This window comes from Modestobacter excelsi (genome assembly GCF_005930495.1).
Lineage (GTDB): Bacteria > Actinomycetota > Actinomycetes > Mycobacteriales > Geodermatophilaceae > Modestobacter > Modestobacter excelsi.
In genome coordinates, this window is the sequence record NZ_SJEX01000012.1 from 1 (window position 1) to 54,221 (window position 54,221).

Here is a 54,221-nt window from a genome sequence, read left to right on the forward strand (position 1 = left end):
CCCCAAATCGAGCCGGGGCGGCCCGGTTCGCCTCCGTCCGCCCCGGCTCGATTTGGGGTGTACCAACGATCTTGGACAGTGACTCGCTGCTTGAGAGGATCCGTCCATGCCAGAGCAGCGGCGACGGTTCAGCCCGCAGTTCAAAGCTGAAGCCGTCCAGATGGTGCTCGAGACCGGCAAGCCCATCGCCGAGGTCGCTCGCGACCTGAGGATCAACGAGGGCACCCTGGGCAACTGGCTCAACATCTGGCGACGTGAGAACCCCGAGCCCGTTCCAGACCTGAATCCTGTGGAGCGCGCCCGCGTGAAAGAAATGGAAGACGAGATCCGCCGGCTGCGGATGGAGAACGAGTTCCTGAAAAAAAGTAGTCATGCCGCCGCCGGCGCCACCTGGCGGTGATGAGAATCGACGGTGGTCGGGGCTGGCCCGCGCCGGTGTGCCGGGTCGATGATGTCAGGCGCCGTCCGGCTCGACGTCGCTGCCGCTTGGTGCCGCGAGCCCGGAAAAAAGAATGACGTGGAGGTCTGGGGCACCCGGTCGTGCTGCTTCGAGCGCGAACTTCAGACTGCTTGACCGACAGACCTCGGGACTTGACCCCTGATCTTGGACACGCTGAACCCAGGCCGGGCCTGGAGGAAGCGAGAGGATCAGACGGTGGCGAGGAAGACGTACTCCGAGGAGTTCCGCCGGGACGCGGTGGAGCTGTATCGGTCGACTCCGGGGGCGACGGTGGTGGGCATCGCCGGGGACCTGGGGATCATGGACGGGACGTTGTCGGCGTGGCTTAAGGCCGCCGGGGTAGCATGCGTGCCGACTTAAGTGAAGTCTTGGGTAATGACAGTAAGGGTTGAACGCTTTCGACTATTCGAAAGACCTTTGGACGTCAGTGATGGTTGATGGCCCGTTCCACGTCCGGGTGTCTGTCCACTCTGGCGCTTGCGGATTGGCCTCCCTCTTGCGGCAGCCAGCGCTGACTGTTTGACCTGCTGTCTGCGCATTCGTCGTCGCGCAGTCCCTCCGCGACCGAAACCCCGGGACCGGCCGTCCTCGCTCGGGACGTCTGTGCGATGACGGATCGCGTCCCAGCCTCACCAGCCAGCAGCAGTTGGCCGACTGTCCCTGAAGGCGGCTGTAGGGATACGTCCCGGGGTGTTATCGCTGCAGGATCAACAAGTGGACTAGTACTGCAACGGCAGTTATGGCGTGATGCATCACGTACATCGACATGATGTCGACCGGCCCCTCGGGCGCCGCGGTCTGGCCAGGCAGCCGTATCTGGGTCGGCCAACCTTGCTGGGTAGTGGTCATCGTCAGACCTCGACGCCGAGCCCGGCGACCGAGGTGCGGCGCGCGAGCACATGTGCGAGGTAGTCGACCAGCGTACGCGGCTCCGCACCGGTGACCTCGCGCACCACGTCGCCGGTCCGGCATTGGGCTCCGGCGCGGATCGCGGCAAAGACCTTGACGATCTCCGCCGCGGTGGCAGCCGGCAGACCCGCCTGCTGCAGCTGCTCCGCCGCTTGCTCATCGGACACCGGCTGGTAGGCCACCGGCTTGCCCAGCCGGTCGGCCAACGCCTGGGCGACGGCGTGAAAGCTCACCGGCTCCCCGCCGGTGATCGTGAGCGTCCGACCAGCCAGAGTCGCCTCGGTCATGGCTGCGGCAGCGACGGCCCCGACGTCCCGCGGGTCGACCATGGCGGTGGCGGCCTCGGCGGCGGGGGCGAAGACCATCCCGAACGCCTGTGCGGTGTGGACGGCCCCGAGCAGGTTCGACATCAAGAAGTAGGGGCGGAGGATCACGTGCTCCAGCCCACTGGCCCGCAGCCGGTCCTCGATCTGCGCATGGGCCCGCCAGAACGACACGGGCGCCCGGTGTCCCGCGCCGTGCGCGGAGAGCTTGACCAGCCGTCGTACGCCCGCGGCCTGCGCACGGTTGATCACGGTCGTCTCGTAGTCCACCTGCTGGGCCACGTTCGCGCAGGCCAGGAAGACGGCGTCGACTCCGGCGAGGGCCGCGTCGAGGGAGTCGGGGTCGGCAAAGTCGCCGAGGCGGTAGTCGACGCCGGGCAGTGGATCGACTGGTGCCGATCGGACGAAGGCGCGTACGGCGAGCGGGGTGTCGCCGAGCGCCGCCACGACGCTTCGACCAACCGTGCCAGAGGCGCCGGTAATCAGGGTGGTGGACATGGGTTCTGCCTTTCGGTGGGTGGTGGGTCACTCGAAGGACGCGGGCAGGATGTTGCGGTTGAAGCGGAAGAGGTCCGTCGGGTCGTAGCGCTCTTTGACGGCCACGAGTCGGGCGAAGTCCTCGTCCGAGAAGGCCGCCCTGACCCGGGCGGGGCCGGCCATCCGGGAGTCCAGGAAGTTGACGTAGCTGTCGCCGGTGGCGTGCGGTCGCAGCACCTCCTCGAGGGTTCGGAGCTGACCTCGGAGGGCCAACTCCTGCTCACCTGTGCCGGACAGGCCGATGGCGTTGAGGGAGTAGTTCGCTCGGGTGTGCGCCATCGGGCTGAGCGCCCCCGGATCCCCGCGCAAGGCGCCTCCGAGCGTGCGCAGCTCGAGCATCACCAAGCTGGTGACTGCATCCGGGCCCACGAGGCCGACCAGATCGCCGATCAGCTCCGGGGTCAGCCGCTCGAGCAGCTCTGAATGGCTGACCGCGGCGAGCGGCTGTACCGGATCGAGGCTGACCCCGGTCAGCGCGGCGACCGGGATCTCGGCGAAGGTGTCGACCACCGGCGGCCCCAACGCGGACCGCGCCGCGTCCACCAGTGCCACGCCGTCCGCGCGGTCACAGCAGTGCACACCGCGGAGCGCGACCAGCCGCCGACCGCGCAGCTGCTCCGGCACGGTCGGCAGCGGCGGGAAGGCGCGGAAGGTCGCCGCCGCGGTCATCTCCTCGGGGAGGTCGGCCGACCAGCCGGCGAAGCACTCCAGCAGATCGGCCGCGCGCTCGATCCCGTAGTAGAGGTTGCCGCCGTACACCCTCGACAGCCGATGGACCGCGAACTCCAAAGGCGGTGACGACGCCGAAGTTGCCCGTGCCGCCGCCGAGGGCCCACAGCAGGTCCGGGTGGGAGTCGGGCGTCACCCAGCGCGCAACGCCGTCGGCGGTGACGATCTCGGCGCCGAGCAGGTGGTGGGACGCGAGGCCGAAGCGGCGTCCGAGCCAGCCGAAGCCGCCGCCCAGCGTGTAGCCGACCACACCGGTGATCGGGCTGGAGCCGGGCAGGCCGGTGAGGCCGTGCGAGGTGAGCGCGTCTGTCAAGGTGCCCCACTGCACACCCGCACCCACCCGCACCCGAGCGGCGACCGGGTCCACGGAGATCTCGGTGAGCGCGGACGCGTTCACGAGCAAGCCGCCGCCGTCGCAGGGCGTCACGATGCCGTGGCCGGTCGCCATCACGGCGACGCCCAGCCCGCACGTACGTGCGTGGCCCACGGCTGCCTGCACATCCGCCGGGTGCGCGCGGCCCGTACCACGATGGCGGGGCGCTGCCGCACCGCCAGGTTCCAGCCCTGCGCTGCCGCGGCGTAGCCCGGATCGCCCGGCGCGAGCACCGCGCCGCGCACCGCTGCGCGCAGCCGTCGGTGGTCGGCGGTGATCGTGGAGGTCATGGTCATGCCTTTCGGGTGATGGGTCGGCGTGGGTCCTCGACGGACATCCCGCAAGCCGCTCGTGGTCGATGGCGCAGCCGCAGCCGCAACATGAGCAGGGTGCTGAGCAGGTAAAAGTTGTGCAGCGCCCAGATGGGGCCGGGCGGGAGCCCGAGGACGTAGGCGGAGTAGCCGAGGTTGCCGACGTTCGTGATGACCAGGCTGGCCAGGCTGTAGGACGCGAGGTCCCGGGTCCGGAACGCCTTGAGCAGCATCGGCAGGTGGCCGGTGACGAAGAGCAGGGTGGCCACGCTGCCGGCGATCAGCGAGATGTCGCTCACCGGAGCCTCCCTCCTTGACCCTGCCGCGCTCTGCGGTGCTTGCTGCGGGATCAGGGTGGCCAGGCGTCGCTGCGGTTCGGCTGCGGTCGAGCGCGGGCTACCCTGCTGGGATGGGACTGTCCGTCCTCGGGCCGGTGCAACTAGACGGTGCGGATGGACCGATCAGGGTGCCGGGGCGCAAGGCGCGCGAGGTCCTCACGATGCTGGTTCTGGCTTCGCCCAGGCCCCTGTCCGTGGAGACCATCTCTACGCAGCTGTGGGAGGATCCGCCGCCGGCGGCGACGAAGACCATCCAGGGCCATCTGTCCCGGCTGCGGTCGGTGCTGGCGGCGGCCCGTCCGTCCGTCGGATCCATCGATGGCACCACCTCGGGCTACGCGTTCGCCGCCCGCAGCGGCGAGGTGGACGTCGCGGTCATCGACGACCTGCGTGCGGCGGCGCGGCTGGCTGGACTGGCCGGTGATCATCGACGTGCCGCCGAGCTGCTGGATGAGGCCGTGGCGCTCTGGCGTGGGGAGCCCGAGCTGCCGGCGACGATCCGCGGTGACCTCGAGCGCGCGGCCCTGGCCGAGCAGCGGCTGGACCTGAGCGAGGACCGGCTGGCGGCGATGATTTACTCCGGTCGCAGCCGGGAGGTGATCGCCGAGCTGGACCGGCTGGTCGCCGTACACCCGCTGCGGGAGCGACTGTGGGCGCTGCTGATCGAGGCACTCTACCGCGCGGGCCGGCAGGCGGACGCCCTGGCGCAGTGCCGACGGGTGCGGAGCCAGCTCCGCCGGGAAATCGGCGTCGACCCGGGGTCGGAGCTACGCCGCATCGAGCACCAGGTGGTTACCCAGTCTCTGCCGGAGGCCACCGTCTCGCCGGTCGATAGCGGAGAGGGGTCAACCGTGCGCTTCGACGGCCCGCACTACGCCGTCGCGGGCGAAGCGCACGTCGCCTACGGGATCATCGCCGACGTCGCGTCCGGGACCGCCGCCGTGCGCGACCTGCTCCTAATCAACCCGACCTTCATCCCGATCGACTCCTATCTCGAGCAACCCGACGTGGCGCGGGCCATGCGGCTGCTGGCTCGTGACCGACGCGTGCTTGTCTACGACCGACGCGGAGTCGGACTGTCCGACCCGGCCACGCCGCAAGACGCACCGTCCATCGCCGAGTGGGCCGCCGACGCAGTGGCGGTCCTCGACGCGGTCGGCGCGACGACCGTCGACGTGCTGGCCAACGCCGACACCTCGATGATCGCCGTGACCCTCGCGGCCGACCACCCCACCCGGGTCCGGGCGATCGGCCTTGTCAACGGCTACCCCCGCTTCACCCGTGCGCACGATTACCCCTACGGACAGCCGACGGCAGAGATCGCCGGCCTACTGAACGCCATACGGAGCACGGCGCCGCCGCCAGGCGTCGACGTGCTCGCCTGGCGCCTGCCCGCCGTGGCCCCCGACCCTGGGTTTCGTGCGTGGTGGGACGCGGTCGGCCGCCGCGGTGCCAGTCCGCGATCAGCGGCGGTCATCCACGAGGTCATCCTCCGGGCGGACGTGCGCAACCGCCTCGCCGAGGTGAGCACCCCGGTGCTGTTGATCTGCCGCACCGGCTGCGCGTCGTACGACCCGGGGCACAGCCGCTATCTCGCCAGCCGGCTTCCCACCGCCACCTTCCGCGAGCACGCCGACCCGAACGACGCGTGGTTCGTCGGCGACGTCGACTGGGTGGTCGAGGAGCTCAACGCGTTCCTCCGCCCGGTCAACGACGTGACCTGCAACTCTGCGTGAACCTTGCTCCGACGAACCACCACCGATCGTAGGAACAGTTGTCCAAATCCGAACACCGCGCGGAGTTGCCCTCACAAGCCGTGACACTCGCCAGCTGTGCCGCCGCAAGCACCGAGTTTTCAGGACGCGCCCCGCAATGGCGTCCCTGGGTGGGCCGCTCAAGGACACCAGGGCCAGCGCGCCCCCAGGCGGCTTCAGGCGGCTTGGTGAGTTCTCGCTTGGCTGCAACGCCCATTCGAGTGTGACGCGCTGCTGCACCGGCGCGCTCAGCTCCCCGCGAGACGTCCAGCGTGCTCCTGCTCTTCCGGTCGGACCTCCGACGCCCATGTACCGATGAGCCGCCAAGAGGCGGTCCCGCCCTCCGGGATCGCGCCCGTGCCCGCTGCCAGGGTGTCGTCGATCGTGACCCGTACCCGCGATTCGTCGTCCGGTTCGGCCGCGAAGAGCACCCGCAGCCGAACCTCTTCCCCTGCCCGCTCAGCCCGAGTGTGGTGCGGAGCGAGCGGGCACGGCGGCTCGTGTTCGGTGCTGCCGCACAGTGCAACGGTGATGGCACCGCCCGGCGCACGGTCGTCGGCGCCAGGCTCCATCGACAGCAACGCGTCGTGCGCGAACCGCTCCTTGGACATGTGCTCACTCTTTCAGCTCATCCAGCCGCTCCCATGAAGTGACGAATGCGCCGACCGATCAGGGCGCCCGCCGCCGGGCTCAGAAGGCCGCCCCGCATCCCACCCCGCCCTGAGTGGGCCGCTGGGGGCGACGCACGGCCGGCTCATCGGGCGGCCCCTTCAGGAGAGGTCTGACCGCACGAGGTTGAGCTCCTGGACGGCAGGGTCTACCTCGACCGGTTGGACGGCGAGCCTCCGGGGAGACCGCCGTGCTGGCGCTGCGCGAGGAGGTTGACCCGGCTCAGACGGCCACTTCGGCCCGCGGCACGACCAGGCCGTGTATCTCGATCTCCGTGACGGCTCTCCCGGCCGGGGGGATGCCGCCGGCGATCCGGGCCATGACCGGGCCGACCACCTCACGTTCGTAGCGCTCCGCCTGCTCTCGGGAGTCCCAGACCTCGACGATCTGAAAGCCATCCCCGGTAGCCCGGGCCAGGTGCACGACAAGGCCGTCGACGACCCCGCCGGTCCGTTGCAGCAGCGCGGCGTGGACGGCGTCGTAGACCTCCACCGGCGCCGGCACGTCGACGATCACACCCCAGGTCATGTCGGTCTCCTCATCTCCTCGCGGCGTCGCAGGGCGCGGACGCCGTCCCCGGTGAGCTGGTCCAAGCCCGCGTCACGGCCGGTGACCAGCAGCAGCAGCGCCGCGACCGGGCCCTGCACCGGCGCGCCGGACCCGATGGCCCAGTCGACGTCAGTGGCGGCCAGCCGCAGCCCGGCCAGCCGCCGCTGCGCCCGGAACGGGAAGCCCATGTCCCACACCCGCCGGGCCGCCGCCGCCGCTGCGGCGGGGGGCATCGGCCGGGTTCGACCCAGCGGCAAGGCGACGTCCTGGCCGTGGACCAGCACGTCGATGAGCGGCTCCATCGGCGTGATGAACGGGGCCGTGCGCCGGGAGCCCACCATCGCGCGCAGCCGCCGCGCGCACTCGTCGGCAGGCAGGGGGGCAGCGCGCAGGGCGGCGTCCCGGATCATCCGGTCGAAGCTGCCCCCTGCCCGGACCGCGCCGACCAGCGCGGCCCCTAGCCCCATGTGCGCTTGGGTCAGGTGGACGGCGACGTCACCGACCCGCCAGCCGTAGCACAGTGAGGGCGTCTGCCACTCGGCCGGGGAGAGTTCCTCCAGCAGGTCGGCCAGGCTGGACCGCTCCGCATCGATGGCTTGCCACACCCGGTCGACGTCCATGACGCCTCCTCCGTACCTGGTAAGATGCTCGTACTAGTTTCGTCAGATGATCTGACTTTCGTCAAGGGGTGCCGTGGTAGCAGAATCGAAGGAGCGGCAGAATCTCGGCCTGCTCTGCTTCTACCCGTACCGGGCACTGGAGGCGCGCCTGCTCGCCGAGCTCGCCGTGGCGGGGTTCGATGACATCACCCTCGCCCAGGGCCGCATCGCCGCGCGGATCGGTCCCGCCGGCACGCGGCTCACCGACCTCGCCGAGCAGGCCCTGGTCACCAAGCAGACCGCCGGCTACCTGGTCGACCAGCTGGAGAAGGCCAGCTACGTCCGACGGGTGCCCGATCCCACCGACGCCCGAGCCCGGCTGGTGCAGATGGCCGAGCGCGGCCAGGCGGTCGTGGCGATCGCCCGCCGCGTGGAGGCCGAGGTGGAGGCCGAGTGGACGGCGCACCTGGGCGGGGAGGCCACCGCCCAACTGCGGGCGACGCTGGAACGGCTGCGGGAGATCACCGACCCGCACCGCTGACCGGGCCGCCAGGCAGGTGCAGCCGGCACGGTCGGTCCAGCGTCTATGTACCGACCGTCCGCAGCCTGCACAGACCGACGCGAAGCCTCCGTCCGGGCCTTTGCACCCGGAGGAGTGACGCGAACACGAAGGCGCGCCGCCGGTGCCGAGACGTCCCTTAGTGGGCCGCGCGGGACACGTCGTCGACCACCCGGCGTTCGGTCTGCCGGCTCGTCAGCGGACCCTGCCGAGAACATCGGCGAGCTCGTCAGGCATCGACGTCATGGGCGAATGAGATGAGGGAAGCCGGTGCCGGTGGTCGGCGGCAGCGGCCATCTGCTCCTGAGCGACGGGAGGAAGGCCCTGGTCCCGCTCACAGATGATGTACGTCGTCGGATGGCCGCGGTGAGGTGCGGTGCTGGGGTCGGTAGCGCTGGCGATCGATTGTGGTCCGAAGCGACGCAGGTTGGCATAGGCGCGCTCCTGGTCGACGTCGTCGCACAGAGCCTGCCGGAGCGCCTCCAGATCATCGGTGGTCCTGAGCGTTCCGTCCTCGTGCGGCGACACCCACGTCGGCGGCGGCCCCCCGGCGAGCAGCTCCATCGCCGACTGCCCCCGCTGCGGCCAGAACGCGGCGAGGTAGACGCTGTGGGCGACCGCCGGATGATCGGCGAGTTCGGTGATCACCATCCCGCCATAGGAGTGACCCACGAGGACGACGGGTTCCCCGACTCGTTCCACTGCCTGCCTCACAGCATGCGCGTCGGCGGCCAGGCCTCCGAGTGCCGCGGGATCGGTCCCACCGCTCGGTAGCTGTTCGATCACCTCGACGCGATGCCCAGCCTTCCTCAGCCGGTCCGCGACCTCGTTCCAGTACCAGCCCCCGACCCACCCACCGTGCACGAGCACGAAGTTGGTCATCACACCAGTGTGATGCTCGTCACTTGCTGACTGCAATGGCCGATCGTCGCTTCGTCGTCCCCACCCCGGGTGGACCGGGCCCGCGGGCACGGCGCAGGCTGGTGCCGTGGCGAACCTGATCGGCCTCCGGCCGCGACGACCGGGCACGGACGACGACGGCGGCGGTGCGCAGGACCGGCTGACCGGCCCGTTGCACGCGGTGGAGGGCGCGGCCGGCCGGGTGGCCGCCGAGCAGCACACCGACGTCCAGCCGCTCTGCGGGGAGTGGGTGCAAGTGGTGCCGGTGGAGGACGTGCCCGATGACGCCGGTCTGTGCCCGGCCTGCCAGCACGGGGGCTGACCGCCCGCCGCGGGGCGGCCCGGTGGCCGTTGTCTCGACCACCGGACCTGGGCGCGGCCGCGCGTCGACACGCGGCCGAGCCCTGCTCGCGTCCTGCCCCCGGAGCCGGTGCCGAACCGGCGCGGGGTCAGGTCGGCCCGGCTGCGCCGCGGTCGAAGGCGCCGGTCTGCACCAGCTCCTCGGCGACCGCGCGGACCTTCCGGTTCGTGCGCATGGAGACCGCCGCCAGCGCCTGGTGGCGGCCGCGTGCAGGCAGGGGCCGTAGCCGCGGCCGTACTGGCTCTCGTCCAGGTCCGTCGCGAGCTGCCCGGTGGACACCGCCGTGCTCGCCTTGTCGTTGACCAGCAAGGAGATCGAGCACTCCGGGTCGCCGGGAAGGACCTGCTTGGCGAGCTCGACGACGGTCTGCAGGACCGACTGCATCGAGTGCTCGCGGAGGGTCAGCGTGCCGAGGCGTTCGAGCGCCTCGACGACGCGGTCTCGGGGGACGTCGTCAATCGGGGACATGTGCGTCTCCGGTCTGGTGCACCGGGGGGGCGACCTCGGCCGGAGCCCTGGGTGGGGCTCCGCTTCTCGCGCGCCGCTGCCTGACGCTGGCCGCCCCGACCGGGACGGCGCGCCCCTCACCCTACCCACAGCCACGCCGGCCCTGCCCGGATTCACAGCCGCACGGACCTCCCCCGGCTGGCTGTGCTGGCCGGGCACAACGCGTCACACAGCCGGCGTGGAGCACACGGGGTCCTCGGACCCCTTCCTCACCGGACCTCCGGGGCACCCCGGGTCCGGCATCCGCCGGCACCCGTTGTCCGGTGCCTGACGACGCCGGAGTACGACGTGAGCCGCCCCATCCCCCGGTTCGTCGAGACGGGCGAACTGCGCTCGGGGTGACCGGCCGGCCGCTGGCGCGGCAGGATCGCGGCATGCCGCAGCGCAGCGAGTCCGGTCTGGTCACCGAGACCCGGGGGCACGTCCGGGTGCTCACCCTGGACCGGCCCGAGCGGCGCAACGCGCTGTCCAGCGCGCTGCAGGCCGACCTGGTGGCGGAGCTGCTGGACTGCGCCTCGGACGGCGAGGTCCGCGCCGTCGTGCTGACCGGGAACGGCCCGGCCTTCTGCGCCGGGTTCGACCTCAAGGAGATCCGCGAGCTCGACCAGCGCGGCGAGGCGTTCCGGCCGCCGATGGACCGCCCGGGGCGCAACCTGTTCGAGGTGCTCAGCGAGACCTACGTGCCGGTGATCGCCGCGCTGACCGGGCACGCCGTGGCCGGGGGCTTCGAGCTGGCGCTCGCCTGCGACATCCGGATCGCCGCCCCCGGCATCCGGCTGGGCCTGCCGGAGGCGACGATCGGCATGGGCGCCAACTACGGCTCCGTGGTGCTGCCCAAGCGGGTCCCGACCGGCATCGCGCTGGAGATGCTGTTCACCGGCGACCCGGTGACCAGCGAGGACGCCGCCCACTGGGGACTGGTCAACCGCGTCGTCCCGGCCGAGGAGGTGCTGCCCGAGGCGCTGGCGCTGGCCGAGCGGATCGCCGCCAACGCCCCGCTGTCGGTGCGCCGGATGAAGGAGACCGCGGTCAAGGGGCTGGAGCTGCCGCTGGCGACCGCGCTGCGGCTCGACGTCGGGCCCAACCCCTACCTCAGCGAGGACCGCAAGGAGGGCATCGCCGCACGCCTGGAGAAGCGGCCGCCCCGCTGGTCGGGCCGGTGAGGGAGAGTGGGGACGTGAGCGCACCGTCCGAGTCCCCCGCCGACGCCGGCGTCCGGCTGGCCCAGGAGCACCTGCGGCTGGTCGAGGCCGGCCGCCCGGACGACGCCGAGGCGCTGCTGGCCGGGCTGACCGACGCCCGCGCGCTGGTCTTCGCCGGCGCCGGGTTCACCGTGCTGGCCCGCCGCACCGGCCGCACCCTGCCCACCGCGATGCGCGCCCAGGCGAGCACCCGGCAGGTCCGGCTCGGCCAGCTGCGGGACGCCAACCGGGGGGACGTCGAGGGCCTCCGCACCTGGCTGCGCGAGGCGGCCGAGGAGCTGGTCACGGTGACCCGGCTGGCCGCGGAGGCGCGCCTGCGGCTGGGGCCCCCGTCGTCGTACGGAGCGCCCGGGGCAGGGTGACCGCCAGCGGCAGGACACCGGCCATCAGCACGGCGACGAGGACGTAGGTGGTCGGCAGCCCGATACCGGCGGCGATCGCGCCCACGGCCAGGGCTCCGATCGCCGTCCCGCTGTCGTAGCTGGCGTTCCAGACCGCACTGACCGTGGTCGACTGGTCGGCGTCGGCGCGGGCCAGGGCGACGACCAGCGTGAGGTTCTGCACCGCCCCGTAGGCGACGCCCAGCGCCAGCACACCGGCGAGCACCGCGGCGGTGCCGGGCACCCCCTCGACCGCCAGGCCGAGCGCCACCAGCAGCATGCCGACGATCCCGCTGGTCAGCGCAGCGGGCAGCAGCACCCGGGCGCCGGCGCGATCGACGAGCACGCCCACCCGCCAGCGGCACAGCGCCGTGCTGACGCCGAACAGCAGCAGGGCGACCGCAGCGAGCGAGCCGTCCGGCCGCTCGATCGGCAGGAAGGTCACCAGCCCACCGCCGGCCAGCGTGACCGCGAGCAGCACCAGCGACGGCCCTGCGGCCGCCCGCACCGCCGCTCGGGACCCGCCCGGCGCGGGTGGCGGTAGTGGCGGTCCGAGCGCGCGCGCCAGCCCGGGCACGAACGCCAGCGCGAGCAACGAGCCCGCCGCCAGCACGGCGACCCACTCGAAGTGCCCAGCCAGGGTCAGCGCCGTGCCGCCCGGCACGGCGACCAGCGATGGGATCGCCGCCGCCAGCCCGAAGATGCCGATGGACTCCCCGCGGCGTTCCGGCGGCACCGCCTGCGCGGCGATCACCGAGCCCAGCACAGTCAGGACGGCGAACCCGGTGCCGCGGACCGCAGAGACGGCGAGCAGCCACGCCACGTCGTCGGAGACCAGGTAGAACGGTGACGGGAGCCCCAGGGCCACCAGGCCACCGACCAGCACCGGGCCCAGCCTCCAGCGCCGCACCAGCGCCGGCACCGTGCCCTGCACCAGCACGGTGACCACCAGGAAGACCGTGGTCGCCGAACCGGCCACGACCAGCCCGGCCCCCCGGTCGGCCGCATGCGCCGGCAGCGCGGACAGCAGCAGCGCGTAGCTGGAGATGCCCAGCAGCACGACCGCGAACATGGCGCGCACCGCCGGCACCCGCCACAGGGAGCTGCGCTGCTCCACCGTCGTCACGCCCTGTCCCCCCGTTCCCCCGGCACCGACCCCTACGGTCAGCGCATGGACTTTCCGCCCAGCATCCCGGCGACCACCTCGATCGTCGTCATGGGGGTGTCCGGGTCCGGCAAGACGAGCGCCGCGCGGGAGCTCATCCGGCAATTGGGCTGGGAGTACATCGAGGGCGACGACCTGCACCCGGAGGCCAACGTCGCCAAGATGGCGGCCGGCCACCCGCTGGACGACGAGGACCGCTGGCCGTGGCTGCGCAGGATCGCCGAGGTGATCGGTGAGCACGAGGCCGCCGGGACCTCGCTGGTCCTCACCTGCTCAGCGCTCAAGCGCAGCTACCGCGACCTGCTGCGCAACGGGCACCCGTCGGTCTGGTTCGCTCACATGGAGGTGTCCCAGCAGGTGCTCGCCGACCGGCTGGCGGAGCGGCAGGGGCACTACATGCCGCCGTCCCTGCTGGACAGCCAGCTGGCCACCCTGGAACCGCTGGCCGAGGACGAGCCGGGCGACGTCATCGCCGGCGACGCCCCGCTCGCCGAGTCCGTCACCGAGCTGCTGAGCGACCTCCGGCGCGAGCGCGGGGCCGCCGCCAGCTGACCCCGATGTTGCGGCCCCCTCGCAGGGTCCCGCCGCGAGCTCGCGAGTGGTGGGGGGCGAGGGGGTCCTCATGCCATGTAGGGGTAACGGTGGTCGGTCGCCGGGGCGAAGGTCTCCTTGATCGACCGGGTGCTGGTCCAGCGCTGCAGGTTCTGCGGCGCGCCCGCCTTGTCGTTCGTGCCGGACGCGCGGCCGCCACCGAAGGGCTGCTGCCCGACGACGGCGCCGGTCGGCTTGTCGTTGACGTAGAAGTTGCCGGCGGCGTTGCGGAGGAACCGCTGGGCGTGCGCGATCGCCGTCCGGTCCTGGGCGATGACCGAGCCGGTGAGGGCGTAGGGCGCCACCGACTCCATCTGCGTCAGCACCGTGTCGTAGTCGGCGTCGTCGTAGACGTGCACGGCGAGGACCGGGCCGAAGTACTCGGTGGTGAACACCTCGTGCTCCGGGTCGGTGCCCTCGATGACGGTCGGCCGGACGAACCAGCCCTCGCTGTCGTCGACCGTGCCGCCGGCGACGACGGTCAGCGCGTCGTCGCCCTGCGCGGCGTCCAGCACCTTCGACAGCTTGCTGAACGACCGGCCGTCGATGACCGCGCCCATGAAGTTGGAGAAGTCGCTGACGTCGCCCATCGGCAGCTCCTCGACGGTGCCGATGAGGTCGTCGCGGACCTGGGCCCACACGCTGCGCGGGACGTAGGCCCGGGAGGCCGCCGAGCACTTCTGCCCCTGGTACTCGAACGCGCCGCGGATCATCGCGGTGCGCAGCACGTCCGGGTCGGCGGAGGGGTGGGCCACGATGAAGTCCTTGCCGCCGGTCTCGCCGACGATCCGCGGGTACCCGCGGTAGGAGGCGATGTTCTCCCCCACGGTGCGCCACAGGTGCTGGAACACCGGGGTCGAGCCGGTGAAGTGGATGCCGGCGAGGTCCCGGTCGGCGAGGACGACGTCGGAGACCGCGATCCCGTCGCCGGGCAGCATGTTGATCACGCCCGGCGGGAGCCCAGCCGCCTCGAGCAGCCGCATCGTGAGGTGTGCGGCCAGCTGCTGGGTCGGCGCGGGCTTCCACACGACGGTGTTGCCCATCAGCGCGGGCGCGGTGGGCAGGTTGCCGGCGATCGCGGTGAAGTTGAACGGCGTGACTGCGTACACGAAGCCCTCGAGCGGGCGGTGGTCCACCCGGTTCCACACACCGGGGCTGGACACCGGCTGCTCGGCGAGGATGCCGCGGGCGAAGTGCACGTTGTAGCGCCAGAAGTCGATCAGCTCGCAGGCGGCGTCGATCTCGGCCTGGTAGGCGGTCTTGCTCTGGCCGAGCATCGTGGCGGCGTTGAGCGTCTGCCGCCACGGCCCGGCCAGCAGGTCGGCGGCCTTGAGGAACACCGCAGCCCGGTCGTCGAAGGAGAGCTCGGACCAGCCCGGGGCGGCCTGCTTGGCGCACCGGACGGCGTCCTCGGCGTCGGCCGCGGTGGCCGCGGCAGACGTGCCCAGCACCTGGGCGTGCCGGTGGGGGGCGACCACGTCGAACGCCGCGCCGCGGGCCATCCGCTGCTGCCCGCCGATGGTGGCGGTCAGCTCGACCGGTGCGCCGGCGAGCTCGGTGAGCCGCTGCTGCAGCTCCGCCCGCTCCGGCGAGCCGGGGGCGTAGTCCTTGACGGTCTCGTTGCGCGGCGCGGGGATCTGGGTGACGGCGTCCATGGAGGGCTCCTCAGCGGTGGACGTTCCGCCAAAAGCACGCTTTTGGCGAAGAGCGGTGGACTAGGACTTGGTGGCGAGGGAGCGGAGGAAGAACTGCAGGTTGGCGGGGCGCTCGGCCAGCCGGCGCATGAAGTAGCCGTACCAGTCGGCGCCGTAGGGCACGTAGGCGCGCACGGTGTGGCCGGCGGCGGCCAGCCGGAGCTGCTCGTCGGGCCGGATGCCGTAGAGCAGCTGGAACTCGTAGCTGTCCGGGGTGCGGCCGGTCTCGGCGACCAGGGCCAGCAGCCGCTCGATCATCGCCGGGTCGTGGGTGCCGGCCATCGGGTACCCGCCGCCGCGGACCAGCACCTCCAGGCAGCGGGCGTAGGCCGCGTCGACGTCGGCCTTGTCCTGGTGCGCCACGCCCGCCGGCTCCCGGTAGGCGCCCTTGACCAGCCGCACCCGGGACCCGGGGACGGCGAGGGCGCGGGCGTCGTCCTCGGTGCGGTGCAGCATCGCCTGCAGCACCGCGCCGGTGCCGGGGTGGTCGCGGCGCAGCTCGGTCAGGACGGCGAGTGTCGAGTCGACCGTCGCGGAGTCCTCCATGTCGAGGGTGACCGTGGTGCCCATCGCCGTCGCCGCCTCCACGACCGGGCGGACCAGCTCCAGCGCGACGTCGTGGCCGCCGACCGGGAGCGCCTGCCCGAACGCCGACAGCTTCACCGACACCTCGGCCCGCCGGCCCAGCTGCAGCGGCGCGAGCCCGTCGAGCAGCGCCAGGTAGGCGTCCCTCGACCGCGCGGCCGCGGTCCGGTCCGGGACGTCCTCGCCGAGGTGGTCCAGCGTCACGGCGAGGCCGTCGGCGGCCAGCGCCCGGACCGCGGCCAGCGCGTCGGTCAGCGCCTCCCCGGCGACGAACCGGTCGACCACCCGGCGGGTGACCGGCGTGCCGGTGACCACGCGGCGGAGCGCGGGGCGGCGGGAGGCGGCGAGCAGGGCCTTCTGGGTGAGCACGACGACCTCCAGCTGGGGACCGGACCTGACCAGAACGCTAGGGACGACGCCCTCGCCGCACCAGCGACAGATGTCCGGACTCGCCGCGATCGCCTCGTACGATTGTCTGAACAGCGGCGGGAGGAGCCCGGGTGCGCGACGACCTGCAGGACCTGGTGGACGAGGTCTCCCGGGTGCTCGGCGCCCCGGCGACGCTGGAGGACCGCGAGTTCACCCTGCTGGCCTTCTGCGCCCACGACGGCACCGGCCCGGCCACCCCCGGCGCGACGATGGACGCCGTCCGGGCCCGCTCGATCCTCGGCCGCAGCTCCACCCCCGAGGTGCGGGCGTGGTTCGAGAGCCACGGCATCACCGCCGCGACCGCCCCCGTGCGGGTGCCGGCCGACCCCGCCGCCGGCATCCTCACCCGGCTCTGCGTCCCGGTGCGCGCCGACGGCCGCCTGCACGGCTGGCTCTGGTTGCTCGACGAGGGCCGCACCGACGTCGGTGACCCGACGGCCCCGGGGCTGTCCGAGGCCGTGCTCCTCGCCGCCGAGGCGGGGCGGCTGCTGGCCGAGGGACGCCCCGGCGCGGACGACTTGTCCGCCGCCCTGCGCGCCGTGCTCACCGGGCCCGCGCCGCAGCGCGCGGCCCGGTCGCTGACCGAGGCGCTCGGCCCGGCCAGCGCGGTGACCCTGGTGGCGCTGCTCCCCGCCGCTCCCGGTCTGCCCACCGGCTGGGTTCCGCCGGGTGCGGGCGCGGTCCCCGCGGTGCTGGCCGGCGGCGCGGAGGTGGCGGTGCTGCTGCCGCTGCCCGGCGACGGCGACCCGCGGCCGGCCGGTGCGCTCAGCGGCGCCGCCCTCGGCGGGCTGCCGCCGGGCAGCACGGCCGGCGTGGCCGCCGCCCGGCTCGGCTGCGGCGACCTCCCCGCGCAGTGGCACGAGGCCCGCACGGCGGCCCGGGTGGCGGCGATCGACCCGCGGCTCGCACCGGCGGCGTCCTGGTCGGAGCTCGGCGCCTGGCGGCAGGTCGCCGCGGTCGGCGGCCCGGACCCCTCGCTGACCGCCCTGCTCGCCGACCCCGTGCTCTCCCGGACGGCAGAGGTGTGGCTGGACTGCGCCGGCAGTCCGCAGCGCGCCGCGACCCAGCTGTGCATCCACCGGCAGACGCTGTACTACCGGCTGGGCCGGGTCCAGGAGCTCACCGGCCTGGACCTCGCCGACGGGGGCGACCGGCTGCTGCTGCACCTGGGGGTGCGTGCGGCCCGGCTCACGCCCGCGGCGCCAGGACGGGGTCCCCGGCCCCGACCGTGACCTAGGCTCATGACGTGCGTCATCCCGGTCGGGGGTACGGCGGCATCGACGACGGGACCGGGGTGCCAGGAGACGACGTGCTGCGCCGGCTGCGGACGGAGACCGCAGCCGAGCACCAGGCGGTCGAGGACACCCTGGACCTGCTCTCGGCCGACCTGACCCGGGACCGGCTGGTCGACGTCCTCACCCGGATGCACGGCTTCTGGCAGGCCGCCGAGTCCGGGTTGGACGACTGGGCCGCCGCCGAGCCGGCCGACGCCGGCTCGGTCGGGTGGGCACGCCGCCGGCGGTCACACCTGTTCAGCGCGGACCTCGTCGCCCTCGGCGCCGGCCCGGCCGACGCCGTGCCCGAGCTGCCCGAGGTGACCGGCACCGATGCGGCGCTCGGCCGGCTGTACGTGCTGGAGGGCTCCTCGCTCGGTGGCGTGTTCATCGACCGGCACCTCGCCACGCTGCCGCAGCTGGCCGGCACCGGCCGGCTGCGCAGCTTCTCGCCCTACGGTGAGCAGACCGGCGCCATGTGGCACGCCTTCCGCACGGTGACCCGCGCCCGGGTCGCCGCCGGTGGCAACGCCGGCCGGCTGGTCGGTGCTGCCCGGCAGACCTTCGGTGCGCTGGCCTCCTGGTGCGGCGCGCCGCTCCCCGTCGAGCACCGGCGGCCGTCCTCCGCGAACGGGGCCCAGGCATGACGGACCAACTGCGGACCGGCACCTGGCTGGCCCCCGGCGAGCCGGTCGACCTGACCAACTGCGAGCGGGAGCCGATCCACGTCCCCGGCAGCATCCAGCCCCGAGGGGTGCTGCTCGCGGTCAGCGAACCCGACATGGTCGTCCGCCAGGTCTCCCGCAACCTCGCCGACGTCGTCGGCACGGCCTGGGACGATGCGCTGGGCCGGCCGCTGGCCGAGGTGGTCGGCGTCGTGCCGGCCCAGGCGATCGCCCGGTCGGCCAGCGCGTTCGGCGACCTGCGGGAACGCAACCCGATCGAGCTGGTCCTCGACTGCGACGGCACCCCGTGCCCGGTCGACGCGATCCTGCACCGGGCCACGCACGACGGGACCGCCGCGGTCGGCGGCCAGCCGGTCGGCAGCACGCTCGTCGTCGAGCTGGAGCCGGCGTACGGCCCGCGGCCGTTCTCCTTCCCGAACACCTACCAGGCGGTGCGCGGGACGATCGCCGAGCTGAACCGGGCCAGCTCGCTGCAGGAGCTCTACGACATCACCGCCGAGGCGGTCCGCACGCTCACCGGGTTCGACCGGGTGATGGTCTACCGCTACGACGCCGACCACAACGGCGAGGTCGTCGCCGAGGCCAAGCTGCCGGAGCTGAACTCCTTCCTCGGGCTGCACTACCCCGCCTCGGACATCCCGGCCCAGGCCCGGGCGCTGTACGAGAAGAACTGGATCCGGCTCATCTCCGACGTGCGCTACACGCCCTCGCGGCTGGAGCCGGTCGACCTGCCCGCCACCGGGCAGCCGCTGGACCTGACCTACTCGACGCTGCGCAGCGTCTCCCCCATCCACTGCGAGTACCTGCAGAACATGGGCGTGGGCGCCTCGATGTCGATCTCGCTGCTGCGCGACGACAGGCTCTGGGGCCTCATCGCCTGCCACCACCACTCCGGGCCGCACGCCCCGCCGTACGCGACCCGGGCAGCCGCGGAGTTCCTCGGCTCGACCCTGTCGCTGCGGCTGGTCGACCGGACCGAGGACGAGGAGCACCGCCGCGCGCTGCGGGTCCGCTCCACGATGGCCTGGCTGACCGCCGCCGCGCTGGACGAGGACCGGCCGCTGGCCGAGACCGTGCTCGGCCGCCCGGGGCTGCTCGACGTGCTGCCGGCGGACTCCGTGGTGGTCAGCCTGCAGGGCTCGACCGGCAGCGCGGGGGTGCCGCTGACGGCGGAGGTCACCAGCGCGCTCGCCGCCTGGGCCGGGCACCAGGGCGGCGACGTGGTGAGCACCGACCGGCTGCCGCTGGTCGCCCCGGCGCTCGGCGTCCCCGGTGAGGTGGCCTGCGGCGTGCTGGCGCTGCCGCTGCCCGAGGGCCAGTTCGTCATCTGGACCCGGGTGGAGAAGGTGCACGCGGTCGACTGGGGCGGCGACCCGCACAACAAGGCGATCGCCGAGCGCGAGGGCGACGCGATCCGGCTGTCCCCGCGGAAGTCCTTCGACCGCTGGCAGGAGACCGTCCGCGACCAGGCCGAGCCCTGGACGCCGGCCGAGCTCTCCGAGGCCGGGGAGCTGCGCACCCACCTGCTCGAGGCGCTGTACGCCCGGTCCCGGCGGGTCGCCCGGACGGCGCTCACCCTGCAGCGCAGCCTGCTGTCGGAGCCGCCGGACCCCGACCACCTGCACTTCGCGGTGCGGTACGTGCCCGCGGCCCGGGACTCGCAGGTCGGCGGCGACTGGTACGACGTGTTCCAGCAGCCCGACGGCGCGACCGTGCTGGTGATCGGCGACGTCGTCGGTCACGACACCGAGGCGGCGGCCTGCATGGGGCAGCTGCGCGGGCTGCTGCGAGGCATCACCTACGACAGCGCGGACAGCCCGGCCGGGGTGCTGACCCGGCTGGACCGGGCGATCGACGGCCTGCAGCTGGCGACGATGGCGTCGGTGCTGGTGGCCCGCCTGGAGCAGACCGACCAGGAGCGGGCGGCCGGGGTCACCCGGCTCCGCTGGTCGAACGCCGGGCACCTGCCGCCGGTGATCGCCGGCCCGGACGGCACCGTCTCGGTGCTCGACAGCCCCAGGCCGGACCTGCTGCTGGGCGTCGACGCCGGGGCGGCGCGCCAGGACCACGTGCTCACGCTCCCGCGCGGGGCGACGGCGCTGCTCTACACCGACGGCCTCGTCGAGCGCCGGGACCAGCTGTTCGACGACGGGATCGAACAGCTGCGCACGGAGCTCGGCGCGCTGTGGCAGGAGCCGGTCGACCGGCTGGTCGACCAGCTCCTCGCCCGGCTGGTGCCCGGCGGCGCCGAGGACGACGTCGCCCTGGTGGCCGTGCGGCTCACGCCCCAGGGGCGCACCGGTTGAGCCGGCGCCTCAGCGGTCGGTGAACTCCGGGTCCAGCCCGTCACCGGCCTGCCCGTCGCCGGCCGTGGCGACGGGCAGCGGTGCGTCGTCCCCGGCAGCCGCAGCCATCTCCGGGCCGTCCTCGACGGCCGGCTCGCCGGACCCGTCGGCCGACCTCCTCAGCTCCTCGAGCAGCGTGCGCTCGTCCTTCGCCAGCGGTCGGGTGTCGGGCTGCCCCGGCTCGCTCTCGTCGTTCCCGGTGGCCATCGCGGTGTCGGGGAGTTCGCTCATGCCCCTGTCCTACCTGGTGGGCACCGCGCTGAACCGTCAGGCCGCGGCGTCGGTGGCCGCGAGCGTCCGCAGCAGCTCCCGGACGGCGCTCGGGCCCGCCCGGTTCGCGCCGATGGTGCTGGCCGAGGGGCCGTAGCCGACCAGGTGCAGCCGGGGCTCGGCGACGACGCGGGTGCCGTCCATCGCGATCCCGCCGCCGGGGCCGCGCAGGCGCAGCGGCGCCAGGTGGTCCAGGGCGGCGCGGAAACCGGTCGCCCACAGGACGACGTCGGCGCGGACGGAGCGACCGTCGTCCCAGGCGACCCCGTCGGCGGTGAGCCGGTCGAACACCGGCAGCCGGTCCAGCACGCCGCGGGCCCGGGCGGCGAGGACCGCGTCGGTCTCCACCAGCCCGGTCACGCCGACCACGCTGCCCGGCGGCAGCCCGGCGCGGACCCGCTCGTCGACCAGGGCGACCGCGGCCCGGCCGGCGTCCTCGTCGAAGCCGCCGGTGCGCCAGACCGGTGGCCGCCGGGTCACCCAGGTGGTCGTGGTGACCTCGCTGATCTCGATCAGCTGCTGCACCGCCGAGGTCCCGCCGCCGACCACGACCACGTGCTGGCCGCGGAACTCCTCCGCGCCGCGGTAGTCGGCGGCGTGCAGCTGGCGCCCGGTGAACGCCTCGCGGCCCGGGTAGGCCGGCCAGAACGGGCGGGTCCAGGTGCCGGTGGCGTTCAGCAGCCCGCGCGCCGTCCACTCGCCCTCGCCGGTGTCCAACCGGAAGCCGTCGTCGGTGGCGTGCACCGAGCGGACGGCGACCGGGCGGTGCACCGGCAGGTCGAAGCGCCGCTCGTAGTCGGCGAAGTACCCGGCCACGACCTCGCTGGCCGGGTCGGCCGGGTCGGCGTGGGGCAGCGGCAGGCCGGGCAGCGGGTGGACCCGGTGCGCCCTGTCCAGCCGGAGCGAGGGCCAGCGGTGCTGCCAGGCCCCGCCCGGGGCGGCGTTCGCGTCGAGCACCACGAAGTCCGCACCGGCCCGGTGCAGCGCGTACGCCGCCGACAACCCCGCCTGACCGGCCCCGATCACGACGACGTCCGCGTGCACGGGGTGTCCAACACCGGGGCGTCCCGAGCCATGCCCGGGGGCCATGGTGGCCGACCTGGCCCCCGGGGCGTCAGGTGGCGACGGCGGCGATCAGCCGGGGGCGCAGCGCTCCGGAGCCCAGCAGCCGGCCGACCCGACCGGACTGCTCCTCGGCCTCGGCCCAGGCCGGGTCCTCACCGTGCCGACGCTCGACCTCCTCGTCGACGGCGTCGGCCCGGTCCTTCCACTCCTGCGGGCTGTCGGCCAGGTCGGCGTCGGCGGCGCCGGTGACCCGGAACCCGGCCGCGGCCAGCAGCCGGTCCACCTCCTCCGACGAGGGGAAGCTGTTGCCCTCCGGCAGCGGCGGCGGCAGCGGCTCGTCGGCGACGAACACCAGCAGGCCCAGCCGGCCGCCGTCGACGAGCACCCGGCGCAGCTCACCGACCAGGTCCGCCTTCTCCTCGGTGGTGCACAGCACGCCGAGGCACCACGCCGCGTCGAACGCGTCGTCGGCGAAGGGCAGGCGCTGGCTCAGCGCGACCACCGACGGCAGCCCGAACAGCCTCCGGCTGGCGTGCACCGCCGGGGCCATCGGCTCGGCGCAGACCGGCCGCACCCCGCGCTCGGTGGCCAGCCACCCGGCGGGACCGCCGACCCCGGCGCCGGAGTCGAGCACCCTGTCCCCCGGCCGGACGTCGAGGGCGTCGGCCAGCCAGCGCAGCGCCCCCTCGCTCCCGCTGCCCCGGCAGCCGGCCGGGACGGCGTGCTCCGGTCCCAGCGCGAGCACCGCCTCCTCCGTCCAGCCGGCCACCGTGCCGAACTCGGACTCCATCGCCTCACTCGCCAGCTCGCTCATCCGACGCCCTCCCGGATCCTCGTGGCCACCTCGGCCTTGACCGCTGCCGCCCTCTCCTCGCCGGAGGCCGACGCGAGCCCCGACAGGTTCACCCCGACCACCCCCGGCACCGCCAGCAGCGCCCGCGCCTCCGTCACCGCCGCCTCGATGCCGGCGGCGACGGTGTCCGGAGCGGCGAGCACCCGCTCGACCTGGTCGTCGTCCAGGTGCAGGCCCGGGAACCGCTGCAGCACGCGGGCGGACCGCTCGTCGGTGTAGACGGCGACCGCGGCGATGAACGGCAGCGTCGCCCCGGCGGCACGCGCCGCGGCGAGGAACTCCGCGAGCCGGGCTGCGCTGCCGACGTGGTTGAGCACGCAGAGCTGGGCGCCGGCGCGCTGCTTCTCCGCGACCCGGTCCGGCCGCTGCGGCACCGGTGGCGCGTCCGGTGACTCCGGCACCGCGGCGGACAGCCCGGCCGCGGTCGCCAGCGCGGTCAGCCGGGTGCCGTCGAGGTCGAACACCGACGTGACCTCCGAGCGCACCCCGGTCCGCCGGCCGTCGCCGGTCACGCACAGCACCCCGTCGACACCGACGGCCGCCAGCCCGGCGAGCTCCTGCTCGAGCACCAGGCGGTTGCGGTCCCGGCAGGCCAGCGTCGTCCACGGCCGGCCACCGGCGGCGAGGACCTCCTGCGCCATCAGGGTGGGCGGCAGGTCGGGCCGGCCCTGGTGCTCCCCGACGAGCAGGCCGTCGCTGACCGGGCCCAGGGTGCGCACCACCGACCGCACCGACGCCGGGTCGAAGGGGGCAACGGTGAGGTCGGCGAGCACGACCGGGCGGGACCGGGCCCGCTCCAGCAGCCCACCCGGCCTCGGTGCGGGTGCCACCGGGGTGGTGTCGGTCCAGCGGGGCAGCGGTGGGGCCAGGAAGACGCAGGCGTGCTCGGCGACCTCGCACCGGCCGTCGTCCCGGACGCCGCCGCAGGGTCCGAAGACCATCCGCTTCGGGCAGCCCGCCCGGGCCCCGGCCGTCGGGTCGTCCGGGAGCGGGCTCACCCCCTGTCGCTGTCCCACCCCCCGCGCCCCGAAACGCCGAGCGGCGCACCGTGGCCACTGTGAGCTGCGTGACGGATGTGTTCCGAGCGCATCCAGCGGGCACACGTGGAGGCGTCGAAGCAACCGACAAGAGACGGGGGCTCCGTGGTGCAGCCGATCCAGGACCAGCAGGTGTACCGGCACGTCGGGTACGTGATGAACGGCCGTGAGGACGTCGCCCACCGGGTGGGGCCGTTCCTGAAGAGCGCGATCGCCATGGGCGAACCCGTGGTGATCGCCTGCCCCGACCCGATGGCCTCCGCCCTCGCCGCCGCGCTGGGCAGCGACCAGGACGTCCACGTGGTGCCGGCCGAGCCCATCGGCCACCGGCCGCCGGACGCACTCGCCGCCATCGCCGACCTGGTCGACCGCGACCTGCCCGGTGACGGTCGCCGCCTGAACCTCGTCACCGGCCCCGGCCGGCAAGACGCCGGGTCGTCGTGGCTGCAGTTCGAGGCGCTGCTCAACCACGTGCTCGCCGACCGGCCGGTCGACCACCTCTGCCTGATGACCGCCGTCGAGGCCACGGACACCGCTGCCATGGCCCGGGCGACCCACCCGTGGCTGCTCACCGACGCGGGCCTGGTGCCCAGCCCGGACTACCGCGCACCCGAAGAGCTGCTGCGGGAGGTGCAGCGGGCCGGGGAGCCCGACCCGCTCGAGGCGACCGAGCCCACCCTGGCGCTGGTCGACCTCGACGACATGCGGGTGCTGCGCCGGGCGCTGAACCGGGTGCTGGCCCAGAGCGCGCTGTCCCCCGACGCCGCGCAGGACTTCGTGCTGGCCATCGACGAGGTGACCGCCAACGCCGCCGAGCACGGCATCCCGCCGGTCGACGTGCGGCTGTGGTGCACCCCGGAGCGGCTGCTGTGCGCGATCACCGACCACGGTGCGTGCTTCGACGACCCGCTGGTCGGCTACGGCCCCGCCCACGGGGACATGGCCGTCGGCGGGATGGGGCTGTGGCTCGCCCGCCGCTCGGTCGACAGCCTGACCGCCTCCCCGGCCGACGAGTTCGGCGACGGCTGCACCGTCCGCCTCGTCGTCAACGCCTGACGGCCTCGCTGCAGGGGCCCGCCGCGAGCCTGCGAGTGGTGGGGGCAGCGAGGTCCTTCAGCGGTCCGTCAGCAGGCCGGCGGCCTCGATGAGGCGAGCCTGCTCGCGGCACCACGGGGACCAGTCGTCGTGCTGCTGGGTCTCCTGCCGGTCGCGGAAGGTGGCCCAGTCCAGCATCTCCCACTCCCCGACCTCGCTCGGGTCCGGGCGGGGCGTGCCGGTGAACCGCCCCAGGTAGACCGGGCAGATCTCGTTCTCCACCACGCCGCGGAACTCCGCGCGGTACCGGTAGGAGGGCACCGCGGGCCGCAGGTCGGCCACGCCGAGGCCGAGCTCGAAGTCTGCCCGCCGGGCGATCGCCGCGGTGTCGGTCTCCCCCGGCGCGGGGTGCCCGCACACCGTGTTGGTCCACATGCCCGGGAACGTCGCCTTCGTCTGCGCGCGGCGGGTGACCAGCAGCCGCGCCTCGTCGTCGAACAGGTAGGCCGAGAAGGCCCGGTGCAGCGGTGTCTCACCGTGGTGGACCAGCGGCTTGGGCATCGTGCCGATCGCCGTCCCCTGCTCGTCGACCAGGACGATCAGCTCTGCCGTCGGAGATGCCACCACGTCCCCCATCGTCCCCGACGCGCGCGCGACGTGCGCGGACGGCCCCGACCGCCGGGTGCGCGGGCCCGGCGCAGCAGGCACTGTGGGGTGCATGGACAGCTTCTCCCGCGGCGACCTCGTCTTCGACGTCCGGGACTCCGGCCCGGCCGACGGTGCCCCCGTCGTCCTGCTGCACGGCTTCCCGCAGGACGCCGGGGCGTTCGACCGGTTGAGCCCGGTGCTGCACTCGGCCGGGCTGCGCACGCTTGCCCCCGACCAGCGCGGTTACTCCCCCCGCGCCCGGCCTGAGGGGCGGTCGGCCTACGCCCTGCGGGAGCTGGTGGACGACGTCCTGGCCCTGCTGGATGCCGCCGGCCTGCAGAGCGCCCACGTGGTCGGGCACGACTGGGGTGGCATCGTGGCCTGGGCGCTGGCCGGCTGGCACCCGTGGCGGGTGCGCACGCTGACCGCGCTGTCGGTGCCGCACCCGGCCGCGATGAGCCAGGCGCTGGTGCACAGCGACCAGGCGCTGCGCTCGTCCTACATGGGCTTCTTCCAGCTGCCGCTGGTCCCGGAGGGCGTGCTGCTGGCCGGGGGCGGCGCGGCGCTGCGGCGGATGCTGCGCTCGGGTGGCCTGCCGCCGGACCTCGTCGACTCCTACGTCGCCCGGATGCAGCAGCCGGGCGCGCTGACCGCCGCGCTGAACTGGTACCGCGCGCTCCCCTACGGAGCCCGGACGCCGCTGGGCACGATCAAGGTGCCGACGCTGCACGTGTGGGGCGCCCGCGACGCCTTCCTGGGCCGGGCGGCGACCGAGGCCACCGCCCGGTTCGTCGAGGCGCCGTACGCCCTGGAGGTCCTCGAGGACGCCGATCACTGGATCCCCGAGCTGGCCGCCGAGCGCACCGGGGAGCTGATCACCGCCCACGTGCGCACCTCGTCCTGATCGTCGGTGGCCGGGGGTGGAGGTCAGCGGTTGAGCGGTGTGCGTGTCCGGGTAGCGGTCCTGCATGGCTGAGCTGACCAGCGGACTCCTCCCGGGCATGACCGTCGCGATCACCGGTGCCAGCGGCAACGTGGGCACGGCGCTGCTGCGTGCCCTCGCCGGCGCCGGGGTGGGCGAGGTGCGCGGCCTGGCCCGGCGCCGCCCGCCGGAGACCGAGCCCTACGCGGGGGTGCGGTGGTTCTCCGCCGACCTCGGCTCCCCGGACAGCGAACCGGTGCTCGCCGAGTTCCTCGCCGGGGCCGACGCCGTGGTCCACCTGGCCTGGGCGCTGATCCCCGACCGGCGGCCAGACGTGCTGCAGGCGGTGAACATCGAGGGCACCCGGCGGGTCCTCGCCGCGGCCGGGGCCGCCGGGGTGCCGCACGTGGTGCACATGTCCTCGATCGGCACCTACGCCGCCGGGCCGCAGGTGCACCCGGTCCGCGAGGACTGGCCCGCCACCGGCGTGCCCAGCTCGCAGTACAGCCGGCAGAAGGTCGAGTGCGAGCAGATGGTCGCCGCGTTCGACGCCGAGCACCCGACCACGACCGTCTCGGTCACCCGGCCCACCCTGGTGCTGCAGCCCGACGCCGCCAGCGAGATCGGCCGGTACTTCCTCGGCCCGCTGCTGTTCCCCGCAGCCCGGGCGGTGCCGGGGCCGGTGGCCAAGCTGCTCCCCCTGCCGCTGCCGAGCTCCCTGCACCTGGGCTTCGTGCACAGCGCCGACGTCGCCGACGGGATCGCCCGCATCCTCGACCGCCAGGCGCCGGGGCCGTTCAACCTGTCCGCGCCGCCGGACCTCGACGCCGACGGGATCGCGCGCGCGCTGGGGGTCCGCCGGGTCCCGGTGCCCGCCGCCGTGCTGCGCACCGGCATGCAGGCGGCGTTCCTGGCCCACGTGCTGCAGATCGAGCCCGGCTGGCTGGACCTCGGCATCGGCGTGCCACCGCTGGACACAACCCGGGCGCGCTCGCTGCTCGGCTGGCGGGCCACGCACAGCGGCGGTGACCTGCTGCGGGAGTTCGTCGCGGCGCTGGGCAGCGGCGCGGGCCACACCGGTCCGCTGCTGCACCCGGGCACCGGCCCGGAGCACACCCCCGCCTAGCAGAAGGACCCCCTCGCCCCCACCGCTCGCACGCTCACGGTGGGCCCCTGCGAGGGGGCCGGTCGATCCGCATGACCTATCCCCTGGGCATGCCCGCCGCGCGCAGCAGCGCGCCGCCGATGATGACCTTCTGCACCTCGCTGGTGCCCTCGTAGAGGCGGTACAGCCGGGCGTCACGGTAGAAGCGCTCGACCGGGGTGGTGCGCAGGTAGCCCAGCCCGCCGTGCACCTGGACGGCGCGGTCGGTGGCCCGGCCGACCATCTCGCTGCAGAAGAGCTTGGCCGAGGACGGACCGACCGAGGTGTCCTCGCCGGAGTCGTAGCGGGCGGCGACGTCGACCACCATACTGCGGGCGGCGAGCAGCTCGGCGTGGGTCTCCGCGATCATCGCCTGCACCAGCTGGAACCGGCCGATCGGGGCGCCGCCCTGCTGGGCGGTGGCGGCGTAGGCGACGGACTCGTCGAGCACCCGCTGCGCCATCCCCACGCAGAGCGCGGCGATGTGCAGCCGGCCGCGGGAGAGCACGGTGAGCGCCTTGGCGTAGCCGCGGCCCTCCTCCCCGATCAGCGCGTCGGCGGGGACCCGGACGTCGTCGAAGAAGACCTCGGCGGTCCAGGCACCGGACTGGCCCATCTTCTTGTCGTGCGGGCCGACCGTCACCCCCGGGGCGGTGGCGTCGACGACGAAGCTGGAGATGCCGCGACCGCCCTTCTCGGCGGGGTCGCTGCGGGCGAAGACGACGAAGAGGTCGGCGATCGGCGCGTTGGTGATGTAGCGCTTGCCGCCGGTGACCACCCACCCGTCGCCGTCCCGCCGGGCGGTGGTGCGCATGCCGGCCGGGTCCGAGCCGGCTTCGGCCTCGGTGAGCGCGAAGGACCCGATCAGCTCCCCCGCGGCCAGCCGGGGCAGGTAGGCCTTCTTCTGCTCCTCGCTGCCGAACCGGGCGATGACCTGACCGGCGATGCCGTTGTTGGTGCCGAACAGCGACCGGAAGGCCGGGGTCGTGTAGCCGAACTCGAAGGCCAGCTGCACGTCCTCGCTCATCGTGACGCCGAGGCCGCCGTGCTCCTCGGGCAGGGCGTAGCCGAACAACCCCATGTCGGCGGCGGCGCCGCGCAGCTCATCGGGGATGCGGTCGGTGAGGTCGATCTCCTCCTCGCGGGGCACCACGACCTCGCGGACCAGCTGGCGAACGGCGTCCTTGACCTGAGCGAAGTCCTCGGCGTCCATGCCGGACATGCTGGACCCCCGGCCGCGACGATCGCGACCGGGGTCCGTGGTGCCTGTTCCGCCAAAGGCGTGCCTTTGGCGACGGCCTCAGGCGAGGGTGTCGAGCTTGGCCATGTCGTCGGCCGAGAGGGTGAGCTGGGCGGCGCCCAGGTTCTCCGTCAGGTGGTCGACGGACTTGGTGCCCGGGATGGGGAGGACGACCGGCGACTTCTGCAGCAGCCAGGCCAGCGCGACCTGGGACGGCGTGGCGTCGAGTTCCTCGGCCACTGCCGCGACCGGGCTGTCGGGCTTGGCCAGGTCGCCGGTGGCGATCGGGAACCACGGGATGAAGGCGATGCCCTGCGCCTGGGCGTACTCGAGCACGTCCTGGCTCTGCCGGTTGGTCAGGTTGTACAGGTTCTGCACGCTGGCGATCTCGGTGATCGCCTGGGCTGCCTGGAGCTCCTCGACGGAGACCTCGGAGACACCGATGTGCCGGACCTTGCCCTGCTCCTTGAGCTCGGCGAAGGCGCCCAGCTGGTCGGCGAGGGGCACCTGCGGGTCGATGCGGTGCAGCTGGATGAGGTCGATCCGGTCGACCCTCAGGTTCCGCAGCGACAGCTCGACCTGCTGGGTGAGGTACTCGGGCCGACCGCACGGCGGCCAGACGCCCGGGCCGGTGCGGGTGAGGCCGGCCTTGGTCGCGATGACCAGTCCGTCGGCGTAGGGGAAGGCGGCCTCGGCGATGATCTGCTCGCTGACCTGCGGGCCGTAGGAGTCCGCGGTGTCGATGAAGTCGACGCCCTGCTCGAGGGCGGCCCTGACGACGGCGATCGCGCCGGGCCGGTCGGCCGGCTCGCCCCAGACGCCGGGGCCGGTGAGCTGCATGGCGCCGTAGCCGAGGCGGTGGACGGTGAGGTCGCCGCCGAGGTCGAAGGTGAGCTGCGTGGTGGACGTGGTCATGCGGGTCCTCCTGGTGTGGTCGTCGCCCCGGGCCTGTGCCACCGGGGTCCCGTTGCGCACAAGCAGGTGAGGACGCCGACCCTTCCCGCATCCCTCCGATGTGACCGGCCGCACGACCAGTGCGGCGTCCGGCCATGGTGCAGGGTGGGAGCGGTTGGGCCGGCCCGCCGCTGGACATGTCCGGGACGTCGGCCCGGTCGGGAGCAGGCACAGGGCGGGACCGGGGACGGTCGCCGCGGGAGAGGATCGACGTGGGTGAACTGGTGGTCGTCCGGCACGGGCAGACCGAGTGGAGCAGGAGTGGCCAGCACACCGGCCTCACCGACCTGCCGCTGCTGCCCGGAGGTGAGGACGACGCCCGCCGGTTGCGCCCGGTCCTGGCCCAGCGGCACATCACGCACGCCTTCGTCAGCCCGCTGACCCGGGCCCGGCGCACCGCCGAGCTCGCCGGGCTCTTCGACGACGGCATCGTGGCCGCGGTCGACCCGGACCTGGTCGAGGTGGACTACGGCCGCTGGGAGGGCCGGACGACCCCCGAGATCCGCGCCGAGCTCGGACACCCGTGGTCGCTGTGGGAGGACGGCACCGAGCCCGGCGACACCCCCGGGGAGAACCTGGAGCAGGTGGCCGAGCGGGTCGACCGGGTGCTGGAGCGGGCGCGCCCGCTGCTGGCCGACGGCGACGTCGCCCTGGTCGCGCACGGGCACGTGCTGCGCATCCTCACCGCCCGCTACCTGGGCCTCGGGCCGGAGAAGGGCGCACTGTTCCCGCTGGCCACGGGGCGCTACGGCGTCCTCGGCGCCGAGCACGACTGGCCCGCGCTCACCGGCTGGAACACCGGCTGCCCCTGACCCGCCGAACGGCCAACGGGCGAACGGCGAACGGTGAACGGTGAACGGCGAACGGTGATCAGGTCACCTGATCAATGGGCGTCCTCCCGCACCAACGCTGGTGTGGGAGGACGGCCGTGGATCAGGTGACCTGATCCACGGTGGACGCCCGAGGGTCCGGCGGGCCGCTCAGGCGAGGACGAGCTCCGGCTCGGACTCCGGCTCGGGCCGCACCGGCCGGCCGAACAGCCACCCCTGCCCCAGGTCGGCGCCCACGGCCCGCGCCTGGTCCGCCGTCCGCTCGCTCTCGATCCCCTCCGCGACAACCAGCCCGCCCTGCACGTGGGTGAGCTCGATGAGCGCCCGGGCGATCGCGTTGGGGCCCGGCTCGTGCAGCCGGGCGACCAGGGTCTTGCTCAGCTTCAGCACGTCGGGGCGGACGACCGACACCAGCGCGAGGCTCGACCAGCCGACGTGCACGTCGTCCAGGGCGATCCGCCAGCCCAGCGACCGGTGGTGCTCCAGCACCGACAGCAGGTGCTCCCGGTCGGTGACCGCGTGCGAGGCGACCACCTCGAACACCAGCTGCCGCGGGTCGATGCCGCTGTCGTGCACCACCGCCTCGGTGCTGGCCAGGCAGACCGACGGCCGGTGGACGGCGGCGGGGTTGGAGTTCACGTACAGGTCCGCGCCGCCCAGCCAGCCGGCTGCGCCGGTGATCGCGGCCTCCCGGGCCAGCCGGTCCAGCCGGCGCAGCCAGCCGGCCCGCTCGGCCAGGAAGAACAGGTCTCCCCCGCCCACCTCGCGGCCGTCGACTCGGCCGCGGAGCAGGGCCTCGTGCCCGACCATCCCGCCGGTGGCCAGCGACATGATCGGCTGGTAGACCGGCCACAGCACGGCGTCGGTGAGCAGCGACATCTCCACGGTGACGCCCCGGCGGGCGAGCTCCACCGCCAGGGTCGGTGCGGTGAGCAGGCGGGTGGCGAGGGCGACGCCGTCGGCGGGCGGGTCGGTGGTCACCCGCACGGCCTCGGTCTCCGCGGTGGTCAGCTCGCGCGCCAGCCGCTGCAGCAGCCGGTCGATCCGCCGGCCGCCCTCGTCGTCGACGATGTCGAGCAGCCCGGGGGCGGTGCCGATCCGCAGGCCCATCGCCCCGGCGACCCGGGAGATGCTGGGCAGCACGTGGCTGAGCGTGCTGGCCAGCAGCAGCCGGCGGGCACGCTGAGGGGTCTCCCAGGAGGGACGCACGACGTCGACAGGACCGGTCACGGCAGCAGGATGACCGACCGCCGAGCCGCTGCCCGGCAGGCGCGCGGGCGGGACCTGACAGCACTGTGTCCGTTCCGTGGGACCTGGGATGGGGCGTGAAGATCAACACGTCTACTGTTCAGGTGTGCCCAACCAGAACGGCTCCGATGGTGATCGACCGGGTCGTGGCGGCCGCCCGCGTGACCCGTCCCGGGACGGCGCCATCCGGGAGGCGATCCTGCAGGTGCTCGCCGAGTCCGGCTACGCGGGCCTGACCATGGACGCCGTGGCCGCTGCCGCCGGCGTGGGCAAGGCGACGATCTACCGGCGCTGGCGCACCAAGTCCGACCTGGTCACCGACGCGGTCGCCGGGCTGAGCTCGATGTCGATCGACAGCCCTGACACCGGGTCGCTCGAGGGCGACCTGCGGGTGCTGCTGCGCTGGCTGGTCGGCGCCGTCAACGGCCCGCTCGGGGCGGCCACCTTGTCGCTGCTGTCGGCGATGCCGCACGAGCCGGGGTTGCGCGAGGCGTTCCACAGCGGCCCGATGGGCGTCTGGAGCACGACGTTCCGCGAGGTCTGGGAGCGCGCCGAGGCCCGCGGTGAGGTGCAGCAGCCGATCGCCGGGACGGCGGTGGCCTCGACCGCCAGCGCGCCGATCCTGCAGCGCTGGCTGTTCAGCGCGGAGCCGGTGCCGGAGACCTTCGCCGACGAGCTGCTCGCCGACGTCGTCATGCCGCTGATCGGCGTGCGCAACGCCGCCTGAGGCTCAGCCCGTGTCGACCGCCGACCGGAAGCCGCGCAGCCGCAGGCTGTTGGCGACCACCAGCACCGAGGACGCCGCCATCGCCAGCCCGGCCAGCACCAGGTTGGCGGTCGAGGCCTCGGCGATCTTCGCCTCGGCGGCCGCGCCGTCGTCGTCGGCGCTGCTGGTGACCGCCTGCAGGGCCTTGGTCGCCGCGGAGACCGGGGTGAGGACGTCGATGCAGCAGGTGTCCTCCTCCACCATCCGCGCGATGCACCGGACCTGGCCCTCGACGCGCTCGAGGCGGGCGAGGACCTGCTCCTTGTCGTCGGCGTGGCCGGTCGTGCAGCCGTCGTACCCCCCGGGGTACCGGTCACCAGCCGCGGGTGCCGGGCTCCCCCTTGAACGGGCCGACCACCTCGGCGGTGATCCAGCCGCCGTAGAAGTTCCCGGCCTGGGCACGCACGGGCTCCCCGTCGACGGTCGCGCGGTCGACGCGGCTCGGGTAGAACGCGAGCGCGCCGCGCAGCTGCTCGTAGCCGGCGGTGGGCCGCTCGTAGGACCAGGCGACCGAGGACCACCGGACGCCGTCGACGACGGCGTCCCAGTAGGTCGCCGTCCCCTTGAACTCACACCACGACGACCCGGCGGCGCGCTCCAGGACACCGGGGGCGACGTCGTCGCGGGGCACGTAGAAGACCGGGGGGTGGCTGGTCTCGCAGACGCGGACGGCGCGGTCGGTGGCGGCGACGACGCGGCCGCCGAGGACGACCTCGATCCGCCGTCCGGTCACCTCGGCCGACGGCGGACGTGGGTAGTCCCAGACGGACTCCTGATCGGGGCCGACCGGGTCGGGCTGTGGGTGGCGCACTCCCCGATTGTGCGCCACCAATGAGGATCGGGTCAGCGCCGGACGCGGCGGACGATCTTCCGGGTGACGACGAAGGTGACGGTCAGGCCGACCGCGCCCATGATCGCCATGCCGGGCGGGCTCTGCAGGAACGCCTGCGCCTTCTCCTTGGCCTGGTCGCCCAGGCGCTTGGGGCTGGTCCGGAACGCCAGCTCGTCCAAGGTGGCGGCCAGCGACTCGCGGGCGGCGTCGATCTCGTTCTGGATCTGCTCAGGGCTGCGCGGCACGCGCGACAGCCTGCCAGATGGCATCGCGGACGGCCCGGTCAGCGGTCCACGAGCACCCGATGGGGTGCCTCGTCACGGGCCGACCCGGCCCCCGAGGACGCTCAGCGGCCCCGACGCGCCGGCCGCCGGGAGGTCAGGCGCACGTCCCGAGCCTGCGGACGCGGTCGACCGGTCTCCTGCGCCGGCCTCCTAGACTCCCGGCCACGCGGGAGTGGTGTAACGGCAGCCACGCCAGACTTAGGATCTGGTGCCTTCGGGCGTAGGGGTTCGACTCCCCTCTCCCGCACGCGAGGTCTTGCCCACCGCGGGCGTCCCGGAGGAACCTGCGTCGGCATGGGGGTCTACAGCCGGCACCTGCGGCCGCGGCTGCACGACCGGCTGCTCGCCGACACGGCGACGTCCGAGGTGCGGGATCGCGTCTGCGCCGGGCTGGCCGGGGACGTGCTCGAGATCGGCTTCGGCTCGGGGCTCAACCTCGCCCACCTGCCGCCGGCGGTCACCGGGGTCTGGGCGGTCGAGCCCTCGGCCACCGCGGTCCGGCTCTCCGCGCCGCGCCGGGACGCCTCGCCGGTCCCGGTGTTGCTCGCCGGCGACGACGCCCAGGCGTTGCCGTTCCCCGACCACCGGTTCGACGCGGCCCTCTGCACCTGGGTGCTGTGCAGCATCCCCGACCGCCGGCGGGCGCTGGCCGAGGTGGCCCGCGTCCTCCGCCCCGGCGGCCGCCTGCACTTCGTCGAGCACGGGCTGGCCCCGGACCCGCAGGTCGTCCGGTGGCAGCGGCGGGCCAACCCGCTCAGCCGCGCGCTGTCCGGGTGCGAGCTGGACGTCGACGTCGCCGGGCTGCTCGCCGTCTCCCCGCTGACCGTGACCGAGCTGACCGGCTGGTACCTGCCGGGCGCACCGCGGTCCACCGGCTTCCTCACCGCTGGCCGGGCGACCGCCTGAGGTCAGTCCAGGACGACGCGCAGGTCCAGCTGGACGGACGGCGCGTCGGGGTCGTCGGCGTCCACGACCGCCAGCAGGTGCACCGCGCCGCCGCTGGGCTCGCGCAGCGCCAGGCCCTCGACCTTCTGCACCCGGCCGCCCACCTCCGGGACCGCCGCGACGGCCACGACGTCGCCGCCGTCGACCAGCACCAGCGCGGTGGCGACCACCGGACCGTCGTCGACGGCGTTCGGGGTGTCCTCGGCAGCGGTGCTGAGCAGCAGCCGCCCGTCGGGGAGCGCGACGGCATCGGTGACGGCCAGCCCGACGCCGCCGACCTCGCCGAGGTCGTACGTCCGCGGGCTCGCCACGACCACCGAGTCCGCGTCGGCCCGGCCGAGGACCACCTCGACCAGCTCCGCGAGGGCCACGTCGACGCTCGCCGAGGGCAGTCCGGCGGCGAGGTTGCCGCGCTGGAACCAGCGCAGCGTCGCGCCTGAACGGCCGGCCCCCTCCAGGTTGAGCTGGTCGAGCGGGACACCCAGCCGCGCGGCGACGCGGGCGTAGAGCGGGTCCAGGTCGGCAGCGGTGACCGCCGGCCGGCCGTCGACCAACTGGACGAGCACTCCGCGCATGCGCCGTCCGGTGGAACCGGAGCCGAGGAGCAGCACGGCGGTGGACCCGTCCACCTCGGCGGGGCACGCGACCTCGAGGTCCGGCTTGAGACCCTTGGTCCCCGCCGCCTCGGTGAACCGGTCGTGGCCCTCGACGGCGGGGAGCAGCCGCAGCGGGTCGATGCGGCCGGCGCGCTGCCACGCGGCCGAGGTCGCGTCGTCCTGGGCGATGAGCCAGCCCTCGCCGAGCGGTGCGACGGCCGACGCCGCGGTCACCGGCGTCCCGTCGTCGAACCACAGCGCCCGGACGTCGTCCACGAAGACCTCCACCCGGTCCACTGTGCCGGGCCGGACGGTCGGTCGCGCGTCCAGCTCACTCCAGGTCGTCGTCCGCCCAGCCCTGCATCGCCTCGGCGCGGAACTGGGCCATGAACTGGTCGCGGGTGATCCCCCGCCGCTCGGCCTCGCGCTCGCAGAGCATGGCGATCACCAGGGACGCCTGGCGGACGACGTCGGCCCGGGTGTCCTGGTCCAGGCCGGCGAACACCGACGTCCACGCGCGCCAGTCGCCGTCCCCGGCCGCCTCGGCCATCTCCAGCACCAGGCCGAACCGGCGCAGCGCCTCGAGGTCGGCCATCAGCTGCGGCCCAGCACCTCGGCGACCACCGGCAGCAGCGCGGTGAACGCCTGGCCCCGGTGGCTGGCCGCGTCCTTCTCGGCGGGCTCCAGCTCCGCCGCGGTGCGCGCCGACCCGGCGGGCAGGAACACCGGGTCGTAGCCGAAGCCGTTCGTGCCCCGCGCCTCCCGCAGCACGGTGCCGCGCCACTCCGCCCGGAGCACGTGCTCCGCCCCCTCCGGCGTCACCAGCGCGGCGGCGCAGACGAAGGCGCCGCCCCGGCGCTCGTCCGGGACGTCGCCGAGCTGGCCCAGCAGCAGGGCGGTGTTCGCAGGGTCGTCCCCGTGCCGGCCGGACCAGCGGGCGGAGAAGATCCCGGGCATGCCGTTCAGCGCGTCCACGGTGAGCCCGGAGTCGTCGGCGACGGCCGGCAGGCCGGTGTACCGCACCGCCTCCCGGGCCTTGAGCAGCGCGTTCTCCTCGAAGGTCGCGCCGGTCTCCGGCGCCTCGGGGTACTCGGGCACGTCGCGCAGGCCGATCACCTCGACCCCCGGGACGGCGCTGGCCAGCAGCCGCCGGAGCTCGGCGAGCTTGCCGGCGTTGCGGGTGGCCAGCAGCAGCTGGGTCATGCCGCCAGCGCCTGCTGCTGGAGCCGGGTCAGCTCGGCGCAGCCGGTGACGGCGAGGTCCAGGAGCTGGTCGAGGGTCGTCCGGTCGAAGACGGCGCCCTCCGCCGTCCCCTGCACCTCGACGAAGTCGCCGGCACCGGTGCAGACGACGTTCATGTCGGTACCCGCCTTCACGTCCTCCTCGTAGGCGAGGTCCAGCCGGGGCTCGCCGTCGACGACCCCGACGCTGACCGCGGCGACCGACTGGGCGATCGCGGCGGGCTTGGCGAGCTTCCCGCGGCCGTCGAGCCAGCTCACCGCGTCGGCCAGGGCGACGTAGGCGCCGGTGATGGCCGCGGTGCGGGTGCCGCCGTCGGCCTGCAGGACGTCGCAGTCCAGGGCGATGCTGTTCTCCCCCAGCGCGGCCAGGTCGATCGACGCGCGCAGCGAGCGGCCGATGAGCCGGCTGATCTCGTGGGTGCGGCCGCCGATCCTGCCCTTGACCGACTCCCGGTCGCTGCGGGTGTGGGTGGCCCGCGGCAGCATCGAGTACTCGGCGGTGACCCAGCCAAGCCCCGAGCCGCGACGCCAGCGGGGCACGCCCTCGGTGACGCTGGCCGCGCACAGCACGCGGGTGCGGCCGAACTCGACGAGCACCGAGCCCTCGGCGTGGTCGAGCCAGTTGCGGGTGATGGTCACCGGGCGGAGGTGGTCGGCCGCACGGCCGTCGGGACGGGTCACGGATGCCGACAGTAGTGCGGCTCTGCGAGGCTCTCCCCCATGCGTTCGGAGCTGCGTGCGGTCCGCACCGGAGGAGTGCCCTCGATCGTCGACCTGACCGACGAGTGCGCGGACTTCGTCCGCGCAGAGGGTGACGGGCTGTTCCAGGTGTTCGCGCCGCACGCGACCGCCGGCATCGCCGTCATCGAGACCGGCGCCGGCAGCGACGACGACCTGCTCGCCCAGCTCGACGTGCTGCTCCCCCGCGACGACCGCTGGCGGCACCGGCACGGGGCGGCCGGCCACGGGCGTGACCACGTGCTGCCGGCCTTCGTGCCGCCGCACGCCAGCGTGCCGGTGCTGGGGGGGCGGCTCGCCCTGGGCACCTGGCAGCGGATCTGCTTCGTCGACACCAACATCGACAACCCGTCCCGGCACGTGCGGTTCACCTTCCTGCGCGGGTGACCCCGCCCGGGTTGGGAACCGTCGCCCGGGTGTAGGACCATGCTGGCCATGACCGAGACCGACAGCGGCATCAACACGGCGCCCGTCCGCCTCGCCCCCGGTGACCCCGCCCCGGCCTTCACCCTGCCCGACGCCGACGGCACGCAGGTGTCCCTCGCCGATCACCTGGGCCGGCGGGTCATCGTCTACTGCTACCCGGCGGCGCTGACCCCGGGCTGCACCACCCAGGCGGTCGACTTCACCGCCGCGGCCGGCGACCTCGCCGAGGCCGGGCTGGACATCATCGGCATCTCCCCCGACGCACCGGAGAAGCTGCACCGCTTCCGGGAGCAGGAGCAGCTGTCCATCACCCTCGTCTCTGACGAGGACAAGCAGGTGCTCACCGCCTACGGCGCCTTCGGGCCGAAGAAGCTGTACGGCAAGGAGGTCGTCGGGGTGATCCGCTCGACCTTCGTCATCGACGGCGCAGGTCGCGTGGAGAAGGCCGCCTACAACGTCAAGGCCACCGGGCACGTGGCCAAGCTCCGCCGGGACCTCGGGCTCGCCTGAGGAAGGACCTCCTGCCCCCCACCACTCGCAAGCTCGCGGCGGGTCCCTGCAGGAGGGCCGGGGCTGGCAGTGGCTCGTCCGATCAGGCAGGGTCGACCCATGAGTGATCAGATCGGCGTCACCGGGCTCGCTGTCATGGGCGCCAACCTCTCCCGCAACCTGGCCCGGCACGGCCACCAGGTGGTGCTGCACAACCGCAGCCGGGGGCGCACGGACGCCCTGGTCGAGCAGCACGGCAGCGAGGGCGACTTCGTGCCGACCGGCACGGTGCAGGAGTTCGTCGCCGCGCTGCAGCGACCTCGCAAGATCATCATCATGGTGCAGGCCGGTGCGGCCACGGACGCCGTCATCGACGAGATCGCCCCTCTCCTCGAGGAGGGCGACGTGCTGATGGACGGCGGCAACGCCCGCTACACCGACACCATCCGGCGGACCGAGGCGCTCACCGCCCAGGGCCTGCACTTCGTCGGCACCGGGATCAGCGGTGGCGAGGAGGGCGCGCTCAACGGGCCGAGCATCATGCCGGGCGGGTCGAAGGAGGCCTACGCGCTGGTCGGCCCGCTGCTGGAGTCGATCTCCGCCGTCGTCGACGGCGAGCCGTGCTGCACCCACGTCGGGGCCAGCGGCGCGGGGCACTTCGTGAAGATGGTGCACAACGGCATCGAGTACGCCGACATGCAGCTCATCGCCGAGGCCTACGACCTGCTGCGGCAGGGGCTGGAGCTCACCCCGGCCGAGATCGGTGACGTCTTCGCCAGCTGGAACGAAGGCGACCTGGACAGCTACCTCATCGAGATCACCGCCCAGGTGCTGCGGCACACCGACGCGGAGACGGGCACGCCGTTCGTCGACGTGGTGGTGGACGAGGCGGAGCAGAAGGGCACCGGCCGCTGGACCGTGCAGTCCGCGCTCGACCTGGGGGTGCCGGTCAGCGGCATCGCCGAGGCCGTCTTCGCCCGGGCGCTGTCCGGCCACCGCGAGCAGCGCCGCGCAGCGCAGGCGGTGCTGCCGGGTCCGGGCCGCCAGTGGGACGAGCAGGTGTCCGACCGCGACGCGTTCATCGAGTCGGTGCGCCAGGCGCTGTACGCCTCCAAGGTCGTGGCCTACGCGCAGGGGTTCGACCAGATCACCCAGGGCGCCGACCAGTACGGCTGGGACATCGACCGGGCCGCGCTGGCGAGGATCTGGCGCGGGGGCTGCATCATCCGGGCCAAGTTCCTGGACCGGATCGCCCAGGTCTTCACCGACGAGCCCGACGTCACCACGCTGCTCACCAACGACTACTTCCGCGATGCGGTGAGCGCGGGCCAGGAGGGCTGGCGGCAGGTGGTCGCCGGCGCCGCGCGGCACGGCGTCCCGGCGCCGGGCTTCGCCAGCGCGCTGGCCTACTACGACGGGCTGCGGGCCGAGCGGCTGCCGGCCGCACTGATCCAGGGGCTGCGCGACCTCTTCGGCGCGCACACCTACCTGCGCACCGACAAGGAGGGCGCGTTCCACACCATGTGGGGCGAGGACGGCCGGGAGATCAGCGCCTGATCTCCCCTGGTCGCCGTTTCCCGCTGTCGTGGTGGAGGGCGGCGACCCGGTGGTCACCCCCGGGGGTGATGGAGTAACGACTGCGTGCTGACACGGCGCGTGACGAGTGCGCTACTGATCGTGCATCACGGACCCGACTCTTCCGCCGGGTGCTGACACCAGGAACGGACAGGTGCACACAGTGTCACTTCTTTGCCTTCACGGACGATCGCTGTGAACGGCCGTCCGGCTCCTGCGGGCCGTCGGCTGGCCGCCGCCGCCGTCACCACGACGGCGCTCGCGTCGGTGGTCTTCACCGCCGTCCCGGCCAACGCCGCCAGCGGCCTCGGCTACGACGCGACCGGGGACAAGGGCTCGCTGAACAACATCGCCCAGGTGGTCGGCGCACAGGCCGCCTACGCAGCCGGGTACACCGGCAAGGGCGTCGGCGTGGCCCTGATCGACACCGGCGTGTCCCCGGTCCCCGGGCTCACCAGCGGCAACGTGGTCAACGGGCCGGACCTGTCCTTCGACAGCCAGGACCCGAGCACCGCTCATGTCGACGGGTTCGGCCACGGCACCCACCTGGCGTCGATCATCGCCGGGCGTGACGTCGCCGGCACTCCGGCGTCCTACCTCGACCCCAGCCGGTACACCGGTGTCGCACCCGACGCCAACCTGGTCAACGTCAAGGTCGGCGCGAGCAACGGCGACGTCGACGTCAGCCAGGTCATCGCCGCCATCGACTGGGTCGTGCAGCACCGCAAGGACGAGGCGCTGAACATCCGGGTGATCAACCTGTCCTACGGCACCGACTCGGTGCAGAGCAGCATGGTCGACCCGCTCGCCTACGCGGTCGAGAACGCGTGGCGGAACGGCATCGTCGTCGTCGCCGCGGGCGGCAACGAGGGCGACACCACCACGAACCTGGCGAACCCGGCATCCGACCCGCACGTGCTCGCCGTCGGTGCGATGGACTCGGCCGGCACGGACAGCACGACCGACGACACCGTCCCCTCGTGGTCCACCGACGGCACCGATCAGCGTCACGTCGACCTGACCGCCCCGGGCGTCTCCGTGCTGGGGCTGCGGGTGCCGGGCGGGACGGCGGACTCGGAGCACCCGCAGGCGCGCGTCGGCGACCGCTTCGCCCGCGCCTCCGGCACCTCGATGGCCGCCGCGGTGGTCAGCGGGGAGGCCGCCCTGCTGTTCCAGGCCAAGCCGGACCTGACCCCGGACCAGGTCAAGCAGATCCTCACCGGGTCGGCGAACGGCCTCAACAACGTCTCGACGTTGCTCGAGGGCGCCGGTACGACCGACCTGCGCAAGGCCCTCAAGGCGGTGCCGAAGACGGTCGTGGACCCCGCACCGTGGGGTACCGGCACCGGCTCCCTGGAGGCCGCGCGCGGCAACTTCCACGTCGTCGTGGGCGATGCCACCACGGGCGAGACCACGCTGTCCGGTGAGGTCGACGTCTTCGGCCAGGCCTGGGACGCCGGCACCTGGGCCAAGCTGTCCAAGGACCGGAAGGCCTGGCACGACGGCGACTGGCGCGGGGCGACCCTGACCGCCAAGGGCTGGAAGGACGTCGGAGGTGGCCGCAAGGCCTGGGTCACCGCCTCCTGGAGCACGCCCGGCACGGCGGTGGCGGACGGCGACTGGTCGGCCCGGATGTGGCGCGACGGCACCTGGTCGGCCCGGATGTGGCGCGACAGCATGTGGTCGGCCCGGATGTGGCGCGGCGGCTTCACCAGCGCCGGCTGGTTCTGAGCCGATGGCGAGGATGTGGGCGAGCGCCCGGCCCGTGAGCGGGCGACCGACTCCCCAGGACGGGTGAGACAGAGCGGGGTGTGACCTCAGGGTCACACCCCGCTCTGCCGTTCAAGGAGGGAAGGAGGTGCGCAGATGACGACCACGAACAGCATCCCGGCACCGCGGCGCTGGGTCCTGCCGCGGCTGGACCGGGAGGCCGGCTGGGTCCTGGCGATGAGCGCGGCCCTGGCCGTGTCGGCCGTGGTCGCCGGCTGGCCCTTCCTGGGGACGCCGGCGCTCGACGACGCCGTCCGGTTGCCCTGGTGGCTGCTGGCCGCCGGCTTCGCCGCGACCGAGGCCTGCGTCCTGCACATCCAAGTGAAGCGCGAGGCGCAGACCGTCTCGATCAGCGAGCTGCCCCTGGTCCTCGGGCTGTTCTTCGCCTCCCCGGCGCAGCTGCTGGTCGGGCGACTGGTCGGATCGGCTGCGATCCTGGTCTTCCACCGGCGGTCGTCGGTGTTGAAGACGGTGTGGAACCTGGCCTCGGTCGGTCTGCAGACCGCGGTCGCCGTGGCGGTGTTCCGCCTGGTCGCCACCGGGCACCACGAGAGCGACCCGATGACCTGGCTCGGCGCGTACGCCGGACCGATTGCCGCCAACTGCCTGGCCATCGTGGCCCTCGCCGGGGTGGTCGCCGTCTACGACGGTGACCTCCGGCCGCGCGAGGTCGCCCGCGACATGGTCACCGGCGACCCGGCCGCGCCGGCCGTGGTGACGCTGGGACTGGTGGCGGTCACCAGCCTGTCGGCCGCCCCGAGCTCGGCCTGGCTGCTGCTGCTGACCGGCGCCGGGCTCCTCCTCGGCTACCGGGCCTATGCCGCCCTCTCCGACCGCCACCTCAACCTGGAACGGCTCTTCCGCTTCACCCAGGCGGTCAGCAGCTCGCCGGAGGTCGAGGGGGTGCTGGGCAGCGTCCTCGGTGAGGCCAAGGAGCTGCTCCACTCCGAGCGCGCCGAGGTCGCCTTCCTGGCCTCGCCGCAGGGGGACGTCGCGACCGTGCGGCTCGGTGCGACCGACCGGCTGACCCGCGCGGAGGCACCGCAGAGCCCCGAGGACGAGTGGTTGCTGTCCCAGGTCGTCGAGGAGGGCAACCCCCTGCTGCTCCCCCGCACCACCCGTGACCCGGACATGCGCCGCTGGCTGGACGCGCACGCCGCCCGCGAGGCCGTGGCCGTCCCGCTGCGCGGCGGGGCCGGCGTCCTCGGCGCGCTCATCGTGACCGACCGGCTCGGTGACGTGCGCACCTTCGACCAGGACGACGTGCTGCTGATGGAGACGGTGGCCAACCACGCCGGCGTGGCGCTGCAGAACGGTGAGCTGGTCGACCAGCTGCGGCACGAGGCGCTGCACGACGCGCTGACCGGTCTGCCCAACCGGGCGGCGTTGATGCGCCGGCTGAGCACCGAGCTCGCCGAGGTGGCCGACGGGTCGTCGACGGGTGCCGCCGTCATGATCCTCGACCTGGACGGCTTCAAGGAGATCAACGACACCCTGGGCCACCAGCAGGGCGACCTGCTGCTGAGCGAGGTCGGCGCCCGGATCACCGCCGCCGTCGGCGGGGACGGGCTGGTCGCACGGCTGGGCGGGGACGAGTTCGCCCTGCTCGTCGACGGCACGTCGGACGAGGACCGCGTCGTCCGGATCGCCCGACGCGCCCTGCGCTCCCTGGAGCACCCGGTGGCGCTGGACGGCATGGAGGTGGAGGTCGGCGGCTCGCTCGGCATCGCCCTGGCCCCGGTGCACGCCACCGACCCGGCCGCGTTGCTCAAGATGGCCGACCTGGCCATGTACGACGCCAAGGCCTCCGGGCGCGGACTCCGCGTGTACGAGGCCGACCTGGACTCCTCCGACCCCCGCCGGCTCACGCTGGTCGCCGAGCTCCGCGCGGCCCTGAACCGCGGCGACGTCCGCGTGCACGTCCAACCGCAGGCGCGGGCCGACTCCGGCACCACCGTCAGCGTCGAGGCGCTCGTGCGCTGGGAGCACGCGGACCTCGGCTGGGTGTCGCCGGAGGAGTTCATCCCGATCGCCGAGCGGAGCGGCCTCATCGGTCAGCTGACCACGCAGGTGCTAGACCAGTCCCTGGCGGCCGTCGCGACCTGGGAGCGGCAGGGCCTGGAGCTCGGCATCGCGGTCAACCTCTCGGCCAGGAGCCTGCACGACCCCGACCTGGTCGACGAGATCGCACGGCTGCTGCGCCGCCACGGCGTGCCCGCCTCGCGACTGACCCTGGAGGTGACCGAGGGATCGGTCATGGCCGACCCGGCTCGGGCCATCGCCGTCCTGCACCTGCTGCGCGACCTCGGGTGCCGGCTCTCGGTCGACGACTTCGGGACGGGGTACTCCTCGCTGTCCTACCTCAAGCGCCTGCCGGTGCAGGAGGTGAAGATCGACCGGAGTTTCGTGACCGGCGTGCGCGAGACCGGGGAGGACATCGCCATCGTCGGGGCCATCGTCGGGCTCGGCCGCCACCTGGGGTTGTCCGTGGTCGCCGAGGGGGTCGAGGACGAGCGGACCTGGGACCTCATCGCAGCGACCGGGTGCGACCTCATCCAGGGCTGGTACGTCAGCCGCGCCATGCCCGCCGCCGACCTCCCCGGCTGGCTCCGCGGCCCTGGCCGCCCGGAGCAGCGCCCGGTCCTGCACGCGCTCTGAAGGAGCCGTCGGCCGGCCGCTACCGTCGAGGTGATGCCCCCGGACCCGTCGCTGCCGCCCTGGCCGGCGGTCCCGCCGGCGCACGGCCCGGTGGTCCTCCGCGCATTCACACCCGCTGACCTGCCCCTGGCGCTGGAGCTCTCGACGGACCCCTACGTCCCGTCGATCGGGACCCTGCCGGCGCACGCCTCCGAGGCCGAGGCGGCGGACTGGATCGTCCGGCAGCGGGGCCGGTGGGCGGAGGGCGCGGGCTTCTCCTTCGCGGTCGCCGAGGCGGCCACCGGGCGCGCCGTCGGGTCCATCGGCCTGTGGCTCCGGCAGCTGCCGGACGGCCGGGCCACCGCCGGGTACGCGATCACCCCGAGCGCCCGGGGCCGCGGCCTGGCGGCCGCGGCGCTGGTCGCCGTCACCGGGTTCGGCTGGACCATCCCGGAGCTGCACCGCGTCGAGCTGCACATCGAGCCGTGGAACGCCGGCTCGGTGCGCACGGCCGAGAGCGCCGGGTACGTGCGCGAGGGCCTGCTGCGCCGCCACACCGAGATCGCCGGGCGACGGCGGGACATGCTGCTCTACGCCGCCGACCGCGGCGGCTGACCCGGACGGCGCTGCGGCGACCGCCCCGCTCAAGCGCGCCACGTCCCCGGCCGGGGCTGGCACGCCGGGCCGCACGGGTAGGCCAGGTCCCACGGCCACGTGCCGTCGTGGTGCTGCCAGGTGAGCTGGGATGCCGGCACCGAGTGCTCGTCGGGCCACCGGTGGTGCCGGTTGGCGACGAACAGCACCTCCCCGGCGTTGGGCAGCTCCTCCACGACCAGCTCGGGGTGCCCCATCCCGAACAGGCCGACGGTGTAGCCGAAGGGCGGTCCGCCGTCATCCTCGCACGCGTCGTCGCCCTCGTCGTCACCCTCGGCGCAGTCGGCGCAGTCGCCGGGGAAGACGTACTGCACCACCCACCGGTGGGCGCGGATGAGCTGGGCGAGGTGGGTGTCCTCCTGGTCGAGCCAGGCTGTCGTCTGCTGGTCCGTCATGACCGGGACGCTGCCGGGCCGCACCGACACGACCGGGATGGGCGGAGGTGCCTGTGGACCGGCTGCCGGTCGGGGGACGACGGCGGGCACCCGGGCAGCCGCCGTGCTACGTGCTCAGCCGGCGTCCTCCGCCGCCCGCGCGCGGGCGCGGCGCTTGCCCTCGTGCATCGCCTGGACGCGGGCGATCGGGATGGTGTGCCCCTCGGCGACCAGGTCGGCGGGCAGCTGCTGCGGCTGGGGCAGCGCCGCAGCCCAGGGATCGCCGTCGCCGAGCCGCCCGACCGCCGTCGTCACGGTGACGTCGCCGGGGCGCACGCCCGCGAGGTCCTCCCAGCTCACCGGCGCGGAGACCGGCAGCCCCGGCCGCACCCGCGGGCTGTACGCGGCGGCGATCGTGCCCCGGCCCGAGCGGGTCGAGTCGACGAACACCCGCTCCCCCCGCTCGGCGACCACGTAGGCCGTGGTCGCGAGCTCGGGGTCCAGCCGCTCGGTGCGCGCGGCGAGAGCCCGGGTGGCCGCCGCGACGTCCTCGGCGGACGAGCCGTGCACCGGGACGACGACGTGCACCCCGGTCGACCCGCTGGTCTTCACCGCCGCCGTCAGCCCGGCGTCCGCCAGCGCCTGCCGGCACAGCAGGGCGGTGCGCACCACGAGGTCGAACTCGGCGCCGTCAGGCGGGTCGAGGTCGAGCACCAGGCCGGTGGGCTCCTCCTCCCCCACCCGGCTGAACGGCACGTGGAACTCCACGGCCCGCTGGTTGGCCAGCCACAGCAGCGTGCGCCGGTCGTCGGCGAGCACCTGGTGCACCTCACGCCGGGCCCGGTCGGACCAGGTGGCGACGGTCCGCACCCACTCCGGGGCGCCCTTCGGGACGTCGCGCTGGATGAACGGCGCCGCGCCCGGCCGGACCCGCTTGACCGTCAGCGGCCGGTCGGCCAGCAGCGGCACCAGCCGGTCGGCGAAGGCGTCCACGTGGTCGACCAGGTCGCGCTTGGTCACCTCCAGCCCGTCGCCCAGCGGCGAGTCCAGGCTGGTCAGCCGGACGCCGTCCCGTTCGTCGTCCACCATGGGGAGACCGTGCCGTGCCCGGGAGGACCGGGCAACCCCTCCGGCCGCTCCGCGCGGGCAGGAGGGTCCTCAGATCTGGTGGACCGCCGCGTGCTGCGCGAGCTCGGTGTCGGCGAAGACCTCGCGCGCGGCCGCCAGCTGGGCTCCCGCGTCGACCCAGGCCGGCACGTGGGTGACCAGCAGCCGCCCCACCCCGGCCTTGGCGGCCAGCTCCCCGGCCTGCCGGCCGGTGAGGTGCAGCCCGGGCGGGAGGTCCGGGCCCTCCGGGTAGGCGGCCTCGGCGAGCAGCACGTCGGCACCGCGGGCCAGCTCCACCACCGCGTCGCTGGGGCCGGTGTCACCGGTGTAGACCAGCGACCGCCCACCGACGGCCAGCCGGACGGCGTAGCACTCGACCGGGTGTGCGGTGCGCGCGGTCGTCACCGCGAACGGGCCGAGCGTCCAGCTGCCGGGGCCGATCGGGGTCACGTCGAACACGTCGTCGATCGGCCCGCCCGCGGGGTCGTAGGCGGTCGCCAGCCGGCGGTCGGCGCCGACCGGGGCGTACAGCGGCACCGCCCGGCCGTCGGAGCGTCCGGAGTACCGGTGCCAGACGATGAACGGCGCGGCGTCCAGGCAGTGGTCGGCGTGCAGGTGGCTGAGGTAGACCGCGTCGACGTCGGTGGGGTCGACCAGCCCCTGCAGGGCACCGAAGGAGCCGTTGCCCAGGTCGAGCACGAGGCAGAACTCCTCGTGCTGCACCAGGTAGCACGAGGCCGGGGACGACGGCCCGGGCGCGCTGCCCGCGCACCCGATGACGGTGAGCCTCACGCCGCGGCACCGACCTGGGTCACCACGTCGACCTCGGGGCCCAGGAAGCGGCGGCCGAGCCGGGCGAACGGCTCGGGGTCGCCGGTGGCCAGGAAGCGGTGCACCGGCGGGGGACCGTCGGGGTCGCGCAGCAGATCGGCGCGGGTGAGCACGCGGTACACGTCCTTCGCCGTCTCCTCCGCGCTGGACACCAGCGTCACCTCGTCGCCCAGCACCAGCGAGAGCACCCCGGTGAGCAGCGGGTAGTGGGTGCAGCCGAGCACGACCGTGTCGACCCCGGCGGCCAGCAGCGGGTCGAGGTAGGACTGCGCGAGCCCGACCAGCTGACGGCCGCTGGTGGTCCCGCGCTCGACGAAGTCCACGAAGCTGGGGCAAGCCGCGCTGGTGACGGTGATCTGCGGGGCGGCGGCGAACGCGTCCTCGTAGGCCCCGCTGGTGATCGTCGCCTGGGTGCCGATCACCCCGACCCGGCCGTTGCGCGTGGCAGCGGTCGCCCGGCGGACGGCGGGCAGCACGACCTCGACCACGGGGACGTCGTAGCGCTCGCGGGCGTCGCGCAGGCACGCGGCGCTGGCGGAGTTGCAGGCGACGACGAGCATCTTGACCCCGGCGGCGACCAGGTCGTCCATCACCGCCAGGGAGTGCCGGCGGACCTCGGCGATCGGCAGCGGGCCGTAGGGGCCGTTGGCCGTGTCGCCGACGTAGCGGACGGACTCGGTCGGCAGCTGGTCGAGGACCGCGCGGGCCACGGTCAGCCCACCGACGCCGGAGTCGAAGATCCCGATGGGCGCGTCGGCCCCTGCTGCAGTCGTCATCTCGCGGGTCAGGCTAACCGGCGGTGCCGACATCCCGGAGCAGCGCCGCGGCCGGCAGCAGCAGCCCGGCGGCGGTCCACCGGGCACCGGTGAGGTCGCGCACGACGACGTCGGCCGTCGTCCGCAGCGCGTCCCGCCCGACGCCGACGACCCGGCAACCGGCGGCCTGGCCAGCAGCGATGCCGCTGACGCTGTCCTCCAGGACCAGCACGTCGGTGGGGGCGAGTCCCAGCCGGTGAGCGGCGGCGGCGTAGCCCTCCGGGTCCGGCTTGCCTGCGGTGACGTCCTCGGCCGTGATCAGGATCTCGGGCAGCGGGACGCCGGCGGCGCGGAGCCGGGCGGTGGCCAGCTCCCGGACGCCGGAGGTCACGACGGCCCACGGCAGGCCGGTCAGCTGCGGCACGAGGTCCAGCACCCCGGGGACGGCAGTGGTGCCGGTGACGTCCTCGAGCTCGTAGCGGGTGATCGTCTCGACCGCCGCGTCGACGTCGGCCGGTGGGACGAACAGCGCCACCGTGTCCGCGGCCCGGCGTCCGGGCACCGCGGCCATGACCTCGGCCGGGTCCAGGTGGTGGTCGACGGCCCAGCGGCTCCACGAGGAGACGACGCTGACCTCCGAGTCGACCAGCACCCCGTCGTTGTCGAACAGCAGCCCTCGCGCCGGGAGGACGACGTCCGTCACGCCCAGAGCTGGCCCTCCAGTGCGGACGACGCCTCCTCCAGCGTGCCCGCGTAGGCGCCGGTCGACAGGTACTTCCACCCGCCGTCGCAGACGACGAAGACGATGTCGGCCTTGCGACCGGCCGCCACCTCCTTGTCCGCGATGCCCAGCGCCGCGTGCAGGATCGCCCCGGTCGAGATGCCGGCGAAGATGCCCTCGCGCTCCACCAGCTGGCGGGTGCGGTGGATGGCGTCGTCCGGCCCGACCGAGAAGCGGGAGTCCAGCAGGTCGGCGTCGTAGAGCTCGGGGATGAAGCCCTCGTCGATGTTGCGCAGCCCGTAGACGAGCTCGCCGTAGCGCGGCTCCGCGGCGATCACCTGGACGCCGGGCTTGTGCTCCCGCAGGTAGCGCGAGACGCCCATGAGCGTGCCGGTGGTGCCCAGCCCGGCCACGAAGTGGGTCATCGAGGGCATGTCGGCGAGGATCTCCGGACCGGTGCCGGTGTAGTGCGCGTCGGCGTTGGCCGGGTTGCCGTACTGGTACAGCATCACCCAGTCCTCGTGCTCGGCGGCCAGGCCCTTGGCGACGGCGACGGCCTGGTTGCTGCCGCCCGCCGCCGGGGAGCTGATGATCCGCGCGCCGTACATCTCCAGCAGCTGACGCCGTTCGATGGAGGTGTTCTCCGGCATCACGCAGATCAGCTGGTAGCCCCGCTGGCGGGCGATCATCGCCAGCGAGATGCCGGTGTTGCCGCTGGTGGGCTCCAGGATGGTGCTGCCCGGCTGCAGCGTCCCCTCCTTCTCGGCCGCCTCGATCATCGCGATGGCGGCCCGGTCCTTGATCGAACCGGTGGGGTTGTGGTCCTCGAGCTTGGCCCACAGCCGGACGTCCGGGGTGGGCGACAGCGAGGGCAGCCCCACGAGCGGGGTGTTGCCGAGCGAGTCGACGAGCGAGGCGAAGCGGGCCATGACGGTCTCCTGGAGGTGCTGCCGGTGCCGGGCGGGGACGCTCCGGTCAGCAGCCGCCGGCGACGGCCGGGAGGATGGTGACCGAGTCGCCGTCCTTGACGGCGGTGTTCAGCGCCCCGGTGAAGCGCACGTCCTCGTCGTTGACGTAGACGTTGACGAAACGGTGCAGCTTGCCCTCGTCGGTGACCAGGCGGTTCTTGATGCCGGGGTGCTGGCTGTCGATGTCGTCGACCAGGGCGCCCAGGGTGGCGCCGCTGCCCTCGACGGTCTTGTTGCCGCCGGTGTGGGTGCGCAGGATGGTCGGGATGCGGACCTCGATGGCCATTGCGGGAGAACTCCTCTTACCGGGGTGATGGGGAACCGCGTGCCGGCACGCGGGAGGTGCGACTGCTGCGGGGAACGCCGCGGACCCGGCGACGATTCCGCCGGGCGCTGGGTGAGCTGGCGCTCAGTCGTAGACGACGGTGGTCGGCGAGTGGCCGAACAGGTAGGACTCGACGACCTCGACGTCCTCCTCGCTCACCTCGCCGTCGACGATCCGGAAGCTGCGGAACTCCACGGTGTCCCCGGCCAGGCCGGTCCGCGTGCCGTGCTCCCGGGTGGACACCAGCACGTAGTGCGCCTCGGGCTCGGACGCGTAGCTGATGTCGGTGCGCGAGGGACGGGCCTCGGTCGCGGTGTGCGAGTGGTAGACGACCACCGGCACCTCGTCGCGGGCGTCCATGTCCCGGTAGAGCCTCAGCAGGTCGCCGCTGTCGAACTCGTAGAACGTGGGTGACCGGGCGGCGTTGAGCATCGGGATGAAGCGCTCCGGGCGGTCGCTGCCCTCGGGGCCGGCGACGACGCCACAGGCCTCGTCCGGGTGGTCCTCCCGGGCGTGGGCCACGATGGCGTCGTAGGTCGCGCGGTCGATGCGCAGCACGGCCCCAGTCTAGGCGCCGCCGCGCGGGCCGGTCCGCCTCCCCCTCGGGGTGCGCCGCCGGAGGACGGCGACCGGAACGGGCTGTGACGATCAGGTGTCCTACCGATAGCGTCGCGGACCGTGGTGATCGAGGTGCTCATGATCGTCGGCGTGGTGGCGCTGCCACTGCCGGCGCTCGTCCTCGGCTCCCGGCGGCTGCTGCGCCGGACCGGCCGGGCCAGCATCGACGAGCGCACCGACCGGGTGGAGCTGGTGCTGCTGGTCACCGGCCGGCTGATCGGCCTGCTGCTGCTGTTCGCGCTCTCCGCCGTCACCCTGGTGTCCTGCATCGGCGGGCTGGTCAAGGGCCTGTCGGTGCCCAGCCTGGTCTACGTGTTCTTCGTCGCCGACCTGCTGGTGGCCACCCTGGTGTTCCTCACCGTCGGCCGCCTCCGCCCGCCACCAGCGCGTCGACGAGCGACCCCTGCACGGCGGTGAGCCAGTAGTACACCGCCAGCTGGGAGCCCTCCTCCTCGGTTGGGTCCTCCGGCGGCTCGGTGTCCGCGGTGACCCCGAGCCGGGTGCCCAGCGCCAGGCGCAGGTCGTTGGTGGTGCGCAGCCAGGCCCGGGCCTGGTCGTCGTCCAGCCGGACCTCGCCGCCCTCCGGTGGCAGCGTCGCCCGGACGATCGCCAGGTCGTCGGCCTTGCCGCTGCGCAGCGCCGCCTCGGTCAGGTCCCGGTAGTCGGCCGCGATCTCCGGGTCGCTGGCGTGCCCGGGGGGCAGCAGCCGCTCCACCACCGGGTCGCCGCCGGAGTCGTCCGGGTCGGCGGCCAGCAGCTGCTCCAGCTGGTCCAGCAGCAGGCCGACGATGCTGGCCTCGGCGTCGACGAGCCGGGCGACGAGCTCGTCACCACGACGGCGGAACGGCCTCATGCATCCCTCTGGTAGCTGGCCCAGAGACCGTAGGCGTGCAGCCGGCTCGTGTCGTGCTCCATCCGCTCGCGCGGGCCCGAGCTCACGATCGCCTTCCCCTCGTGGTGCACCTGCAGCATCAGCTCGGTCGCGGTCTGCTCGTCGTAGCCGAACAGCTCCTGCAGCACGAAGGTCACGTAGGTCATCAGGTTGACGGGGTCGTCCCAGACGACGGTCACCCACGGACGGTCGAGGGAGTGGTCCTCCCCCGGCGTCGTGTCGGGCGTCCGTTCGGGCGCGAGCGGTCCGGCCACGTGATCACTCTAGGACGGCCCCCCGGGCGGTGCAGGCGGCGGCCACCTATCGTGCTGGTCCATGCCGAGCCCGTCCCCGCTGAGCCCCGCGCTGCTCACCGACCGCTACGAGCTGACGATGCTGGCGGCCGCACTGGCCGACGGCACCGCCGACCGTGACTGCGTCTTCGAGGTGTTCGCCCGTCGGCTGCCGCACGGGCGTCGCTACGGCGTGCTCGCCGGCACCGGACGCTTCCTGGAGGCGCTGGCCGACTTCCGGTTCGGCGACGCGGAGCTGGACGCGCTGCGCGCGCAGGGCCTCGACGACCCCACGCTGCTGGACCACCTGGCCGGGTTCCGGTTCACCGGCGACGTCGACGGCTACGCCGAGGGCGACTTCTACTTCCCCGGCTCCCCCGTGCTCACCGTGCGGGCACCGTTCGGCCAGGCGGTGCTGCTGGAGACGCTGGCGCTGTCGATCCTCAACCACGACAGCGCCATCGCCGCCGCCGGCGCCCGGATGGTCGGCGCCGCCTGCGGCCGGCCGTGCATCGAGATGGGTTCCCGCCGCACCCACGAGGAGGCCGCCGTGGCCGCGGCCCGGGCCGCGGCGCTGGTCGGCTTCTCCGCGACGTCCAACCTGGCCGCGGGCGCCCGCTACGGCATCCCGACGACCGGCACCAGCGCGCACGCGTTCACGCTGCTGCACGACGACGAGGCGGCCGCGTTCCGCGCCCAGCTGGACACCCTCGGCGTGGAGACGACGCTGCTGGTCGACACCTACGACACCGAGCAGGGCATCCGGACGGCGGTGCAGGTGGCCGGCCCCGAGCTCGGCGCGGTCCGGCTGGACTCCGGCGACCTCGCCATCCAGGCGACCTCCGCCCGGCAGCTGCTGGACTCCCTCGGGGCGACGAAGACCAAGGTGATCGTGACCAGCGACCTCGACGAGTACGCGATCGCCGCGCTCGCCGCCGCCCCCGTCGACGGGTACGGCGTGGGCACCTCCCTGGTCACCGGGTCGGGGGCGCCGACGGTGGGCATGGTCTACAAGCTGGTGGAGCGGGACGGCGTGCCGGTGGCGAAGAACTCTGAGGGCAAGCGCTCGGTGGGCGGCCGGAAGCACGCGGTGCGCCGGCACGACGCCGCCGGGACCGCGACCGCCGAGGTGGTCAGCCCGGCGCCCGTCGCCACCGGGGAGCACGACCGGGAGCTCGTCGTCCCGTTGGTGCGCGACGGGCAGCTGGTCGAGCCCCGTACCCCCGCGGCCGCGCTCACCGCCGCCCGCGAGCTGCACGAGCGGCTGCGCGGGACGCTGCCGCAGGAGGCCTGGTCGCTGTCCCGCGGCGAACCCGCCATCGACACCCTCACAGCCTGAGGGGGACCGCGCGGCAGCAGCCGGGCAGGATGAGGGCATGACCCGCGCACTGGTGATCGTGGACGTGCAGAACGACTTCTGCGAGGGCGGCAGTCTCGCCGTCTCCGGGGGGACGGCGGTCGCGCGGGCGATCAGCGCGCACGTCCCGGCCGCCGGGTACGCCCACGTGGTCGCCACCCGCGACCACCACGTCGACCCGGGCGGCCACTTCGCGGAGCAGCCGGACTTCCTGGACACCTGGCCCGCGCACTGCGTCGTCGGCACCGCCGGGGTCGAGCTGCACGGCGACCTGGACCGCCGCCCGATCGAGGCGGTGTTCGACAAGGGCGAGTACGCCGCGGCCTACTCCGGCTTCGAGGGCTCGTTCGACGGGCAGGAGCTGGCGGACTGGCTGCGGGCCCGGGACGTCGACGCGGTGGACGTCGTGGGCATCGCCACCGACCACTGCGTCCGGGCCACCGCGCTGGACGCGGTCGGCGCGGGCTTCGCGACCCGGGTGCTGCTGCACCTGACGGCCGGGGTGGCCCAGTCCTCCACCGAGGCCGCCCTCGACCAGCTCCGCGCTGCCGGCGTCGAGCTGGTGGGCGAGGTCGCGCAGGCTGCCTAGGGTGCTGCGTCGAGGACCTCGTCGCGGGTGAACCCCAGCACCTGCAGGACGGCGTCGAGGTAGGGCTGGTTGAGCGCCGCGTGCGCCTGCTCCCGGACGATCGGCTTGGCGTTGAAGGCGATGCCGAGCCCGGCGGCGTTCAGCATGTCCAGGTCGTTGGCGCCGTCCCCGACCGCGACCGTCTGCTCCAGCGGGATGCCGTGCTCGGCGGCGAAGCGGGCGAGCGCGCGAGCCTTGCCGGCCCGGTCCACGACCTCGCCGACCAGCCCTCCGGTGAGCCGGCCGTCAGCGACCTCGAGGGTGTTGGCGGCGGCGAAGTCCAGCCCGAGCGCCGCGGCCAGCGGATCGGTGATCTGGGTGAAGCCCCCGCTGACGATGCCGCAGCGGAATCCCAGCCGCTGCAGCGTGCGGATCAGGGTGCGCGCCCCCGGGGTGAGCACCAGGTGCTCGCGCACCTCGTCGAGCACGCTCACCGGCAGCCCGGCGAGCACCGCCACCCGCGCCCGCAGCGACTGCTCGAAGTCCAGCTCACCGTTCATCGCGGCGGCGGTGATCCGGGCGACCTCGGCGGCGCGACCAGCCCGGGCGGCCAGCTCGTCGATGACCTCCCCGCGGACGAGCGTGGAGTCGACGTCCAGCACGATCAGCCGCTTGCTGCGCCGGGCCAGCCCGGCCTGCTCGACCGCGACGTCGGTGCCGGTCTTCGCCGCGACGGTGGCCAACGCGGTGCGCAGCTCGGTCGAGCCGGCCCCGGAGACGGTGAGCTCGAAACTGGTGACCGGGTAGTCCGAGAGCCGGCGGATCGCCTCGATGTTGCCGCCGACGCCGGCGATGGCCTGGGCGGCACCGGCGACCGCGGCAGGGGGCACCGGCCGGCCCAGCACGATCACCTGGTGCCGGACCGTCCGCTCGCTGGGCGCGACGACCTCGACCGCCGCCTCCGCGGTGGGCTCGACGGTCACCTGCATGCCGGTGCGCTCGGCG

63 protein-coding genes, 1 tRNA gene and 1 pseudogene (1 of these 65 running past the window's edge) are annotated in these 54,221 nt (G+C 73.9%); 27 read left to right on the forward strand and 38 right to left on the reverse strand.

What is annotated here, in order from left to right; genetic code table 11:
* The first annotated feature begins 106 nt into the window (after positions 1-106).
* Both FHL80_RS06390 and FHL80_RS06395 read left to right on the forward strand, forming a co-directional pair.
* Complete coding sequence (locus tag FHL80_RS06390) at positions 107-400, forward strand: transposase (protein WP_138732622.1); 294 nt, start codon at positions 107-109, stop codon at positions 398-400.
* Positions 401-697: 297 nt separating this feature from the next.
* Positions 698-820, forward strand: a complete 123-nt coding sequence (locus tag FHL80_RS06395) for a hypothetical protein (RefSeq protein ID WP_439331085.1) — start codon at positions 698-700, stop codon at positions 818-820.
* A gap of 491 nt (positions 821-1,311) precedes the next feature.
* On the opposite strand, the gene FHL80_RS06405 is transcribed toward FHL80_RS06395, so the two are convergent.
* The 5 genes and pseudogenes from FHL80_RS06405 to FHL80_RS06420 all read right to left on the reverse strand — a co-directional run bounded on the left by FHL80_RS06405 (position 1,312) and on the right by FHL80_RS06420 (position 3,941).
* Positions 1,312-2,190, reverse strand: a complete 879-nt coding sequence (locus tag FHL80_RS06405; protein WP_138732623.1) for an NmrA family NAD(P)-binding protein — start codon at positions 2,188-2,190, stop codon at positions 1,312-1,314.
* Positions 2,191-2,217: 27 nt separating this feature from the next.
* On the reverse strand, positions 2,218-2,988 hold the full coding sequence (locus tag FHL80_RS06410; protein ID WP_138732624.1) for a BBE domain-containing protein: 771 nt from the start codon (positions 2,986-2,988) through the stop codon (positions 2,218-2,220).
* Between the two features lie 166 nt (positions 2,989-3,154).
* Positions 3,155-3,457 (reverse strand): annotated as a pseudogene (locus FHL80_RS27030) (FAD-binding oxidoreductase); the annotation flags it as partial.
* A complete protein-coding gene (locus FHL80_RS25260) occupies positions 3,406-3,621 on the reverse strand; it encodes a hypothetical protein (protein ID WP_216870487.1) in 216 nt (71 codons plus the stop codon). The pseudogene FHL80_RS27030 and the gene FHL80_RS25260, both read right to left, overlap by 52 nt.
* A gap of 2 nt (positions 3,622-3,623) precedes the next feature.
* A complete protein-coding gene (locus FHL80_RS06420; RefSeq protein ID WP_138732625.1) occupies positions 3,624-3,941 on the reverse strand; it encodes a hypothetical protein in 318 nt (105 codons plus the stop codon).
* Between the two features lie 167 nt (positions 3,942-4,108).
* Between FHL80_RS06420 and FHL80_RS06425 the strand changes: the two genes are divergently transcribed.
* Positions 4,109-5,716: a bifunctional AfsR/SARP family transcriptional regulator/alpha/beta hydrolase gene (locus tag FHL80_RS06425; protein ID WP_216870488.1), complete on the forward strand. Its 1,608-nt coding sequence runs from the start codon at positions 4,109-4,111 to the stop codon at positions 5,714-5,716.
* Positions 5,717-5,982: 266 nt separating this feature from the next.
* Here the strand turns inward: FHL80_RS06425 and FHL80_RS06430 are convergent, their stop codons facing one another.
* The 3 genes from FHL80_RS06430 to FHL80_RS06440 form a co-directional block, all read right to left on the reverse strand.
* Positions 5,983-6,345, reverse strand: a complete 363-nt coding sequence (locus FHL80_RS06430; protein ID WP_138732627.1) for a hypothetical protein — start codon at positions 6,343-6,345, stop codon at positions 5,983-5,985.
* A gap of 280 nt (positions 6,346-6,625) precedes the next feature.
* Complete coding sequence (locus FHL80_RS06435; protein WP_138732628.1) at positions 6,626-6,931, reverse strand: hypothetical protein; 306 nt, start codon at positions 6,929-6,931, stop codon at positions 6,626-6,628.
* Entirely contained in the window at positions 6,928-7,572 is a 645-nt protein-coding gene (locus tag FHL80_RS06440; protein ID WP_138732629.1) for a maleylpyruvate isomerase family mycothiol-dependent enzyme, read from the reverse strand. Before FHL80_RS06440 ends, FHL80_RS06435 begins: the two co-directional genes overlap by 4 nt.
* Before the next feature lie 73 nt (positions 7,573-7,645).
* Between FHL80_RS06440 and FHL80_RS06445 the strand changes: the two genes are divergently transcribed.
* Positions 7,646-8,092 (forward strand): MarR family winged helix-turn-helix transcriptional regulator, encoded by a 447-nt coding sequence (locus tag FHL80_RS06445; protein WP_138732630.1) that lies wholly within the window; start codon positions 7,646-7,648, stop codon positions 8,090-8,092.
* 213 nt (positions 8,093-8,305) lie between these two features.
* Here the strand turns inward: FHL80_RS06445 and FHL80_RS06450 are convergent, their stop codons facing one another.
* A complete protein-coding gene (locus FHL80_RS06450; RefSeq protein ID WP_138732631.1) occupies positions 8,306-8,992 on the reverse strand; it encodes an alpha/beta fold hydrolase in 687 nt (228 codons plus the stop codon).
* Positions 8,993-9,098: 106 nt separating this feature from the next.
* Here FHL80_RS06450 and FHL80_RS25265 point away from each other — a divergent pair, with 106 nt between their 5' ends.
* The 3 genes from FHL80_RS25265 to FHL80_RS06465 all read left to right on the forward strand — a co-directional run bounded on the left by FHL80_RS25265 (position 9,099) and on the right by FHL80_RS06465 (position 11,442).
* A complete protein-coding gene (locus FHL80_RS25265) occupies positions 9,099-9,332 on the forward strand; it encodes a hypothetical protein (protein ID WP_216870489.1) in 234 nt (77 codons plus the stop codon).
* A 920-nt stretch (positions 9,333-10,252) separates the two neighbouring features.
* On the forward strand, positions 10,253-11,041 hold the full coding sequence (locus FHL80_RS06460) for an enoyl-CoA hydratase/isomerase family protein (RefSeq protein ID WP_138732632.1): 789 nt from the start codon (positions 10,253-10,255) through the stop codon (positions 11,039-11,041).
* 14 nt (positions 11,042-11,055) lie between these two features.
* Positions 11,056-11,442 carry a hypothetical protein gene (locus tag FHL80_RS06465; protein ID WP_138732633.1) on the forward strand — a complete coding sequence of 129 codons (387 nt, stop codon included), beginning with the start codon at positions 11,056-11,058 and terminating at the stop codon, positions 11,440-11,442.
* Here the strand turns inward: FHL80_RS06465 and FHL80_RS06470 are convergent.
* The gene (locus FHL80_RS06470; protein ID WP_138732634.1) at positions 11,363-12,586 is read right to left on the reverse strand and encodes an MFS transporter; all 1,224 of its coding nucleotides are present in this window, start codon (positions 12,584-12,586) and stop codon (positions 11,363-11,365) included. The genes FHL80_RS06465 and FHL80_RS06470 overlap by 80 nt on opposite strands.
* 45 nt (positions 12,587-12,631) lie before the next feature.
* On the opposite strand from FHL80_RS06470, the gene FHL80_RS06475 reads away from it, so the two are divergent.
* Positions 12,632-13,177 carry a gluconokinase gene (locus FHL80_RS06475; RefSeq protein ID WP_138732635.1) on the forward strand — a complete coding sequence of 182 codons (546 nt, stop codon included), beginning with the start codon at positions 12,632-12,634 and terminating at the stop codon, positions 13,175-13,177.
* Positions 13,178-13,245: 68 nt separating this feature from the next.
* Here the strand turns inward: FHL80_RS06475 and pruA are convergent, their stop codons facing one another.
* Entirely contained in the window at positions 13,246-14,871 is a 1,626-nt protein-coding gene (gene pruA / locus FHL80_RS06480) for an L-glutamate gamma-semialdehyde dehydrogenase (RefSeq protein WP_138732636.1), read from the reverse strand.
* A 60-nt stretch (positions 14,872-14,931) separates the two neighbouring features.
* Positions 14,932-15,864, reverse strand: coding sequence for a proline dehydrogenase family protein (locus tag FHL80_RS06485; protein WP_138732637.1), 933 nt, complete (start codon positions 15,862-15,864; stop codon positions 14,932-14,934).
* A gap of 131 nt (positions 15,865-15,995) precedes the next feature.
* Between FHL80_RS06485 and FHL80_RS26670 the strand changes: the two genes are divergently transcribed.
* The 3 genes from FHL80_RS26670 to FHL80_RS06500 are packed head-to-tail and all read left to right on the forward strand — an operon-like array spanning position 15,996 to position 20,190.
* Positions 15,996-17,156, forward strand: coding sequence for a PucR family transcriptional regulator (locus FHL80_RS26670; protein ID WP_138732638.1), 1,161 nt, complete (start codon positions 15,996-15,998; stop codon positions 17,154-17,156).
* A 14-nt stretch (positions 17,157-17,170) separates the two neighbouring features.
* Positions 17,171-17,845 carry a biliverdin-producing heme oxygenase gene (locus FHL80_RS06495; RefSeq protein ID WP_246078499.1) on the forward strand — a complete coding sequence of 225 codons (675 nt, stop codon included), beginning with the start codon at positions 17,171-17,173 and terminating at the stop codon, positions 17,843-17,845.
* Positions 17,842-20,190: a SpoIIE family protein phosphatase gene (locus tag FHL80_RS06500; protein WP_138732639.1), complete on the forward strand. Its 2,349-nt coding sequence runs from the start codon at positions 17,842-17,844 to the stop codon at positions 20,188-20,190. Before FHL80_RS06495 ends, FHL80_RS06500 begins: the two co-directional genes overlap by 4 nt.
* A 9-nt stretch (positions 20,191-20,199) precedes the next feature.
* On the opposite strand, the gene FHL80_RS06505 is transcribed toward FHL80_RS06500, so the two are convergent.
* The 4 genes from FHL80_RS06505 to FHL80_RS06520 form a co-directional block, all read right to left on the reverse strand.
* The gene (locus tag FHL80_RS06505; protein WP_138732640.1) at positions 20,200-20,460 is read right to left on the reverse strand and encodes a hypothetical protein; all 261 of its coding nucleotides are present in this window, start codon (positions 20,458-20,460) and stop codon (positions 20,200-20,202) included.
* A gap of 36 nt (positions 20,461-20,496) precedes the next feature.
* Complete coding sequence (locus FHL80_RS06510) at positions 20,497-21,543, reverse strand: FAD-dependent oxidoreductase (protein ID WP_216870490.1); 1,047 nt, start codon at positions 21,541-21,543, stop codon at positions 20,497-20,499.
* A gap of 70 nt (positions 21,544-21,613) precedes the next feature.
* Positions 21,614-22,378 (reverse strand): class I SAM-dependent methyltransferase, encoded by a 765-nt coding sequence (locus FHL80_RS06515; RefSeq protein WP_246078500.1) that lies wholly within the window; start codon positions 22,376-22,378, stop codon positions 21,614-21,616.
* On the reverse strand, positions 22,375-23,415 hold the full coding sequence (locus FHL80_RS06520; protein WP_138732642.1) for a methylenetetrahydrofolate reductase C-terminal domain-containing protein: 1,041 nt from the start codon (positions 23,413-23,415) through the stop codon (positions 22,375-22,377). Before FHL80_RS06520 ends, FHL80_RS06515 begins: the two co-directional genes overlap by 4 nt.
* A gap of 144 nt (positions 23,416-23,559) precedes the next feature.
* On the opposite strand from FHL80_RS06520, the gene FHL80_RS06525 reads away from it, so the two are divergent.
* Complete coding sequence (locus tag FHL80_RS06525) at positions 23,560-24,510, forward strand: anti-sigma factor RsbA family regulatory protein (RefSeq protein WP_216870491.1); 951 nt, start codon at positions 23,560-23,562, stop codon at positions 24,508-24,510.
* Between the two features lie 57 nt (positions 24,511-24,567).
* Here FHL80_RS06525 and idi read toward each other — a convergent pair whose 3' ends face one another.
* Positions 24,568-25,125, reverse strand: a complete 558-nt coding sequence (gene idi, locus FHL80_RS06530; protein WP_138732696.1) for an isopentenyl-diphosphate Delta-isomerase — start codon at positions 25,123-25,125, stop codon at positions 24,568-24,570.
* Positions 25,126-25,207: 82 nt separating this feature from the next.
* Here idi and FHL80_RS06535 point away from each other — a divergent pair, with 82 nt between their 5' ends.
* Entirely contained in the window at positions 25,208-26,041 is an 834-nt protein-coding gene (locus FHL80_RS06535) for an alpha/beta fold hydrolase (RefSeq protein ID WP_138732644.1), read from the forward strand.
* A gap of 64 nt (positions 26,042-26,105) precedes the next feature.
* A complete protein-coding gene (locus FHL80_RS06540) occupies positions 26,106-27,185 on the forward strand; it encodes an NAD-dependent epimerase/dehydratase family protein (protein WP_138732645.1) in 1,080 nt (359 codons plus the stop codon).
* Positions 27,186-27,261: 76 nt separating this feature from the next.
* Here FHL80_RS06540 and FHL80_RS06545 read toward each other — a convergent pair whose 3' ends face one another.
* A complete protein-coding gene (locus FHL80_RS06545; RefSeq protein WP_138732646.1) occupies positions 27,262-28,416 on the reverse strand; it encodes an acyl-CoA dehydrogenase family protein in 1,155 nt (384 codons plus the stop codon).
* An 87-nt stretch (positions 28,417-28,503) separates the two neighbouring features.
* Positions 28,504-29,358, reverse strand: coding sequence for an aldo/keto reductase (locus FHL80_RS06550; RefSeq protein ID WP_138732647.1), 855 nt, complete (start codon positions 29,356-29,358; stop codon positions 28,504-28,506).
* 251 nt (positions 29,359-29,609) lie between these two features.
* Here FHL80_RS06550 and FHL80_RS06555 point away from each other — a divergent pair, with 251 nt between their 5' ends.
* Complete coding sequence (locus FHL80_RS06555; protein ID WP_138732648.1) at positions 29,610-30,209, forward strand: histidine phosphatase family protein; 600 nt, start codon at positions 29,610-29,612, stop codon at positions 30,207-30,209.
* A gap of 168 nt (positions 30,210-30,377) precedes the next feature.
* Here FHL80_RS06555 and FHL80_RS06560 read toward each other — a convergent pair whose 3' ends face one another.
* Positions 30,378-31,457, reverse strand: coding sequence for an EAL domain-containing protein (locus tag FHL80_RS06560; RefSeq protein WP_138732649.1), 1,080 nt, complete (start codon positions 31,455-31,457; stop codon positions 30,378-30,380).
* 124 nt (positions 31,458-31,581) lie between these two features.
* Between FHL80_RS06560 and FHL80_RS06565 the strand changes: the two genes are divergently transcribed.
* The gene (locus FHL80_RS06565) at positions 31,582-32,202 is read left to right on the forward strand and encodes a TetR-like C-terminal domain-containing protein (RefSeq protein WP_138732650.1); all 621 of its coding nucleotides are present in this window, start codon (positions 31,582-31,584) and stop codon (positions 32,200-32,202) included.
* 3 nt (positions 32,203-32,205) lie between these two features.
* On the opposite strand, the gene FHL80_RS06570 is transcribed toward FHL80_RS06565, so the two are convergent.
* Genes FHL80_RS06570 through FHL80_RS06580 form a run of 3 tightly spaced genes read right to left on the reverse strand, consistent with a single transcriptional unit; the run spans position 32,206 to position 33,318 of the window.
* Positions 32,206-32,643 (reverse strand): metal-sensitive transcriptional regulator, encoded by a 438-nt coding sequence (locus FHL80_RS06570; RefSeq protein WP_138732651.1) that lies wholly within the window; start codon positions 32,641-32,643, stop codon positions 32,206-32,208.
* Positions 32,555-33,052: a DUF427 domain-containing protein gene (locus FHL80_RS06575; protein WP_138732652.1), complete on the reverse strand. Its 498-nt coding sequence runs from the start codon at positions 33,050-33,052 to the stop codon at positions 32,555-32,557. Before FHL80_RS06575 ends, FHL80_RS06570 begins: the two co-directional genes overlap by 89 nt.
* Before the next feature lie 32 nt (positions 33,053-33,084).
* Complete coding sequence (locus FHL80_RS06580; RefSeq protein ID WP_138732653.1) at positions 33,085-33,318, reverse strand: DUF3618 domain-containing protein; 234 nt, start codon at positions 33,316-33,318, stop codon at positions 33,085-33,087.
* 205 nt (positions 33,319-33,523) lie between these two features.
* Here FHL80_RS06580 and FHL80_RS06585 point away from each other — a divergent pair.
* Positions 33,524-33,604: transfer RNA gene (locus FHL80_RS06585), tRNA-Leu, on the forward strand.
* Positions 33,605-33,651: 47 nt separating this feature from the next.
* A complete protein-coding gene (locus FHL80_RS06590; RefSeq protein WP_138732654.1) occupies positions 33,652-34,263 on the forward strand; it encodes a class I SAM-dependent methyltransferase in 612 nt (203 codons plus the stop codon).
* A gap of 2 nt (positions 34,264-34,265) precedes the next feature.
* On the opposite strand, the gene FHL80_RS25270 is transcribed toward FHL80_RS06590, so the two are convergent.
* From FHL80_RS25270 to rph, 4 genes are read right to left on the reverse strand one after another with little or no spacing between them, the layout of a single operon-like run.
* Positions 34,266-35,186, reverse strand: a complete 921-nt coding sequence (locus FHL80_RS25270; protein ID WP_216870492.1) for a DUF6910 family protein — start codon at positions 35,184-35,186, stop codon at positions 34,266-34,268.
* Between the two features lie 43 nt (positions 35,187-35,229).
* The gene (locus FHL80_RS06600) at positions 35,230-35,493 is read right to left on the reverse strand and encodes a hypothetical protein (RefSeq protein WP_138732655.1); all 264 of its coding nucleotides are present in this window, start codon (positions 35,491-35,493) and stop codon (positions 35,230-35,232) included.
* Entirely contained in the window at positions 35,493-36,101 is a 609-nt protein-coding gene (gene rdgB, locus FHL80_RS06605; RefSeq protein WP_138732656.1) for an RdgB/HAM1 family non-canonical purine NTP pyrophosphatase, read from the reverse strand. Before rdgB ends, FHL80_RS06600 begins: the two co-directional genes overlap by 1 nt.
* Positions 36,098-36,820, reverse strand: coding sequence for a ribonuclease PH (gene rph / locus FHL80_RS06610; protein ID WP_138732657.1), 723 nt, complete (start codon positions 36,818-36,820; stop codon positions 36,098-36,100). Before rph ends, rdgB begins: the two co-directional genes overlap by 4 nt.
* A 39-nt stretch (positions 36,821-36,859) precedes the next feature.
* Here rph and FHL80_RS06615 point away from each other — a divergent pair, with 39 nt between their 5' ends.
* From FHL80_RS06615 to FHL80_RS06640, 6 genes are all read left to right on the forward strand, one after another.
* The gene (locus FHL80_RS06615; RefSeq protein ID WP_138732658.1) at positions 36,860-37,264 is read left to right on the forward strand and encodes a YjbQ family protein; all 405 of its coding nucleotides are present in this window, start codon (positions 36,860-36,862) and stop codon (positions 37,262-37,264) included.
* A gap of 48 nt (positions 37,265-37,312) precedes the next feature.
* Complete coding sequence (gene bcp / locus FHL80_RS06620) at positions 37,313-37,813, forward strand: thioredoxin-dependent thiol peroxidase (protein ID WP_138732659.1); 501 nt, start codon at positions 37,313-37,315, stop codon at positions 37,811-37,813.
* Between the two features lie 99 nt (positions 37,814-37,912).
* A complete protein-coding gene (gene gnd / locus FHL80_RS06625) occupies positions 37,913-39,349 on the forward strand; it encodes an NADP-dependent phosphogluconate dehydrogenase (RefSeq protein WP_138732660.1) in 1,437 nt (478 codons plus the stop codon).
* A 213-nt stretch (positions 39,350-39,562) separates the two neighbouring features.
* Positions 39,563-41,098: a S8 family serine peptidase gene (locus FHL80_RS06630; protein WP_216870493.1), complete on the forward strand. Its 1,536-nt coding sequence runs from the start codon at positions 39,563-39,565 to the stop codon at positions 41,096-41,098.
* Between the two features lie 135 nt (positions 41,099-41,233).
* Positions 41,234-43,795 (forward strand): putative bifunctional diguanylate cyclase/phosphodiesterase, encoded by a 2,562-nt coding sequence (locus FHL80_RS06635; protein WP_138732662.1) that lies wholly within the window; start codon positions 41,234-41,236, stop codon positions 43,793-43,795.
* Between the two features lie 33 nt (positions 43,796-43,828).
* A complete protein-coding gene (locus FHL80_RS06640; RefSeq protein ID WP_138732663.1) occupies positions 43,829-44,389 on the forward strand; it encodes a GNAT family N-acetyltransferase in 561 nt (186 codons plus the stop codon).
* A gap of 29 nt (positions 44,390-44,418) precedes the next feature.
* On the opposite strand, the gene FHL80_RS06645 is transcribed toward FHL80_RS06640, so the two are convergent.
* The 8 genes from FHL80_RS06645 to FHL80_RS06680 all read right to left on the reverse strand — a co-directional run bounded on the left by FHL80_RS06645 (position 44,419) and on the right by FHL80_RS06680 (position 50,067).
* Positions 44,419-44,823 (reverse strand): DUF4262 domain-containing protein, encoded by a 405-nt coding sequence (locus FHL80_RS06645; protein ID WP_138732664.1) that lies wholly within the window; start codon positions 44,821-44,823, stop codon positions 44,419-44,421.
* A gap of 114 nt (positions 44,824-44,937) precedes the next feature.
* Entirely contained in the window at positions 44,938-45,891 is a 954-nt protein-coding gene (locus FHL80_RS06650) for a DNA polymerase domain-containing protein (protein ID WP_138732665.1), read from the reverse strand.
* Positions 45,892-45,960: 69 nt separating this feature from the next.
* Positions 45,961-46,701, reverse strand: coding sequence for an MBL fold metallo-hydrolase (locus FHL80_RS06655; RefSeq protein ID WP_138732666.1), 741 nt, complete (start codon positions 46,699-46,701; stop codon positions 45,961-45,963).
* Complete coding sequence (murI, locus tag FHL80_RS06660; protein WP_138732667.1) at positions 46,698-47,516, reverse strand: glutamate racemase; 819 nt, start codon at positions 47,514-47,516, stop codon at positions 46,698-46,700. Before murI ends, FHL80_RS06655 begins: the two co-directional genes overlap by 4 nt.
* 13 nt (positions 47,517-47,529) lie before the next feature.
* Positions 47,530-48,198, reverse strand: coding sequence for an HAD-IA family hydrolase (locus tag FHL80_RS06665; protein ID WP_138732668.1), 669 nt, complete (start codon positions 48,196-48,198; stop codon positions 47,530-47,532).
* Positions 48,195-49,145, reverse strand: coding sequence for a PLP-dependent cysteine synthase family protein (locus FHL80_RS06670; protein WP_138732669.1), 951 nt, complete (start codon positions 49,143-49,145; stop codon positions 48,195-48,197). The genes FHL80_RS06665 and FHL80_RS06670 overlap by 4 nt, the downstream gene beginning before the upstream one ends.
* 46 nt (positions 49,146-49,191) lie before the next feature.
* A complete protein-coding gene (locus FHL80_RS06675; protein ID WP_138732670.1) occupies positions 49,192-49,470 on the reverse strand; it encodes a MoaD/ThiS family protein in 279 nt (92 codons plus the stop codon).
* A gap of 123 nt (positions 49,471-49,593) precedes the next feature.
* Complete coding sequence (locus FHL80_RS06680) at positions 49,594-50,067, reverse strand: M67 family metallopeptidase (protein WP_138732671.1); 474 nt, start codon at positions 50,065-50,067, stop codon at positions 49,594-49,596.
* A 120-nt stretch (positions 50,068-50,187) separates the two neighbouring features.
* Here FHL80_RS06680 and FHL80_RS06685 point away from each other — a divergent pair, with 120 nt between their 5' ends.
* Complete coding sequence (locus FHL80_RS06685) at positions 50,188-50,544, forward strand: hypothetical protein (RefSeq protein WP_138732672.1); 357 nt, start codon at positions 50,188-50,190, stop codon at positions 50,542-50,544.
* Here FHL80_RS06685 and FHL80_RS06690 read toward each other — a convergent pair.
* Positions 50,483-50,980 carry a DUF2017 family protein gene (locus tag FHL80_RS06690; RefSeq protein WP_138732673.1) on the reverse strand — a complete coding sequence of 166 codons (498 nt, stop codon included), beginning with the start codon at positions 50,978-50,980 and terminating at the stop codon, positions 50,483-50,485. The genes FHL80_RS06685 and FHL80_RS06690 overlap by 62 nt on opposite strands.
* A complete protein-coding gene (gene clpS / locus FHL80_RS06695; RefSeq protein ID WP_138732674.1) occupies positions 50,977-51,273 on the reverse strand; it encodes an ATP-dependent Clp protease adapter ClpS in 297 nt (98 codons plus the stop codon). Before clpS ends, FHL80_RS06690 begins: the two co-directional genes overlap by 4 nt.
* A gap of 61 nt (positions 51,274-51,334) precedes the next feature.
* Between clpS and FHL80_RS06700 the strand changes: the two genes are divergently transcribed.
* Positions 51,335-52,630, forward strand: coding sequence for a nicotinate phosphoribosyltransferase (locus tag FHL80_RS06700; protein ID WP_138732675.1), 1,296 nt, complete (start codon positions 51,335-51,337; stop codon positions 52,628-52,630).
* A 37-nt stretch (positions 52,631-52,667) separates the two neighbouring features.
* Positions 52,668-53,237, forward strand: coding sequence for an isochorismatase family protein (locus tag FHL80_RS06705; RefSeq protein ID WP_138732676.1), 570 nt, complete (start codon positions 52,668-52,670; stop codon positions 53,235-53,237).
* Here FHL80_RS06705 and serB read toward each other — a convergent pair.
* A protein-coding gene (gene serB, locus FHL80_RS06710; RefSeq protein WP_216870494.1) for a phosphoserine phosphatase SerB crosses the window boundary here: on the reverse strand, positions 53,234-54,221 show its 3' portion. 272 nt of this gene lie beyond the right edge of the window; only the last 988 of its 1,260 coding nucleotides appear in the window; its start codon lies off the right edge, out of view — the gene reads right to left on this strand; its stop codon occupies positions 53,234-53,236. The two genes, FHL80_RS06705 and serB, sit on opposite strands and share 4 nt — an antisense overlap.

Coding starts and splice junctions, on each gene's coding strand:
- FHL80_RS06460 (WP_138732632.1), top strand. CDS start 10,253: ATGCCGCAGCGCAGCGAGTCCGGTCTGGTCACCGAGACCCGGGGGCAC.
- FHL80_RS06430 (WP_138732627.1), bottom strand. CDS start 6,345: ATGTCCAAGGAGCGGTTCGCGCACGACGCGTTGCTGTCGATGGAGCCT.
- FHL80_RS06450 (WP_138732631.1), bottom strand. CDS start 8,992: ATGACCAACTTCGTGCTCGTGCACGGTGGGTGGGTCGGGGGCTGGTAC.
- FHL80_RS06600 (WP_138732655.1), bottom strand. CDS start 35,493: ATGGCCGACCTCGAGGCGCTGCGCCGGTTCGGCCTGGTGCTGGAGATG.
- FHL80_RS06615 (WP_138732658.1), top strand. CDS start 36,860: ATGCGTTCGGAGCTGCGTGCGGTCCGCACCGGAGGAGTGCCCTCGATC.
- FHL80_RS06505 (WP_138732640.1), bottom strand. CDS start 20,460: ATGAGCGAACTCCCCGACACCGCGATGGCCACCGGGAACGACGAGAGC.
- FHL80_RS06535 (WP_138732644.1), top strand. CDS start 25,208: ATGGACAGCTTCTCCCGCGGCGACCTCGTCTTCGACGTCCGGGACTCC.
- FHL80_RS06550 (WP_138732647.1), bottom strand. CDS start 29,358: ATGACCACGTCCACCACGCAGCTCACCTTCGACCTCGGCGGCGACCTC.
- FHL80_RS06390 (WP_138732622.1), top strand. CDS start 107: ATGCCAGAGCAGCGGCGACGGTTCAGCCCGCAGTTCAAAGCTGAAGCC.
- FHL80_RS06540 (WP_138732645.1), top strand. CDS start 26,106: ATGGCTGAGCTGACCAGCGGACTCCTCCCGGGCATGACCGTCGCGATC.
- rdgB (WP_138732656.1), bottom strand. CDS start 36,101: ATGACCCAGCTGCTGCTGGCCACCCGCAACGCCGGCAAGCTCGCCGAG.
- FHL80_RS06515 (WP_246078500.1), bottom strand. CDS start 22,378: ATGAGCGAGCTGGCGAGTGAGGCGATGGAGTCCGAGTTCGGCACGGTG.
- FHL80_RS06675 (WP_138732670.1), bottom strand. CDS start 49,470: ATGGCCATCGAGGTCCGCATCCCGACCATCCTGCGCACCCACACCGGC.
- FHL80_RS06635 (WP_138732662.1), top strand. CDS start 41,234: ATGACGACCACGAACAGCATCCCGGCACCGCGGCGCTGGGTCCTGCCG.
- FHL80_RS06545 (WP_138732646.1), bottom strand. CDS start 28,416: ATGGACGCCGAGGACTTCGCTCAGGTCAAGGACGCCGTTCGCCAGCTG.
- FHL80_RS06670 (WP_138732669.1), bottom strand. CDS start 49,145: ATGGCCCGCTTCGCCTCGCTCGTCGACTCGCTCGGCAACACCCCGCTC.
- FHL80_RS06590 (WP_138732654.1), top strand. CDS start 33,652: ATGGGGGTCTACAGCCGGCACCTGCGGCCGCGGCTGCACGACCGGCTG.
- FHL80_RS06500 (WP_138732639.1), top strand. CDS start 17,842: ATGACGGACCAACTGCGGACCGGCACCTGGCTGGCCCCCGGCGAGCCG.
- FHL80_RS06650 (WP_138732665.1), bottom strand. CDS start 45,891: ATGGTGGACGACGAACGGGACGGCGTCCGGCTGACCAGCCTGGACTCG.
- murI (WP_138732667.1), bottom strand. CDS start 47,516: ATGACGACTGCAGCAGGGGCCGACGCGCCCATCGGGATCTTCGACTCC.
- FHL80_RS06440 (WP_138732629.1), bottom strand. CDS start 7,572: ATGGACGTCGACCGGGTGTGGCAAGCCATCGATGCGGAGCGGTCCAGC.
- FHL80_RS06640 (WP_138732663.1), top strand. CDS start 43,829: ATGCCCCCGGACCCGTCGCTGCCGCCCTGGCCGGCGGTCCCGCCGGCG.
- FHL80_RS06475 (WP_138732635.1), top strand. CDS start 12,632: ATGGACTTTCCGCCCAGCATCCCGGCGACCACCTCGATCGTCGTCATG.
- FHL80_RS06705 (WP_138732676.1), top strand. CDS start 52,668: ATGACCCGCGCACTGGTGATCGTGGACGTGCAGAACGACTTCTGCGAG.
- gnd (WP_138732660.1), top strand. CDS start 37,913: ATGAGTGATCAGATCGGCGTCACCGGGCTCGCTGTCATGGGCGCCAAC.
- FHL80_RS06435 (WP_138732628.1), bottom strand. CDS start 6,931: ATGACCTGGGGTGTGATCGTCGACGTGCCGGCGCCGGTGGAGGTCTAC.
- pruA (WP_138732636.1), bottom strand. CDS start 14,871: ATGGACGCCGTCACCCAGATCCCCGCGCCGCGCAACGAGACCGTCAAG.
- bcp (WP_138732659.1), top strand. CDS start 37,313: ATGACCGAGACCGACAGCGGCATCAACACGGCGCCCGTCCGCCTCGCC.
- FHL80_RS25260 (WP_216870487.1), bottom strand. CDS start 3,621: ATGACCTCCACGATCACCGCCGACCACCGACGGCTGCGCGCAGCGGTG.
- FHL80_RS06645 (WP_138732664.1), bottom strand. CDS start 44,823: ATGACGGACCAGCAGACGACAGCCTGGCTCGACCAGGAGGACACCCAC.
- FHL80_RS06690 (WP_138732673.1), bottom strand. CDS start 50,980: ATGAGGCCGTTCCGCCGTCGTGGTGACGAGCTCGTCGCCCGGCTCGTC.
- idi (WP_138732696.1), bottom strand. CDS start 25,125: ATGGGGGACGTGGTGGCATCTCCGACGGCAGAGCTGATCGTCCTGGTC.
- FHL80_RS06405 (WP_138732623.1), bottom strand. CDS start 2,190: ATGTCCACCACCCTGATTACCGGCGCCTCTGGCACGGTTGGTCGAAGC.
- FHL80_RS06700 (WP_138732675.1), top strand. CDS start 51,335: ATGCCGAGCCCGTCCCCGCTGAGCCCCGCGCTGCTCACCGACCGCTAC.